This is a genomic window from Pseudomonas carassii (assembly GCF_036324045.1).
GTDB lineage: Bacteria > Pseudomonadota > Gammaproteobacteria > Pseudomonadales > Pseudomonadaceae > Aquipseudomonas > Aquipseudomonas peradeniyensis.
Window position 1 is genome coordinate 1 of record NZ_JAZDCT010000033.1, and the last position, 57,671, is coordinate 57,671.

The following is a 57,671-nucleotide window of genomic DNA, read 5'->3' on the forward strand; positions in this document are numbered from 1 at the left end:
GAGCGAAGCGCAGGGGCCGTATGAATGGAGCCAGCGGCTTTTGCCTACTTTTGCCCAAGAGCAAAAGTAGGTCGCCGTAAAGGCGAAAAGGTGACTATGCGTCACCATCGCAAATGAATGCGCATAGAAAATCCAAAACAATCATCTCCGAACCCAACCCCAAACCCAAACCCAAGAAAAAAAGGAACCGCAGCGCCAGGGAGAACCAACACCGCGGTCCAAGGGGGGAGCCCATCACTGCTGAGTAACAGTCGCCATGTTGGCATTCCCGAACTGGGTAACGGTGGCGGTCTGACTCGCACCGCTCTGATCGACAAACGCCTGGTTACCATTGCCACCCTGGGTCACATAGGCGAGGTTGGCCACATCGGTCTGCTTGATGCTGGCCTCGTTGCCATTCCCATACAGCTGATACGTATAGCTCTGGTTGCCACTGCCCGATTGATCCAGGGTGATGCTGCCACCGTTGCCGGCAGCCAGCCCCTCGGCGTAGTTGGCGGTTCCTCGTTGGTCGGCAATGAGGAGGTTGTCGCTACCGTTCTGCTCGAAATACAGCTCGTTGTTGCTGTCCGCCTGGCGAGTCTCCATCTGGTTACGGTTGCCGTTCTGGTCCAGCCGCGCGACCTGAGCGTTGCCTTCCTGGGTGATGTTGACCCCGTTGCCATTCCCCGTCTGGTTGATCTGCGCCTGCTGCCCGACCCCGAACTGCCCGCCGGACTTCTCGCCCTTCCAGTTGCTGGCCATGATCTTGTTGGCATTGCCCACCGTGCTGATGGTCAGGCTGTGGTTTTCACCGTTCTGGTAGGTGAAGTGCAGGTTGTTGTTGCCCACCTGCGAAATACTGGTCACCGCCTGGCTGGTTTCGTACTGGTCCGACCAGCTGGCGTTGCCGCGACCGGTCTGGCTCAGCCCTGCGCTGTTGCCCTGGCCGAAGCTCTGGTCGATGTAGCCTTCGTTGGCCTGGCCGTTCTGGTAGACACTGGCCTGGCTGGCGGCCTGGTTGTCCTGCCACACCTCCACCGAGTTGCCGGTGCCGTACTGGTCGATGCCGATGGTGCCGCCCAGGCCGTCGCGCTGATCGCCATAGGCCCAGTTCTGCTTGCCCTCCTGGTAGATGGCGATATCGCCATCCTGATGGGTCAGATGCTCGGCGGCAGCCTGGTTGCCGCTGCCGCCCTGCATGATCACGCTCTTGTTGTTGCTGCCGCCGAACAGCTGCTCGACCGTGGCGTCGTTGCCATGGCCCGATTGCAGGGTGGTGGCCTGGCTGCCCAGCTGGGTGTCCTGCCAGATGACCGAGCGGTTGCCGCTGCCCAGCTGGATCTGCAAGGACTCGTTGTTCTCGCCCACCGACTGGCTGGCGAAGGCATCGTTGAGGCTGCCGCCGGACTGCTGGGTGATCTGGCTGCCGTTTTCGTACAGCTGCTCGGCGTAGCCGGCATTGAACGAGCCGGTGGCGCTCTGCTGGATGTGGCTGGTGCTGTTGTCCTGCAGGGCCATGTGGTTGTGGTCGTGGCCGGTCTGGTTCTGCGTGGCCGAGGCGAACGGCGCCTGGCTCTGCTTGACCTCGGCGATGTTCTGGTTGCCCTGCTGGGACTGGGTCGAGATGCTGTCGTCGGCCATGGCCTGGCCGGCAAGGGCCAGGACGATGGCAGCGCTCAGGGGGGCGAGCTTGTGCATGGTGTTGCCTCCAGATCTGTCGTGTTGGGCCTAGCGGTATTGGCTGACATGGACCTGCTGGCCGTTGCCGGCCTGGGTCACGGTGCTGTTCAGCCCCGTGCCGCGCTGGTCGATGGTGGCGCTGTTGTGGTTGCCGATCTGTTCGATGGCGGCGCTGTTGTCGCTGCCGTTCTGGCGGATCGTGGCGTTGTTGCCCTGGCCCTGCTGGCTGATCGCGGCCGTCAGGTCGCTGCCTTCCTGCAGGATGTACGCCTCCTGCGCGCTCCCGGCCTGGACGATCCGGCCCAGCAGGGCCTGGCCGTTCTGGTCGAGGGCGGCGCGGTTGCCCGTGCCCAGTTGCTCGATCACCGCGACCTGGCCGGCGCCGGTCGGTAGCAGGCGCAGCACCAGCGACTCGCCGAGGTCGCTGCCGGCGGCAAGGTCGGCGTTGTCCATCAGGTCGTCGGCCAGGGCCTGGCCGGTGAGGGCCAGGCTCAGCAGCAGTGGGTACAGGGCGTTCATGGCATCCCTCCGGGGTTTACTGCACCACCACGTTGACCGTGCGCGTGGTGCCCTGGCTGCTGGTCACCGTGGCGGTCGGCGCGGCGGTGGGCACCAGGGTCGTGCTGTTGCTCACCGTCAGGCGCCAGCGGCCGGTGACCGGCACGGTGGTGGTGCCCAGGGTCTGCACGCCGGTGGTGGTGGTCACACGCACGGTGATGGTGTTGCCGGTGGTCACCGAGGATGTGCCGCTGATATCCCAGTTGAAGCGGTTGTTCGAGCGCGCCGTGACCGTCGCCGCGGTGACCGCGAAGGTTTCCTGGGCCGGCCGTGGCGACACCTGCACGGTGACCGTGCCGGGCGTCGAGGTGGCGCCGATCGAGTCACGGGCGACGTAGCTGAAGCTGGTGGTGAACGCCGCGCTCACCGTGGCCGGTGGCGTGTAGGTGATCACGTTGCCGTCGGTGCTGACCGTGCCGCGTCCGGCCGGGGTCGGCTGGGTGACGCTGGCGATGGTCAGCGGCAGGTTGCCTTCCGGGTCGGTGTCGTTGGCCAGGGCGTTGATGGTCAGTGGCACGCCGAGGGTGGCGACGCTGTCGGCCACCGCGGTCGGTGGACGGTTCGGCGCGACGTTGACGGTCACCGTGGCCGGGGTCGACTTCAGCCCCTTGGCGTCCTGGGCGCGGTAGCTGAAGGTCGCCACCACGGGCGAGGTGGCGCCGGTCGGCGGGGTGTAGGTCACCGCGGTGGTGCCGTTGAGCACCACGCCGCCCAGGCCTGTGCCTGGCTGGGTGAGGTCGGTGATGCTCAACGGCACGTTGCCGTCCGGGTCGCTGTCGTTGGCCAGCAGGTTGAGGGTGATCGGCACCCCGACACTGGTGCTGCCGCTGTCGGCCTGGGCCACGGGGGCCTGGTTCTCGGCTGGCACCGGGGCGTTGCCGACCACCACCACCGGCTCCACGTCGACACCGCCGTGGGCCGACTTGACGGTGATGCTGGCGGGCGGCTGGGCCAGGTTGTTGACCGTCAGGCTCTGCTGCACGCCGGACTTGGACATGCGCCCGAAGCCCTGTACCAGCAGGTCGGGCACCACCACCTCATCACTGGAGCGGGCCTCGACCAGCAGGCGCTTGGCGCTCCAGTCGTAGCGCGCGGTGGCGACCTTGACCACGTCGCTGAGCTTGCTCGACAGCGCCGTCGGCCGCGTGGTGCCGGCCGGGCTGCTGGCGGTGACCACCACCACCGAGGGTGGCACGGCCTGGCTCAGTTGCTGGCTGAAGAACAGCCCGTTGTTGTCGGCGAGCATGCTGAACTGGCATGGCGACGGCGGCGAGCCGATCAGCGCCAGGCCGTTGCGCAGGCACAGGCTGGCACTGTTCGGCGCCTTGGCGAAGACCTCGACGCGGGTGCCGGCGGCGTTGCGCTGGTAGGTGGCGCGTTGCAGCGTCACCGGGGTCTGCTGGCGCTGGTCGAGGACCTTGCCGGAGACGGTGAAGACATTGGTCTGGATGGTGCCCGCCGGGCCCTGGATGCGTACGAAGTTGGTGTTGTTCGGGCTGCCGGTCACCGCCTCGGTGATGTTCGGGTCGCCGACGAAGGTCTCGGTGGCGCCGGTGTCCGGGTTGACCTCGGTGTAGGGGCCGCCGACGCCGCGCAGGAACGGGCCGAGGTTACCGTTCAGGGCGCCGCTGAAGTTGCCCGGCGCGCCGATGCCGATGTCGCGGGTGATGTTGATCGCCCGCCGGCCGGCGGTGGTCACGTTGACCGTCTCGACCCCGAACGGGTGGGTGATGGTGTAGGTGCCGGTGCGCGGCACCGAGGCGCGGATGCGGATGCGGGCGAAGCTCTGCTGGTCGCCGTTGACCGGGTTCTCGGCGGCGAAGGCCGCCTCGAGACCCGCGACATAGACTTCCAGCTCGTAGCCGCTGTTGCCCACTTGCGGGATCTCGGTCTCGGCCAGGAACCAGAACATCTCCGGCGGCCAGTTGTCCGGGAATACCAGCGGCAGGGCGTCGTCGTAGACCCCGGGCTCGGGCAGCAGGGTGCACATGTAGGCCGGGGCGCCCGGCGCGCCCGGTGCCCGCGAGCTGGTGGCGCGTGACTGGCACAGCTCCAGGGCGAGGTTGTTGGCGTCCTTGTACCACATCGGGTAGCCCCCGGTGGCGAAGGTGTAGGGGCCGGGATCGACCTCGCTCAGGGCGGCCCAGGCCGCGCTGCTGACGGTGAGGGTGAAACCGGCGGCGCACAGCGCCCGACGCGACCAAGTATTCATGTGGCCTCCTTGAAGGCGGTGTCTGTTCATGGCACCAGCACCACGTCTTCGTTGTCGCTGCCGCCATGGCTGCTGGTGACCTGCACCTGCGCCGGCGGGATGGGTGACAGCCCGGTGGTCAGGGACTTCACCGCGCCGTTGCCACTCAGGTTGCCGATCAGCGTGCCGTTGCCGGTGTGGGCGGTGAGGGCGGGCGGGCTGGTCTCGTCGCTGCTGCTGGCGACCAGGGTCAGCTGGCCGCTGGCCAGGCTGTATTCGGCGCGGCTGATGGTCACCAGGTCGGTCAGCGGCATGGCGGCGCTGGTCGGCGTGCTGGTGGCGATGGCCAGGCTGTTGTCGGCGGTCACCTGCAGGGTCAGCGGCAGGGTCGGATTGAGTGCCGACTGGCCGTACCAGGCGCCGGTGCCGTTGGCCTCGCCCAGGGGCAGGGTCGGTGTCTGGCTGGTCAGGGTGACCGTGGCCGGCGCCGGCGGCGCCATGACAAACACATCCTGCTGGGCCCGCAGGTCGCCGTTGACGGTATGCCGCGAGTAGGTGCTGCGTTGCGGGATCAGCGGTGTCGGGCGGTTGACCGTGGACAGCTTGCCGGAGATGGCGAACAGCTCAGTGCGCAGGTCGAGGCCGTTGGGGCCCTCGATGCGCACGAAGTTGGTGTTGAACGGGCTACCGGTGACCGGCTCTTCCAGGTTCGGGTCGCCGATGTAACGTTCGCTGGCGCCGGTGCCCGGGTTGGTTTCGGTGTAGGGGCCGTTGACGCTGCGCAGGAACGGCCCGACGTCGCCCTTGAGCGCGCCGCTGTAGTCGCCGGGAGAGCCGATGCCGATATCGCGGGTCATGTTGATCGCCCGGCGGCCGCCCGCCGGCACATCGAACACGTCGACGCCGTAGGGATGGGTGATGGTGTAGGTACCGGCCACCGGCACATCGACGCGGATGCGCACCCGGGCGAAGCTGACCTGGTCGCCATCCACCGGTTCCTCGGCGGCGAAGGCAGCCTCGATGGCCGAGCCGAAGCTCAGGTCGATGCCGCGGGCGGCATCGACGATGGCTGCGTCGGCGGTGAACCAGAAGGCCTCGTCGGGGAAGTTGCTGGGGAAGACGATCGGTTGGGTATCGTCGAACACGCCGGGTGTGGGCAGCAGCGTGCACATGTACGAAGGTGCGCCGGGGGCACCGGCGACCCGTGAGCTCACCGCCTTGGACAGGCACAGGTCGAGCACCCGGCCATGGCTGTCCTGGTACCAGGCGGGGAACTTGCCTGTGGGCAGGGTGTAGGGGCCGCTGTCGACCGCATACAACGCAGCCTGGGCCGGTAGCTGGAGCAGGCCGGCGAAGATCGCCACGGCCAGCGGGTGGGGAGTCGGTCGGTGCATGAGTTGCTTCCTCCTGCAAACGGGCCCATGGGTTGGGGCGTCTGTGGAGGCATCGGCAACTGTTGTGCCAGGTTTGTGGATTGCAGGGCTGGGGGCTTTGGAACGAGGGTTTCAGCGCTACTGGAAAATATCCGCCGAGGTCTGGCGGGTGGGCGGGAGGACCCAGCATTGGGGAATGGGGTAGGGCTTTTAGGTGTTCGCCGATAGCCTTGCAGCGCTTATGAGATCGAGCGCCGCCCGCGAGGTGCTTGATCTGATAGGCGCTGAAAATTCCCCGGCATACGCCACCCGGCATACCCCTCCCAGCGCATACCTGATGACTGCCAACGATTTCTGACGCACACTGCCGAAAAATCCGATGCCCATTGCCCCGCCTTAGCGGGGCACCCCTGGAGCACGCAATGGCGCGACAACTTCCAACAACAAACGCCAACGACCCACTGCAGCAATCCCGCCAGGTCCGCCTGAAACTGGCCAGCGAAGGCGAACTGCCCTCTGGCATGCTGCGTGACGAAATCGACGCCTCCTGGCGCCGCAGCCTTGGTCACGGCCTGGACTGCCTGCAGGGCGAGCAGGTTGGGCTGGGCATTCGCCATGGCCTGGACCTGCGCGCGTTGCTGGAGCACAACCGGCTGCTGATCGATGCGGTCACCCCCGAACTGGACTACCTGGTCAAACGCCAGGGCAAGAGCGGCATCGTCATCCTCGGCGACGCCCAGGCCAACGTGCTGGCCATCGAGGGCCAGAAGCAGACACTCGAGCGCGAGGGCCTGCGCGACCTGCACCCGGGGAGTTGCTGGAGCGAGGCCCTGCGCGGCACCAACGCCATCGGCACGGCGGTGGTCGAGGGCCAGCCGACCCTGATCAACTGTGGCGAACACTATCTCGACCGGCTCAGCCCGTTCTCCTGCACCTCGGTGCCCTTGCGTGACCCACGCGGCGAAGTGATCGGCGTGCTCGACGTGACCCGCGAAGGCGTCATGGCCCAGCCCCAGGACAGCCTCTCCACGCTGCTGCTGGCCGCCGGCAATATCGAAAGCCGATTGTTCGGGCTGTATCACCCCGAGCACCTGGTGCTGGCCTTCCACAGCCGCCCGCAGTACCTGGCCAGTGCCTGGCAGGGCCTGCTGGCGCTGAGCCTGGAAGGCGAGGTGCTGGCGGCCAACGACAATGCCTGCCAACTGCTGCAGATGTCGCGCCAGGCGCTGCTTGGGCGGCGCAGCAGCGACCTGCTGGGCGAGCGCTCGCCGGCATTCATCGCCCGCCTGTGGCAGGGCGGTGTCAGCAGCGTGCAGACCGCCAAGGGCGAATTCTTCTTCCGCGCCTTGCAGCTGCCACGGCATGGCCGCATCAGTGCTCCGGCGCCCACCACCAAGCCGGCCGAGCCGGCCAAGGCCCAAGCCCTGGAGGCCCTGGCCGGAGGCGATGCACGCCTGGCCCGTGCCTTGCGCATGGCCCGTCAGGGCCTGGCCAATGGCTTGCCGGTGCTGCTGTTGGGCGAAACCGGTACCGGCAAGGAAGTCGCCGCCCGTGCCCTGCACCAGGCCGGCCCGCGGGCCGACAAGCCGTTCGTGGCGGTCAACTGCGCGGCGATTCCCGAGGGCCTGATCGAGTCCGAGCTGTTTGGCTACCGCGAGGGCGCCTTTACCGGCTCGCGCCGTGGCGGCATGGTCGGCCGGCTAATGCAGGCCCATGGCGGCACGCTGTTCCTCGACGAGATCGGCGACATGCCCCTGGCCTTGCAGGCCCGTCTGCTGCGTGTCCTGCAGGAACGTCGGGTGGCGCCGCTGGGCGCCGGCGATGAGCAGGACATCGACGTGGCGCTGATCTGCGCTACCCACCGCGATCTCAAGCGCCTGGTCGCCGACCAGCAGTTCCGCGAAGACCTCTATTACCGGGTCAACGGCGTATCCCTGCGCCTGCCGGCACTGCGCGAGCGCGACGACCTGGCGACGCTCATCCAGGGCCTGCTGGACAAGTCCGGGGCCAGGGGCGTGAGCCTCGATCCCGCGTTGGTGGCGCTGCTGGAGCACTTCGACTGGCCGGGCAACATCCGCCAGCTGGAGATGGTGGTACGCACCGCCCTGGCGATGCGCGAGGAGGGCGAGCACGTGCTGACCCTCGACCATCTCACCGACTGCCTGCTCGATGAGCTGGCCAGTGGCGCCGCGCCGTCCGGCAGCCTGCGCGACAACGAGCTGGAGCTGATCCGCTCCGCCCTGGCCCGCCATCAGGGCAATGTCTCGGCAGCGGCCGAGGCCCTGGGCATCAGCCGCGCGACGCTGTACCGCAAGCTCAAGCAGTTGCGTGGTTGAGCCATGGGCGGACTGTTTTCCCGGCTGATCGAATCCAGCGACCCGACGCTGATGCGTCAGGCGCTGGCCTGGCTTTATGGCTTCGTGCGTCCACACCGTGGCGCCATTGGCGTGCTGCTGGCGCTGTCCCTGGGCGCCTCGCTGCTGGCCCTGGCGCAACCCTGGCTGGTAAAGACGCTGATCGACGAGGGGCTGCTGGCCAAGGACTACCAGACCCTCTGGCACATGGCGGCGATCATGATCGTCGCCGGCTTGCTCGGCACCGTGCTGGCCGGGGTCAACCGCTACCTGCACACGCGGCTGTCCGGGCGCATCCTGTTCGCCCTGCGCGACGACCTGTACCGCCACTTGCAGCGGCTGTCGCCGACCTTCTACGGGCGGCGGCGCACCGGTGACATCCTGTCGCGGCTGGACGGCGACGTCGCCGAGATCCAGCGTTTTGCCGTGGACTCGCTGTTCTCGGCGGTGTCGGCGCTGATCGGCCTGGTCGGCGCCGTGGCCCTGATGCTGATGCTGTCCTGGCAACTGTCGCTGCTGCTGGCGCTGCTGATTCCGCTCGAGGTGCTGTGGCTGCGCTGGATGCGGCGCAAGGTCGAGCGCGAGGTACGCAGCCTGCGCGAGCGCTCGGCGGATGTGTCGTCGTTCCTGGTCGAGACGCTGCCGGCGATGAAATTCATCCAGGCCGCCGGCCAACAGCAGCGCGAGGCCGAACGCCTTGATCGGTTGGGCCAGGGCTATATGGGGCAGTTGCTCAAGGTGCAGGTCACCGAGTTCTTCACCCTGGCGGTGCCCGGCACCCTGACCTCCTGGTGTCGTGCATGTGCGTTCCTGGTCGGCGGCTGGTGGGTGATCCAGGGGACCTGGCAACTGGGCGCGCTGATCGCGTTTTCCACCTACATGGGCATGGCCGTCGGCCCGGTGCAGAGCCTGCTGGGCTTGTACGTGGCGGTGCAGCGGATGGCCGTGAGCCTGGGGCGGGTGATGGAACTCAAGCGGGAAGCGGTCGCGGTGCGCGAGGCGGATGATCCCAAGCCCATGCCGCAGGGGCCCGGCGAGCTGCGCCTGGACGCGGTGTGCTTCGCCCACGACGGGCGCCAGGGCAGGGTGCTGGACAAGGTCGATGTCTGTCTGCCGGCCGGGGCCAAGGTCGCCATCAGTGGCGCCTCCGGTGTCGGCAAGTCGACGCTGATCGACCTGCTGCAACGCTTCTACGACCCCGATGGCGGGCGCATCCTGCTCGACGGCGTAGACCTGCGCGAGCTTGACCTGGAGGCCCTGCGGCGACGCATCGCCGTGGTCAGCCAGGACATCGTGCTGTTTCGCGGCACCCTGGCGCAGAACCTGGCCTACGCCACGCCCCAGGCCAGCCGCGCCGATCTCGAGCAGGTGGTGCGCCTGACCCGCCTGGACAGCCTGGTGCAGAGCCTGCCGCTGGGGCTCGACGGCTTGTTGGGCGAGCGTGGCCAGCAATTGTCCGGTGGGCAGAAGCAACGCATCGCCATCGCCCGGGCGCTGCTGCAGCAACCGGCGATCCTGGTGCTGGACGAAGCCACCTCGGCGGTGGATGAAGCCACCGAGCGCGAGGTGATCGCCGCCATCGACCAGCTGTTCGCCGGGCGCACGCGGATTCTCATCAGCCACCGCGCCTCGACCCTCGCCGATGCTGACCTACACCTTGAGCTGCACGGCGGGCAGTTGCGCAGCAAGGAGCCCGCCGACCATGGCCGCTGAACCGTGCATTGGCGTGATCGACAGTGGTTGCTCGCCGGAGCAGGCAATCGGCCTGCTGGATGCGCGACGTTTCTGGCTCGAAGAGGGCATGTTGCGCGAGGGTGACCCGCTGCCGGACGCCTTGGGCCATGGCAGCGCCGTGCTGGCGCGGCTGCGCGCCGAGTCCGGTACCCAGCCCGTGCTGCTGGCCCAGGTGTTCACCATGCAGGGCAGCACCAGTGCCTTGCAGGTGGCGGCTGGCCTGTTGTGGCTGGTGGAAGCCGGCGCGAGCGTGGTCAACCTGAGCCTGGGCCTGCGCCAGGACCGCCCGGTACTGCGCCAGGCCTGTGCCGAGGCCGTGGCCGCCGGGGTGCTGCTGTGCGCCTCCAGCCCGGCGCGGGGCGAGCCGGTGTATCCGGCCAGCTACCCTGGGGTCATCCGCGTGACCGGCGATGCCCGCTGCGCTCCTGGGCAGTGGTCGTGGCTGGCCACGGCCCAGGCCGACTTCGGCGCGGCGGTCGGCAGCGATGGCGGGGCAGGAGCCAGCTTGGCCTGCGCCGCATTCAGCGGTCGGGTGGCGGCCCTGCTGCGCGATGAGCCTGGCATGACCCGGGAGGCGCTTTTGCGGTGGCTGAAAACCCACGCTGCGTTCGCAGGCCCTGAGCGCAAGGGGCCGATCAATGCCTGAATCAAGCATCCTGATACTCGGTGCCGGGCCTGCCGGCGCGGCCACGGCCCTGGGGCTGCGGCGGATGGGCTACCCCGTCACTGTGGTGTCCGACTGGCGCCGCTTCGCCGCGGTGGAAGGCGTGTCGCAGCGGGTGCTGGAGGGCCTGCGTCATGCAGGCCTGGGCGCCGCCCTGGCCGAGGCCACCACGCCGGCCACGCGCCAGGTGCACTGGAACGGTGAGCGGCTGCAACCGAACCAGGAATGCCTGCTCGATCGCCAGCGTTTCGACCAGGCCCTGCGCGACGATCTGTGCCGCGCCGGTATCGAGCTGATCGAAGGGCGTGTGCGAGAGGTGGCGCGGGGGGAGGGGTACCGGTTACACCTGGACGACGGTCGCACCTTGTCCGGTAATTTCCTGGTCGAGGCTCGTGGTCGCCAGGCCCCATTGAGCGAAGGTCGCCTGCGTGGGCCGGAGACCGTCAGCCTGCTCAACCTCTGGCAGGCCGCGCCCGGCACGCCGGCCTCGGCGGTGGAAAGCCTGGACGACGGCTGGGCCTGGATGGCGCGACTGGCCGATGGCCGCTGCTACTGGCAGGTGACGCTGGATGCGACGGCGGCGCAGCTGCCGGGCAAGCCGGCCTTGCCCGAATACTGTGCCGAGCGTCGGCGTGGTTCGGCGCTGGTGGCGCAGCTGTTCGATGAGCAGGCCTTCGCCCCTGCGCAGGTGCATGCCCGTAGCAGCACGGCGATCCTGGCCGGCGCCTGCGCAGGCGATGATTGGCTGCGGGTGGGGGATGCGGCGATGGCGGTAGACCCGCTGTCGGGTAACGGGATCTTCCAGTCGTTGTCATCGGCCTTGCAGGCGCCGGTGGTGATCAACACCTTGTTGCAGCGGCCTGAGCACGCGGCCCAGGCGCTGCGCTTTCACCAGGAACGGATTGAGCAGTTGTTCCTGCGCTTTGCCCGTATTGGCCGGGATTTCTACGACCAGGAGCAGTCGCGGGCGACGGGCGCGTTCTGGGCTGCGCGCCGCGAATGGCCGGATACGCAGCCGATCCATACCCAGGCCGCCTGGAGCGCTGTGACGGTGGAGCGTCGGCCGGTGTTGCGTAATGGCTTCGTGGAGGAGGCCGAGGTGGTGGTGACGGCAGACCAGCCGTTGGGGGTGTGGCACCTGCAAGGGATTGAGTTGGCGCCCGTGGTCCGTGGGGTGCAGGCGGGACTGTCGTTGCAGGCGTTGTTGCGTGATCGGCCTGCACAGCAGCAGATGATGGTGCGGCGGTGGTTGTTGGAGCAGGGGTGTCCTTGAGACTGTGGGGCTGCTGCGCAGCCCTTCGCGGCACAAGGCCGCTCCTACAGGTGTTCACAGTCCCCTGTAGGAGCGGCCTTGTGCCGCGCAGCGGCCCCATAATCTGGAATCAGAAGAAGGTCCCGACCACCAGTTGCAGATAGGTCCCCCTATCCCGACCACCCAACTGCACGCCGCCATCCTGCGCACTGCGCTGTGGGGTATAGAACCCCACCAGCGGGCTGATCAGCCAGTGCTCGTTGACCATCCACTCCACATACAGGTCCACTTCGCGTCCACCCAGGTTGCCCTGGTCGGTCTTGAGCGTGTCGAAGTCGAAGTACAGCGCCCCCACGGTCAGGCCTTCCCGCGGGGTGGCCTTGAGCGCGACATGGTGCACCTGGGTGTTGCTGTTGAAGGGACCGGCGTAGTTGGCCGCCACCTCGCCCTGGAACCAGGTGCCGTAGCCTCGGCTCAGGCCATAGAACAGCGGGTCGAAATGCTCCGAGAAGCGGCTGTAGCGGTAGGTGGCGGTGGGCGACCAGGGCAGTGCGGAGAAGGTCCAGTTGCCCTCCAGGTACCAGGCGTTCTCGCGCCCGCCAGTGCGGTCCTGGGTGACGTACTCGGCGGCCAGCTCGAGGTCCTTCACCCCCAGGTTGCCGCGCCCACGCAGGCTCACCGTGTCCATGCCGTCGCGGTGTTCCAGGCCGAGGATCTCGGCGTAGCGGCGGTCGACATCCAGGCCGTGGATCCAGCTCAGGCCCACGGTGCCTGCGTCGGCGACATGTTCGAGGTTGGCCACCGCCATGGAGGTGTCGGCCTGGAACGGGTTATCTGATTTGAGCCACATCAGGTCGCCACGCCAGCCTTGCTTGCCCCCCAGGCGCAGCACTGCGGTGCGGTCGAAGGCCTTGCGCGCCGCCAGGTAGTAGGCGCCGCCCCGATCGAAATCGGCGCCCAGGTCGACATTGCCGGCATTGACCGGGTCGCCCTGGATCAGGAAACCGTCGCCAAGGGTGATGACCTGGCGACCGCCGGAGAGGTCGATGCCGTCTTCGCCGAGGGCCGGGAACAGATTGCCCGAGCGCCAGCCGAGGTAAGCGTCCTCGATGCCGGTGCGACGTTCGTTACCGAGGGTGAAGCCGGCGGCGTCGCCATCGCCCCAGGTGGCTGAGCTGAGCAGGCTGAAGGCACCGTACAGCGTGCCACTGTCGGCCAGGGCCTGGCTGGCGCTCAGGCCGTACTTGACGTAGCCCTCGCGCCAGCTGCTGCTGCCGGGCTGGCGGTTGCCGAACTGGTCGAAGCTCTCGTCGCTGTGGAAAACGCCGAACAGGGCTTCGAGGTTGGCGTCCAGGGTGGTGCCGGCGTTGTTGTAGAGTTCATGCGCCTGGGTGAGGGGCGAGGCCAGCAGCAGGGCCAATGTGCAGGCAAGTTTGTGCGTCATGGTGTGCTCCATGTTTTTTTTCTTGTGGTCTTGGTGTTTCTATCGCGGGGCAAGCCCGCTCCCACGCCTTGAAGGCCATCTGTTGTGGGAGCGGGCTTTCAGGCTAGTGTCCTGTCTTGGAAATACGTTCTCTTTTGGCGAGTGGCTTGGGTGTTCGGGCAAGGCGCCGCGACGAGTCATAGCAGGGCTATGGCGAGGAGTGGCAACGCAGGCCGGGCGCCCAAGACGCCGCCAAAAGTGAACAGCTTATTTCCGAGACAGGACACTAGAGCTTGATCAACACCGACTTCAGCTCGGTGTAGTGCTCGATCGCCGCCGCGCCCATCTCGCGGCCGACGCCGGAGAGCTTGTAGCCGCCGAACGGCAGCGCCGGGTCCAGCGCGCTGTGGCAGTTCACCCACACCGACCCGGACTTGATCCGCGGGATCATCCGGTGCACTGCGGCGAGGTCGTTGGACCAGATGCTCGCGCCCAGCCCGTAGGGGTTGTCGTTGGCCATGCGCACCACCTCGTCGAGGTCGTCGAACGGCATGGCCACCAGCACCGGGCCGAAGATTTCCTCCTGCACCAGGCGGTGGCGCTGATCGACATCGACGATCACCGTCGGCTTGACGAAGTAGCCCGGGCCGAAACCTTCGCCGCCGCAGGCGACGGTCGCGCCCAGCTCGCGGCCCAGGTTGATGTAGCCGGTAACCCGGTCCTGCTGTTTGGCCGAGATCAGCGGCCCCATCTGCACGGTCGGGTCCAGGCCGTTGCCCAGTTTCATAGCGTTGGCGATGCCGGCGATATCGGCCACCACGTTGTCGAAGTGCTTGCGGTGCACGTACAGCCGAGAGCCGGCGCAGCACACCTGGCCCTGGTTGAAGAAGATCGCCGTGGCGGCGCCGGCGGCGGCTTCCTGCAGGTTGGCGTCGGGCAGGACGATGGTTGGCGACTTGCCGCCCAGCTCCAGGGTGACGCGGGTCATGTTGTCCATGGCGGCCTTGCCGATGAGCTTGCCGACCTCGGTGGAGCCGGTGAAGGTCAGCTTGTCCACGCCCGGGTGGCGGCTCAGGGCGGCGCCGGCGTTCAGCCCGGTGCCGGTGATCACGTTGAACACGCCGTCCGGGTAACCGGCCTCGCTCACCAGCTCGGCGAGCTTGAGCGCGGTCAGCGGGGTTTCGTCGGCAGGCTTGAGGACCACGGTGCAGCCGGTGGCCAGGGCCGGGCCAAGCTTCCAGCAGGCCAGCAGCAGCGGGAAGTTCCAGGCGACGATGGCGCCGACCACGCCGACCGCTTCGCGGCGGATGAAACCGTGGAACTCATCGTCAGGCATCAACGGCAGCGAGGGCTCGACCGTGCTGCCTTCAAGCTTGGTGGCCCAGCCGGCCATGTAGCGCAAAAAATCGATGGCCAGCTGCACGTCCATCACCTGGGCCACGGCGGCGCTCTTGCCGTTGTTCAGGCATTCCAGCTCGGCCAGTTCTTGGGCATCGCGCTGCATCAGGTCGGCCAGGCGCCACAGCAGGTTCTGCCGTTCACGCGGGCGTGTGCGGCTCCAGGCGGAATTGTCGAAGGCCTGGCGTGCGGCCTGCACGGCACGGTCCACGTCCTGGGCCTCGGCCGCGGGTACCTCGCCGAGGACCTCGCCGGTGGCCGGGTTGCGCAAGGTCATGGTGCGGCCGCTGGCGGCGTCCTGCCAGTCGGCGCCGATGCGCATCCTGAGCTTGCGTGCGAGGAAGTCGCGTGTGGCGGGGAGGATCGGCAGTTCGGGATGCATGGGGCGGTGCCTCTTGTCATGGTTGTGACCAGGGCTGGGGCAATGGGCGTGCCAAAGGACTCGGATGACGGGTAGGCCCAGCTAGCGGTGGCTTTTGCCGGATTGGGTGTAGAAAGAATCAGGGTTGATCTGTTGCATATTGAGATCGGGTGAGACGGCATGTGACACAGGTTCGCGGGCGCTGGGGCCGCTGTGCGGCCCTTTCGCGGCACAAGGCCGCTCCTACAGAGGATCGCGGTTTCCTGTAGGAGCGGCCTTGTGCCGCGAAAGGGCTGCGAAGCAGCCCCAGGATTGCCAGCCCCGGCGGATGTCTCAAGGTGAAACACCCAGTCGCGAAATGGGACGTTCACCTACAACCCCAAACGCTGGCCCATACCCGCAAAACCAAGGCAACTCACTGATCCAAAACATTTTTGCTGCAACTGGCACACTTCCTGTATCGCAACTGTTACATGCACACCGCTGTACCCAAGCGTGCGAATAACGATAAGAACAACACCGTGGAGGTCTGACCTTGAAGACGACTCGACTCCGGCGGCAGGCGGGCACACTGGCGCTGGTCGCCACCGCACTGCTGTCCGCCCAGGCCATGGCGGCCGAGCAGGGCCCGAGCCTGTTGCAGAACAAGTGCATGGGTTGCCATATCCCCGAAGGCAATGACAGCTACAGCCGCATCAGCCACCAGCGCAAGACCCCGGAAGGCTGGCTGATGAGCATCGCCCGCATGCAGGTGATGCATGGCCTTTCGATCAGTGACGACGACCGCCGCACCCTGGTCAAGTACCTGGCCGACAAGCAGGGCCTGGCGCCCAGCGAGACCGAGGGCGTGCGCTACGCCATGGAGCGTCGGCTGAACACCGTCGAGCACTTCGACGATCAGCTCAGCCAGATGTGCGGCCGTTGCCACTCCGGCGCCCGGGTCGCCTTGCAGCGGCGTCCGGCCAAGGAATGGGAACACCTGGTCAACTTCCACCTCGGCCAGTGGCCGTCCCTCGAGTACCAGGCCCAGGCCCGCGACCGTGACTGGCTGGACATCGCCCTCAAGCAGATGGTGCCGGACCTGGCCAAGCGCTTCCCCCTCGACAATCCGGCCTGGGCCGAGTGGCTCAAGGCCCGGCCCGAGTCCAAGGTACTGGCCGGGCAATGGGCGTTCAGCGGCCATATGCTGGCCAAGGGCGACGTGCGCGGGGTGATGACGGTCAGCGCCGAGCAGGGCGACACCTTCAAGGTCGAACTCAAGGGCGCCTATGCCGATGGCACGCCGTTCAACGGCAGCGGCTCGGCGATCCTCTACAACGGCTATGAATGGCGCGGCAACGTCAAGGTCGGCGAGGCCAACCTGCGCCAGGTGTTCGCCGCCATCGACGGCCAGATGAAGGGCCGCATGTTCGAGGCCGAGCACGACGAGCGCGGCCTGGACTTCAGTGCCGCCAAGGCCGGCCAGGGTCGCCTGCTGGCAGTACAGCCGGCCTTCATCAAGGCCGGCGGCGACAGCGAGATCAGCCTGGTGGGCAGCGACCTGTCCGGCAAGCCCGATCTGGGCGCGGGCGTCGAGGTGACCGAGGTGCTGGAGTCGACGCCGACGCTGATCCGGGTCAAGGCGCGTGCCGCCAAGGACACCTCCGCTGGCCAGCGCGAGGTCTCGGTGGGCGCGCTCAAAGGCGTGCAACTGGCGGTGTACGACAAGGTCGAGGAGGTCAAGGTAGTGCCGGCGTTCTCCATTGCCCGCATCGGCGAGAACGGCGCCTCGGTGCCCAAGGTTCAGGGCCGCTTCGAGGCCGAGGCCTGGGGCAGGGACGCCAGCGGCCAGCCGCTGCGCATCGGCTACCTGCCGGCCAGCTGGAAGGTCGAGCCCTTCAACGAGCGCGCGGTCGAGGACGAGGACGTCAAGTTCGCCGGGCAGATGCAGGCCGACGGGGTGTTCGTGCCGGGCGGGGCAGGGCCCAACCCGGCGCGCAAGATGATGACCAACAACGCCGGCAACCTGAAGGTGATCGCCACCCTCGCCGACGGCGGCCAGCAGGGCGAGGGCCACATGATCGTCACCGTGCAACGCTGGAACAATCCGCCACTGCCATAGGCATCAACTGACGCATCGAATCCCGGGAGGTCGCCATGGGCGCACTACTGAACCTGGTCGAACGCAACCTGCACGAAGTGCAGGTGGATGCCGACCGCATGCTGTTCCATATCCCCAGCAGTTCGCTGTTCGCCGCCGACGCGGTGACCGGCGGCATCATCGACACCTTGCGCCGCCAGGGCTGCTCCGCCGAGGAGCTGATGCAACGTCTCGGCCAGCAGTTTTCCGGGCAGGACATCGAGGAAACCCTGCGCGAGCTGATCGCCCTTGAAGTGGTCAGCGACGGCTCGCCGCTGACCCCGGAGATCGCCCTGAAGCAGGTCGAGCGCACGGCGCTGAACACTGTGGTGCTCAACGTCAACACCGGCTGCAACCTGAGCTGCACCTACTGCTACAAGGAAGACCTCGACAAACCGTCGGCCGGGCGCAAGATGAACACGGCCACCGCCGAGGCCTCGGTGGAAATGCTGCTCAAGGAGTCGCCTGACGAGGAACGCTACAGCGTGGTGTTCTTCGGTGGCGAGCCGCTGTCCAACCGGGCGCTGATCGAGCACATGGTAGCCTACTGCGAGCGGCGTTTCGCCGAGGCGGGCAAGCAGGTCGAGTTCATCATGACCACCAACGCCACCTTGCTGACCGAGGAGATCGTTGACTGGCTCGACGCTCATCGTTTCGGTTTGTCCGTCAGCATCGACGGACCCAAGACCGTGCACGACCGCAATCGCATCACCGTGGGCGGGCAGGGCACCTACGATGTGGTGCGGCGCAAGGCCGACATGCTCCTGTCACGCTACCGCAGCCGGCCGGTGGGGGCGCGGGTCACCCTGACCCGTGGCATCACCGACATCGAGACCATCTGGAACCACCTGTTCAACGAACTGGGTTTCGCCGAGGTCGGTTTTGCCCCGGTGACCTCCGGCGACATGGCCGACTACAACCTCACTGGCGACGAGCTGGTGCAGGTGTTCGCCAACATGAAGGCCCTGGGCCGGCGCTACCTGGAAGCGGCGCTGGAGCACCGCAACATCGGTTTCTCCAACCTGCACCAGCTGATCACCGATATCCACGAGGGCCACAAGAAGGCCCTGCCGTGCGGGGCCGGGCTGAAGATGCTGGCGGTCGACCACGAGGGTGAGCTGAACCTGTGCCACCGTTTTACCGGCTCCAGCCTGCCGACCTTCGGCAACGTGCACCAGGGCGTGAAGCAGGCGCAGCTCAACGATTTCCTCTCGCAACGCCTGGACCGCAGCGGCACCGGCTGCGACAGCTGCCGCATCCGCAACCTGTGCTCCGGCGGCTGCTACCACGAGAGCTACGCCCGTTATGGCGATCCGCATCACCCGACCTACCACTACTGCGAGCTGATGCGCGACTGGGTCGACTTCGGCATCGAGGTCTACAGCCGCATCATGGCCGCCAACCCGGCCTTCATCGATCGCTACATCACTCCCAGGAAGGCGCACTGACATGAAGCACCTCAAACCGCTGAACAACAAGGCGCGCATCCTCGAACAGGCCGCCGCCGAAGACCGCGTTGACGAAGTGCTGGCCATGAGCGCCGTGGCCGGCTGCACCGCCACCACCGACCCGGGCTGGGAAGTGGACGCCTTCGGCGGCGTCAGCTCGCTGTGCCAGCCGATGGAGGCAGACCTGTATGGCTGCTCCGACCCTTGCTGGTGGCCGGCCCAGGTGCCGGACATGATGAGCACCTACCAGGACTGGAACGCCCAGGCGACCAACTCCGCCGAAGACTGGCGCAACCTCGGCACCGTATTCCCGAAAGACAAATAGAACGACAAGGGGAAACCGCATGAAAGCTGGATTCTGCGCGCAGCTCGCGCTCACCATTGCCGCCACGGCCTGCGCCTGGGCGGCCCAGGCAGATGATGCAGGCCCGGCCTTGAAGGCCGGCCATGAATACCTGATCGCCACCAACTACCCGAACAACCTGCACGTGGTCGAGGTGGCCAGCGACACCCTTTACAAGACCTGCCGCATGCCCGATTCGTTCGGCCCCGGCACGGCAATGATGGCGCCGGACAATCGCACGGCCTACGTGCTGAACAACCATTTCGCCGATATCTACGGCATCGACCTGGACAGCTGCAAGACCACCTTTCACGCCAACCTCTCCAGCGTGCCGGGCGAGGTCGGCAAGGCCATGTACTCCTTCGCCATCAGCCCCGACGGCAAGGAGGTCTACGCCACGGTCAACCCGAGCCAGCGCCTGAACGACCACTACGTGGTCAAGCCGCCGCGCCTGGAGGTGTTCCGCACAAGCGATGGCCTGGACGCCAAGCCCGTGCGCAGCTTCCCGATGCCGCGCCAGGTCTACCTGATGCGCGCCGCCGACGACGGCAGCCTGTACGTGGCCGGGCCGGACATCTACAAGCTCGACGTCAAGACCGGCAAGTACAGTGTCGCGCTGCCACTGCGCAGCTGGAACCGCCCAGGCTACAGCGCGCCGGACGTGCTGTACTTCTGGCCGCACCAGAGTTCGTTGCATGAGTTCTCGATGCTCTACACCATTGCGAAGTTCAAGGATGCCAAGCAGGACCCGGCCACCGCCGAGCCGTTGTATGGCTACCTGAGCATCGACCTGAAGACCGGCAAGGCCCACACCCAGGAGTTCGCCGAGCTGACCGAGCTGTACTTCACCGGCCTGCGCTCGCCCAAGGACCCGAACCAGATGTACGGCGTGCTCAACCGCCTGGCCCGCTACGACATCCAGCAGAAGAAACTGGTCAAGGCCGCCAACCTCGACCATACCTACTACTGCGTGACCTTCGACAAGGCCGGCGACAAGCTCTACCTGGGCGGCACCTTCAACGACCTGGCGGTGTTCGACCCGAACACGCTGGAGAAGGTGCGCAACATCAAGCTGCCCGGTGGCGATATGTCGACCACCACGCCGCAGGTGTTCGTTCGCTAGAGGACCGGGATTACACATCCCCTTGTAGGAGCGGCCTTGTGTCGCGAAAGGGCCGCAAAGCGGCCCCAACAATATTTGCATCAACGCTGAAATCCAGGGGCTGCTGCGCAGCCCTTTCGCGACACAAGGCCGCTCCTACAGGGATCGCGCTTGGCCTGCCAGAACAACAAGAGAACCCCAATGAGCCAGTCCAGCTATAGCCAGGGCAAGGCCGACAAGCCATTGCTCACCCACTGCATCGGCGACGCCTTCGACGCCACCGTCGCCCGCTTCCCCGACCGCGAAGCCCTGGTGGTTCGCCACCAGCACCTGCGCTACACCTGGCGGCAGTTGGCAGAGACCGTCGACCAGCAAGCCCGCGCCCTGATGGCCCTGGGCCTGCAGGCCGGCGATCGCCTGGGCATCTGGGCGCCCAACTGCGCCGAGTGGTGCATCACCCAGTTCGCCAGCGCCAAGATCGGCGCGATCCTGGTCAACATCAACCCGGCCTACCGCACCAGCGAGCTGGAGTACGCCCTGGGCCAGTCGGCCTGCCAATGGGTGATCTGCGCCGACGCCTTCAAGACCTCCGACTACCACGCCATGCTGCTGGACCTGGTGCCCGAGCTCGGCGCCTGTCGGCCGGGCGGGCTGCGCAGCGCCCGCCTGCCCGAGCTGCGCGGGGTCGTCAGCCTGGCCGCCACGCCTCCGAATGGCTTCCTGGCCTGGCCGGCGTTGCAGGCCCGCGCCGGCGAAACCGACGCCGGGCAACTGGCCGCACGCCAGGCCAGCCTGCACCGGCACGAGCCGATCAATATCCAGTACACCTCCGGCACCACCGGTTTCCCCAAGGGCGCTACCCTCAGCCACCACAACATCCTCAACAACGGCTACATGGTCGGCGAAAGCCTCGGGCTGACCGAGCACGACCGGCTGGTGGTACCAGTGCCGCTGTACCACTGCTTCGGCATGGTCATGGCCAACCTCGGCTGCATGACCCACGGCAGCACCCTGATCTACCCCAACGACGCCTTCGATCCGCTGCTGACCCTGCAGGCCGTGACCGAGGAGCGCGCCACCGCGCTGTACGGCGTGCCGACCATGTTCATCGCCGAACTCGACCACCCGCGCCGCCATGAATTCGACCTCAGCAGCCTGCGCACCGGCATCATGGCTGGCGCCACCTGTCCGATCGAGGTGATGCGCCGGGTGATCGATGAGATGCACATGGGCGAGGTGCAGATCGCCTACGGCATGACCGAGACCAGCCCGGTGTCGTTGCAGACCGGCGCCGCCGACGACCTGGAGCGCCGGGTGACCAGCGTCGGCCGCACCCAGCCGTGGCTGGAGAGCAAGGTGATCGACAGCGCAGGCGCTAGCCTGGCGCGCGGTGAGATCGGCGAGCTGTGCACCCGCGGCTACAGCGTGATGCTCGGCTACTGGAACAACCCCAAGGCCACCGCCGAGAGCATCGATGCCGATGGCTGGATGCACACCGGCGACCTGGCGGTGATGGACGACGAAGGCTATGTGCGTATCGTCGGTCGCAGCAAGGACATGATCATCCGTGGCGGCGAGAACATCTACCCGAGGGAGCTGGAGGAGTTCTTCTTCACCCACCCGGCGGTGGCCGACGTGCAGGTAATCGGCATTCCCTGCAGCCGCTATGGTGAGGAGATCGTCGCCTGGATCCGCCTGCACCCGGGGCAGGCGCTGGGCGCGGACGAGCTGCGTGACTGGGCGCGGGCGCGCATCGCGCATTTCAAGGTGCCGCGGCATTTCCGCTTCGTCGACGCGTTCCCGATGACGGTGACCGGCAAGGTGCAGAAGTTCAGGATGCGCGAGATCAGCATCGAGGAACTGGCAGGCGGCACCGATCGCTAGTCGTCAGCCCTGTGGCCGGGCGCCGTTGAGAAACAGCTGCTCGACCGTCTGCGCGGTGTTGGCGCTGGCGGCGCGGCCACGGTGCTCGGCATCGACCATGCCGTAGATCATGGTCATGAATATCTCGGTGAACACTGCCGCGCTGATGTCGATGCGCAGCACGCCCAACTGCTGGGCACGCAGGAAGAACGCATCCATGGCCTGAATATAGACCTGCCAGCGCAGGTCCTCGGCGTCGTTGAGCAAGGTGTCGGGGCGGTACTGGAACATCAGGAACATCAGCAGTTCGCGGTGCTTGAGGTGTTCGGCGATCAGGTGTCGGATGCCGGCCAGTGGTTCGATACGCTCCAGATCGGCTTCAAGGATGACCTGGTTGAGCACTTGCTCGCCGTGGTCTTCCAGCAGCTTTACCAGATTATCGCGGGTGCCGCAGAAGCGGTGCAGGGTGGCCTTGCTGACCCCGGCGGTTTCCGCCAGCTCCTTGAGGGTGGCGCGGGGGTGGACGACAATGGCCTGGGCCAGGGCTTTGAGCAGGCGCTCTTCCTGGAGGGTTCTACGCATGTGGGACCTCGAGTCGGGGTTCGGCGACGAAATATCCACAATTGTATCATATGAGACGAATAAATCTCATATCGGGGCGCGCCCCGTGTAGGAGCGGCCTTGTGCCGCGAAAGGGCTGCGCAGCAGCCCCGGGATTTCAGCGTTGTTGCAAAGATCGCCGGGGCCGCTTTGCGGCCCTTTCGCGGTACAAGGCCGCTCCTACAGGGGGGCGCATATAACCTGATGCTTTGCCTCAGACCGTGTAATGCTTCAACTCACGCGCAATCAGCATGCGCTGGATCTCGCTGGAGCCCTCGTAGATCTGGGTAATGCGCGCATCGCGATAGTACTTCTCCACCGGGTAGTCTTCCAGGTAGCCGTATCCGCCATGCACCTGGATCGCCATCGAGCAGACCCGCTCGGCCATCTCCGAGGCGAACAGCTTGGCCTGGGAGGCCTCAGACAGGCAAGGCTTGCCGGCGCTGCGCAGGCGCGCGGCATGCAGGATCAGCAGGCGAGCTGCGTTGACCTGCACCTGCATGTCGGCCAGCAGGTTGGCGATGCTCTGGTGCTCGTTGATCGGCTTGCCGAACTGGATGCGCTCGCGGGAGTAGGTCAGCGCCGCCTCGAACGCCGCGCGGGCGATGCCCAGGGCCTGGGCGGCGATGCCGATGCGCCCGCCTTCAAGGTTGGACAGGGCGATGGCCAGGCCCTTGCCGCGCTCGCCCAGCAGGTTGACGGCCGGAATGTGGCAGTTGTCCAGGGTCACCGCGCAGGTGTCGGAGGCGCGGATGCCCATCTTGTGCTCGCTGCGGTCGACCTTGAAGCCTGGGTTGTCGGTGGGCACCAGGAAGGCCGATAGGCCTTTCTTGCCCAGTTCCGGGTCGGTCACGGCAAAGACGATGGCCAGCTTGGCGCGACGAGCATTGCTGACGAACTGCTTGGCGCCGTTGATCACCCACTGGCCATCGACCAGTTCGGCGCGGGTGCGCAGGTTGTGGGCTTCGGAGCCGGCCTGGGGCTCGGTCAGGCAGAAGCAGCCGATCGCTTCGCCGCTGGCCAGCCGCGGCAGCCAGGCTTGCTGCTGCTCGGGGGTGCCGTAGGCCAGCAGCGGGCCGCAGCCCACCGAGTTGTGGATGCTCATCATCGCCCCGGTGGCGCCATCGGCGGCGGAAATTTCCTCCACCGCCAGGGCGTAGGCGACGTAGTCGGTGTAGCTGCCGCCGAACTGCTCCGGGGCGACCATGCCGAGCAGGCCCAGTTCGCCCATCTTGCGCACCACGTCATCGTCGATCCAGCCGGCCTTTTCCCAGGCCTGGGCATGGGGCGCGATCTCGCCGCGGGCGAAATCGCGAGCCATGTCGCGGATCATGATCTGCTCTTCGCTCAGTTCCAGGTCTTGCATCTGTGTACTCCCGGGCTCACAGGCCTTCGAAGAATTGGTCGACCCGCTGGGCAGTGAGGCCGGCCAGGGTCGGCGGGTTCCAGCGGGGTTGCTTGTCCTTGTCGACGATCAGGGCGCGCACGCCTTCGATGATGTCGCCGTGGGCGAACCACTGGCGGTCGATGTGCAGTTCCATGGCGAAGCAGTCTTCCAGGGCCAGGTGGCGGCCGCGGCGCAGCAGTTCCAGGGTGACGGCCATGGCCAACGGTGAGCGGGTTTCCAGCAGGTCGGCGGTGTCCAGCGCCCACTGACGGCTGTCGCCGATGGTCACTGCGCGCAGTTGCTCGATGATGCTCGGCAGGTCGGGCAGGGCGAAGAAGTGGTCGATCACCGGGCGCAGTGTCGCCAGCGGTGCGTCCGCCAAGGTCTGGGTGCCGAGCTTGGCGAGCAAGCCTTGCAGGTCCTTGAGCGGGTTGGCGCCGAAGGTCAGGCGGTCGAGCCCGTCATCCAGGGCCGCGAGCTTTTCACTGTCGACGTGCCAGTCGGCCAGGCCGCAGTGGAGGGCATCGGCCGCCTTGATCTGGCTGCCGCTGACGCCCAGGTAGATACCGAGTTCGCCCGGCACCCGGGGCAGGAAGTAGCTGCCGCCGACGTCCGGGAAATAGCCGATGCCCACCTCGGGCATGCCCAGGCGGCTGCGTTCGGTGACGATGCGCAGGTCGCAGCCCTGGGCCAGGCCCATGCCGCCGCCGAGGGTGAAGCCGTCCATCAGCACCAGCACCGGCTTGCGGTAGCGGTGGATGCACAGGTCCAGGGCGTATTCTTCGACGAAGAAGTCCTCGTGGAGTCTCTCGCCGGCCTTGTAGCTGTCGTGCAGCGAGCGGATATCGCCACCGGCGCAGAAGCCCTTGGGGCCCTCGCCACGCAGCATCACCGCGTGCACCTGCGGATCCTGGGCCCACTGGTCGAGGTGGCGCTGCAGGCTGCGCACCATCTCCAGGGTCAGGGCGTTGAGGCCGGCGGGGCGGTTGAGGGTGAGGTGGCCAATGTGGTTGCGGACCTCGGCCTGTACCTGATCCGTTGCCGAGGGTTGAGCGTGCGCGGTCATCGCGGTCTCCCTGCTTTGTTATTGATTTTCCAAGTGAAGTCCTGGAATGCGCGAGCGGATCGAACGATCCTGTCATGCAAAATTACCCTGCACAATTGGCAAATCTGCAGGGCTACCCTGCATTTCTATCGCCGTGCGCATTCCAGGTCTGATGCAGCACTGTAGCAATTCCACGCCACCTGTAGGAGCGGCCTTGTGCCGCGAATGGGCTGCGTAGCGGCCCCAGGATTTCAATCCTGATGCGAAGATCGCCGGGGCCGCTTTGCGGCCCATTCGCGGCACAAGGCCGCTCCTACAGGGGGCGCGCAGCAATTGAGACTTGTCCATCCTGACCTCACCCCGAAGGGTGATAGCCGTCCCGTCCCCCCCATGAAACAATCCCGTCCAGCACTCACCCTGGCGGGGACAATAACAATGAGCAACGCCCAGCTGAATTCGCCCGACTGGTACGCGCAGATGGCCCGCGTGGTCGACGCCATCGGCACGCCCGGCTTCGTCGAGGCGTTGTTCGCCGCCCTCAACCAGCTGGCGCCATGCCAGGCCATCACGGTGTTCCTGTACCCACGCAAGGGCTTGCCGTCGGCACTGTTCGCCAAGGACGACGAGGGGCCTTGGCTGCCCGAGGGCAACGTGCAGAAGTACCTCGAAGGCTACTACCTGCTGTGCCCGTTCTACCGCGCCTGCATGGATGGCGTTGCCGCCGGCTGCTACCGCCTGAGCGATGTCGCCCCCGACCATTTCAAGCGCAGCGAGTACTACACCTCGTTCTACCAGCATGCCCACCTGGAGGACGAGCTCAACTACCTGGTGCCGCTGGACGCCCAGCTGTCCATCGCCGTGGCCCTGGGCAGCACCCGGCGCCTGGGCAGCCGCCAGGTGGCCGAGCTCAAGTGCGTCGCCGCCTGGGTGGTGGCGGTGGTGCGTCGACACTGGGGGCAGCTGGATGCCGAGGCCCTGGGCGGGCGTTTCGAGAGCGCGCTGGGGCGGCAGATCAACGCCGCGCTGAACAATTTCGGCTCCTCCTTGCTCACCGAGCGTGAATGCCATATCGCCCAGTACCTGCTGCGCGGCCATTCCACGCGCTCGCTGGCCGAGCGCCTGGGGATCAGCGAAGACACCGTCAAGACCCACCGCAAGAACCTCTACGCCAAGCTCGACATCGCTACCCAGGCCGAGCTGTTCTCGCTGTTCATCGCCTCGCTGGCCCAGGCCCAGGAAGGCCTGAGCAAGGACCCGCTGGAAAGCTACCTGCGACGGCGCTAAACCACCGTTTCACCTCATCCAGACAACGACAATCACCGGCCCCGCGTGTGGCCGGAGGGGAGACCTGCGTGCATACGAAAAGCGATTGGCAGCAGCGCGCTGCACGGCAAAGCTTCATCACCACCGCGTTGATCGACGGCCGGCCGGTGGCGGCCCGCGACGGCGCCACCTTCGCCGCCATAAACCCGGCGACCGAGCAGTGCCTGGCCCAGGTCGCCGCCTGTGCCGATCACGAGATCGACCAAGCGGTGCGTGCCGCCCGCCGGGCCTTCGAGCACGGCCCTTGGGCACGCATGGCACCGGCCGAACGCAAGCGCGTGCTGCTGCGCCTGGCCGAGCTGATGCTGGCCCACCGGGAGGAACTGGCGCTGCTCGACTCGCTGAACATGGGCAAGCCGGTGATGGACGCCTACAACATCGACGTGCCCGGCGCCGCGCATGTCTTCGCCTGGTATGGCGAGGCGCTGGACAAGCTCTACGACCAGGTCGCGCCGACTGCCGCCAGTGCCGTGGCGATGATCAGCCGTGAGGCGCTGGGCGTGGTCGGCGCGGTGGTGCCGTGGAACTTCCCGTTGGACATGGCCGCCTGGAAGGTCGCCCCGGCGCTGGCCGCAGGCAACAGCGTGGTGCTCAAGCCCGCCGAGCAGTCGCCGTTCTCGGCCCTGCGCCTGGCCGAGCTGGCATTGCAGGCCGGGTTGCCGGAAGGCGTGCTCAACGTGGTGCCGGGCCAGGGCGAGACCGCGGGTCGCGCCCTGGGCCTGCACCCGGACGTGGACTGCCTGGTGTTCACCGGCTCCACCCAGGTGGGCAAGTACTTCATGCAGTACTCGGCGCAGTCCAACCTCAAGCAGGTCTGGCTCGAATGCGGCGGCAAGAGCCCGAACCTGGTGTTCGACGACTGCCGCGACCTCGACCTGGCGGCGCAGAAGGCGGCGTTCGGCATCTTCTTCAACCAGGGCGAGGTGTGCTCGGCCAACTCGCGGCTGTATGTGCAGCGCTCGATCCATGACGAGTTCGTCGAGCGCCTGCTGCGCCAGGCCCGCGAATGGCTGCCGGGCGACCCGCTGGACCCGGCCAGCCGCGCCGGGGCCATCGTCGATGCCGGGCAGACCGCGCGCATCGAGGCGGCCATCGCCCAGGGCCGGGCCGAGGGCGCGCGCCTGCTGTGCGGCGGCGAGCGGCTGAGCGTCAACGGCTCGCAGAACTTCATCACGCCGACGATCTTCACCGACGTACGCCAGGACATGGCCCTGAGCCGCGAGGAGATCTTCGGCCCGGTGCTGGCGGTCAGCACCTTCGACGACGAAGAGCAGGCCATCGCCCTGGCCAACGACAGCGTCTACGGCCTGGCCGCGTCGGTCTGGAGCGACGACCTCAACCGCGCCCACCGCGTGGCCCGGCGGCTGAAGGCCGGCACGGTGTCGGTCAACACCGTCGACGCCCTGGACGTCACCGTGCCGTTCGGCGGCGGGCGCCAGTCGGGCTTTGGTCGCGACCTCTCGCTGCATTCGTTCGACAAGTACACCCAGCTCAAGACCACCTGGATCCAGCTGCGCTGACATTCACCCGAGGAGAACAACAATGAACGCACCTTTCTCGCCCAAACGCGACACCCGCGACTACCAGGCCAGCGACGCCGCCCACCATATCCACGCCTTCCTCGACCAGAAGGCGCTCAACGCCGAGGGGCCCCGGGTCATCACCCGGGGTGAGGGCCTGTACCTGTGGGACAATGACGGCCGCCGCTACCTGGACGGCATGTCCGGCCTGTGGTGCACCCAGCTCGGCTATGGCCGCAAGGACCTGACTGCCGCTGCCGCCGCGCAGATGGACCAGCTGGCCTATTACAACATGTTCTTCCACACCACCCACCCGGCGGTGATCGAACTGTCTGAGCTGCTGTTCAGCCTGTTGCCGGGCCACTACAGCCACGCCATCTACACCAACTCCGGCTCCGAGGCCAACGAGGTGCTGATCCGCACCGTGCGTCGCTACTGGCAGGTGGTCGGCCAGCCGCGCAAGAAGATCATGATCGGCCGCTGGAACGGCTACCACGGCTCGACCCTGGCGGCCACGGCGCTGGGCGGGATGAAGTTCATGCACGAGATGGGCGGGCTGATCCCGGACGTTGCGCATATCGACGAGCCCTACTGGTTCGCCGCGGGCGGCGAGCTGACCCCGGCCGAGTTCGGCCGCCGCTGCGCCCTGCAGCTGGAGGAGAAGATCCTCGAACTGGGTGCCGAGAACGTCGCCGGCTTCATCGCCGAGCCGTTCCAGGGCGCCGGCGGCATGATCTTCCCGCCCGAAAGCTACTGGCCGGAAATCCAGCGCATCTGCCGCCAATACGATGTACTGCTGTGCGCCGACGAAGTGATCGGCGGCTTCGGTCGCACCGGCGAGTGGTTCGCCCACCAGCACTTCGGTTTTGAGCCCGACACCCTGTCCATCGCCAAGGGCCTGACCAGCGGCTACGTGCCCATGGGCGGTCTGGTGCTGAGCAAGCGTATCGCCGAGGCGTTGGTGGAGCGGGGCGGGGTGTTCGCTCACGGCCTGACCTATTCCGGCCATCCGGTGGCGGCGGCGGTGGCGGTGGCCAACCTCAAGGCCCTGCGCGACGAAGGCATCGTGCGCCAGGTCAAGGAAGACACCGGACCGTACCTGCAGCGCATCCTGCGCGAAGTGTTCGTCGACCACCCGCTGATCGGCGAGGTGCAGGGCGCCGGGCTGGTGGCGGCACTGCAGTTCGTCGAGGACAAGGCCACGGGCAAGCGCTTCGCCAACGAGAACGACCTGGCCTGGCAGTGCCGCACCTTCGGTTTCGAGGAAGGGGTGATCATTCGCTCGACCCTGGGGCGAATGATCATGGCGCCAGCGCTGGTGGCCAGCCGGGGCGAACTGGATGAGCTGGTGGAGAAAACCCGGATCGCGGTGGATCGTGTGGCGGGGATGGTCGGCAGACGCTGAGTCTGGCTTGAGATTCTGGGGCCGCTGCGCGGCCCTTTCGCGGCACAAGGCCGCTCCTACAGGGGGGCACGATCCGGGTAGGAGCGGCCTTGCGCCGCGAAGGGGCGCGCAGCGGCCCCACGGGTCCTAAGGGACCAGCAACAGGCTCAACCGCTCGTCGTCACCTGATAGTTTTGCCAGTAGCGCAAGTTTCACCGCCACAGCACGCTGATCCCCTGACTTGAACCCACAGGCAGGGAGCAACGACCATGACCAGCGGCAACAGCGTCGTCCACCATCCGTTCGGCGTGGACCCTTGCGATCAGCAAAACCACCCGATCTTCAATGCCACCACGCAGAAACGCAATGCCGTGGACCCGCGCACGGGGCTGTTCGAGGCCTATGTGCCCTTGCCCTCGATCGTGGGCAACAACGGCGAGGGGCCGGTGGTGGACATGAGCCTGTTCTATTCGCCTTTGGTCAACAACCATGCCGGATTGGGGGATGGTTGGTCGTTTGCCTTCACTTGTTATCGGGAGGAACAGCAGCAATTGACGCTGCATTCGGGGGAAGTCTTGAAGGTTCAGAAGGGCCAGAATGTTGAGCAGCATGGCGTGAAAGTTGATTGGTCGAACGACAATGCCTCTATTATCGTGGTTCGCCCGGATGGGCATCAAGAAAAGCTTGAACAGGTTGGGGAGAGCAAAGTATGGATGCCAACGTCTATTGCCTGCTTTAATAATTACCTGGACCTTAAATGGGCGCAGCAAACGCTTGCCCCATCAGTAAGAGAAAAATACGAAAAATTGTTGCATGACGCCACAGAGAGTAGTGCGTTGAGTGGTAGCTACATTCGTCTTGTGCAGCTCAAGGATTTAGAACGCGTGCTGGGCAAGCTGATTTATGGTGACGATACGGTCACACTGGTGCTTTGGCCGGATGAGGAAGGCGAGCAGCAGAGCTTTACGCTGACCCTTTCCGATTATGCGCTGAAACAGGTCGAAGCGCCGGATGGTCGTGCATGCGTCATGAAGTACCATGATCATGTAAAGTGTGGACGCTTGCTCAATGAACTCACCAGCTTCGAAGGCGTGGTGGAATTGGTCAGCTATGAAGATAATGGTCTCATTTTCAAAGACAATGCAAAACTCTCGGCGTTGCCCTGCGTTAGCCGACACACCCTGATCCCAAGGGGTGGGTCGAGCGAGCCAGTAGTGACAACGTATACCTATCAGCGGGATGGTGAGATTGATAGCCAGTGTTCAACGACAGTGAGTATGGCGAGCGGTGACTATACAGTCGTTTATGTCTATGATGAACAGCATGCGTTGATAAAAGAGACAACAAGTGAACGTGGGTGCGAGAGTGAGAAGGAGTATGAAGGAGTCACCAGTTCTAGTGGTACGATATTGAATAGAAACATGCTGGTGCGTCATGCATCTGCAGGTCGTGCAGATGAGCTGGATTCTCGTAAGCGTAAAGGTTATAGCGTGATTGGCTCTGATGGTAAGTTGGCATTTGTTTCTACTGCTGGCGGCTCTAGAAAGTACGTGCCATCCAAAAAGTTGGAGGATGTTAAGTCCATCTTTCCACCAGAGTCAGGGGTGATGTTTTGTGACGGTTCTCAGGCTTTTGAGTTTGCGCTGCATGGTTTTCACGGGACTCAACGTAGCACTGAGAGTGTAGATGTTCGGTCGGAAATATCGTATGCATCCAGTGAGGCTGAAAATGGAGCTGCGTGGTGTAAGATTTCAATTAATAGGTCACGTGATAGCAAGCCTGTGCACAGTCTTCTTATGATGAGCTTCGCCGGTGGCAAGTCGGCGAAACTGCTCGAGAGCAGTTTCTACAGTAAGATCTCTTGCAACAATACGACAGAGACATTGGAGAGCATCCTGCACGCCTATCAAGATTCCAGGGGTGATTGGAAATGTATATCTAGGAAAACTTTCAGTGTTAAGGTGGATGGGCTAGAGCGCTCGTTGACTACAACCAGTGGAGAAGTCACAACCACCGAAAAAACCAGCATTCTGAGCGGCCGCCTCATCGAGCAGACGGATGCGCACGGCAACCGAACTACCTATGACTACGATGCCCACGGCCGCCTGACAACCCTCACCACCTGCGCCCAAAGCGCTACGTTCAGGCAGGTCACCACTTACAGCTACCCCAGCGTCGGTCGCCTGGAAATCACCGAACCCGATGGCAGGCAGCGGGCCACCGAGGACGATGGCCTGGGCAACCTTGTCGCCGAGTACGCGCGCGAGGACGACAAGAAGCCCTGGCGCCAGACCCAGAAGATCGAGTACGACAATCGTGGGCGCAAATGCAAGACCACCCGCTATGACTACCTGGCCGATGGCACCCAGGTCGCCGAGTGGTGCGAGCTGAAATACGATGCCTGGAATCAGGAGTGCCAGCAGATCTACAGTACCGGCCAGCAGGTGTTCAACCAGTACGACCCGGTGGCCCACATCCGCACCGAGTGGACAGGCAAGGCAACGGACAAGCAACGCAAGGTCACTACCTACAATGCCGACGACACCGTGGCCAGCATCGTCTGGACGGATACCAGTGGCATGCAGTGCCAGAAAGAGACGTTGACCTATACCCATGCCGGGCAGGTGCGTACCCGCACCGTCGAAGGCCAGCACAGCTGGCGTTGCACCACCTACGCCTACGATGACGCGGGGCGACTGCTCGAACAGGCCCATGACGAGCGGATCAGCGCCGATGCCGAGGAAAAAACGACGTATGTCTACAACTACGAATACCCGGAAAACTGGCTGATGACCGAGCCCACCAGGATCAGACTGGATGGCCAGGTCCTGGGCGAGCGCGAGTTCGACGGGTTGGGGCGGGTGACCCGTCTGAACCGCGGGGATGTCCGCGAAACCTACCAGTACCATGGCGCAAACAGCGTGCCGATGACACGCACGGGTGCTGATGGTGTCACGTTGGCGTTCGAGTATTTCCCAGAGCTGGGCAATGAGGTCAAGAGTGTCACCGGCAGGAGTGCCCAGGACAAGGCGCTGGGCAAGCAGACCTTCACCTACGCTCATGGCGGCATCCGCCAATCCTCCGCCAGCGAGGGCGGGCAAAGCATCACATTCGACCATGACCTCAATGAACGGGTCAAACGGCAGCGTGCCAGACTGAACGAGAGCAGCGAAACCACCGTCAGCAGAAGCGTTTCCGAAGGCGGGCGGCTGCTGACGGAAACCGATGCGGCCGGCAACGAGAGCGTGTTCAGCTACAACGGCAGAGGGCAACGCAGCCAGGTCGTCAGTGGCGGCACCAAGACCCAGCACACCTATGACGAGCGTGGTCGGCTGGAACAGGACACGGTTACCCTGGGCGGCGACAAGGTCACGGTGAAGTATGCCTATGACACCAGCGGTCAGGAACTGCGGCGGCAATTCACCTTGGCCGGCGCCTTCGACTTGAGTATCGAGCGCGAATACGACGGCGAAGGGCGTTTGAAATTCATCGAGCTCTTCGATGAGCAAGCCGAGGAGGCGCTGGGCTCGCATGCCTACACTTATACCGTGGGCGGGGCCTTGGAAAGCTGCTGTTCGGCGGGTGTCTGGCAGCCGAAAAACCCCAAGGGCGCAGCGATCGGCCGTCAGGCATTCACCTATGACAGCCTGGGCAACGTGACGACCTGTGTCAGCACCTTCGGTGACCAGCGTTGCACCTCCACTTATACTTACGACCGCGCCAAGGGCTACCGACTGCAAAAGGTCGAACACAGCCATGCCGATTACAAGCGCGCGGTAACCATCGAGTACGACGCCGCCGGGCGGGTGACCCGGGACCACACCGGCAAGACCTACGCCTACGACTGGCTGGGCCGGCTGATCCAGGCCGGTTCGCGGCACTATACCTACGATCCGCTCAACCGCCTGGCCAGTACTGGTAATCAGGCGGGTAGCGTGCCACACCAGCTGATTCACGACGGCTACCGGGTGCGTGGCGAGTACCCGGTGGGCGCGTCTGGGGACCGGCGTATCGTGCTGCCGGGCAGCAGCGCCTGCCACGTGCAGAAGAACAAGGCCGGGACCAGTGAGCGTACCTTGTTCAACCTGTGCGATGACGATGGCAGCGTGCTGATCAGCTTCGACGTGGTCTCGCGCAGGCCGCTGCACCATGCCTACAGCGCCTATGGCGAGCACAGCTCGCAAGAACAGGAGGCGCTGTATGGTTACAACGGTGAGTATCGCGAGGCTGAGGGCGACCAGTATCCGTTGGGGCGGGGCTATCGCTGGTATGCGCCGCAGATCATGCAGTTCCAGGCCCAGGATGGCGCCAGCCCGTTCGATCGGGGCGGGCCGAACGCTTATGGCTACTGCGATGGCGACCCGGTGAACCACACCGATCCGAGCGGGGAATGGAAGGTGCGCCGCGAGCACTGGGACATTTCGGCCTGTGAACCTGCACCTATGGGGTTTGGCAAGCATGCCGCATTGGTCAGCGCGGTCATCTTCGGCGCGATCACGGTGATCTCGGCGGTGATGACCGGAGGCTCCTCGCTGCTGATCACCGCGGCGCTGGTGGGCCTGGCGGTGGTCTCGGCGGCGACGGCCATTGCCGGTGCCATTGTGGCCGAGAGCGACCCAGAGGCGGCGCGGATCCTGGGTTGGGTTTCATTCGCCGCAGGCGTGGCGGGCGGGGCGGCGCAACTGGGCAAAAAAGTTGTCCAGCTCACTGTGCAACTGGCGCGGTCGGGCAGGCAAGTTGCACGGCAATTACTGCAGAAAGGCAGCGCTGCGATGCGCAGCCTCCGAGAAGGGGCTGGTCGGCTGCCGAAGAGCGTCGCCAAGCCCGCGCCAGGCGTGCTGCGCAACACCGCCAAGAACGCCTTGGGCGAACTGCGTATCGGGGAGATCGATCGTTTCCGTCCGAACATGAGGACCGATTACACGGGGGCCTTCAAAAGTATCGTCAAGGAAGACAGCCCTTTGACGCTGGCTTTCAAGGCGCTGGACCTGGGTGACGCTGCGACGGTTACCTATGCGGTAACAGGTGCACTGGGTCTCAGTGAGGCGGATGGGGTGATGCACACGACAGATTCATGGGTGAGCAACGCCACGAGCTTGCCTTGGGGCGGCAGGGAGAAATTGTTTAGCAAAGTTCGCATTAGGTAGTATTGCGACGCTCAGTCAAACTGACTCACCGGTGAAAGGGCTGCGCCGCAGCCCTTTCACTTATCAAGGATCCTGCGGATCATGCCCCAGCGATTGCAGGAACAGCGAAAACAGCTCCGGCTGCGACGAGATGTCCAGCTTGGCGTACAGGTGCCGGCGATGAACCTTGATGGTCTCCGGCGAAATGGCCAGCCGTTCGGCCATGGCCTTGGATGAATACCCCCGCAGTATCAGTCGGGCGATTTCCAGCTCGCGCTCCGACAACACTTTCGCCCCGAACAGGCTCATGGCGTCGCGCACCTGGTGGGCCATGCCCGCCGTTGGCGCCGGACGCAGGCTCTGCTGCAGCCAGTGCTGGGCCATCAGCGCGACCACCCACGGGCACACCACTGCCAGCAACCCATGGCTGGCGCTGTCGAAGCGCTCGCGGCGGCCCAGCGACAGCGACAGGGCGCCACTGTCACCCAACTGCACGATGAACTGCACTTCGTCCTCCAGTACATGTTCGTGGAAGTACTTGAGGTAGTACTCGCTCTGGCGGAACTGGTCCGGGGCCACTTCCTCAAGACGATGCAGACCGTCGCCGATGCGCTCCTGGCAGGCCTGGTAGAACGGATCGAGCTGGTACAGACCGCTCAGGTACAGGGCCATGGCCTCGGGGTTGCCCTCACCCCGGGCATCGAAGATCTCCAGCGCCCGGGGCAAGCCGGCGCGCGGGTAGAACATCGCCAGGGCATTGTCGAACGCCAACCATTGCTGCAGCAGCAGGATCAGCTGGCGCCAGAAGCGCGGCTGGCCGATCTGCTCGACGGTGCGGGCCAGGCCTGCGTGGGTGCTGGCTTCGGTGAACAGGTTGTGCATGCGGCGGCGCCATGAAGAGTGTGGAAGCGGGCTTGCCCGCGACAGGGCACCCGCAGTGTTCAGAGCTTTCCACCTCGGCGTCAAGGGGCGTACCCCCTAAGGGTAATTGGCCTGGTTGCCTGCTCGCTCTACAGTCCAGCCCAGGTCCAGCGGCCGCGTGACCGGTTTTCCCCTCACAACCAATAACAACCAGAGGAAAAACGCCATGAGCTCCAGCGCAGCGCCCACCGGCGCACTCCAGCAACGGCTGGGGGTGTTCGACGTGGTCGCCATCACCGTGTCGGCGGTGACCCCGGCCAGTTCCGTGTTCGTCATTGCCCCGTTCGCCATCCAGCAGGCCGGCAGCGGCGCCTTTCTCTCGTTCATCATGGCCGCGGCCCTGGCGCTGATGTTCGCCTGGTGCTACGCCGAGCTGGGGCGTGCCCACAGCTCCGCCGGTGGCGAATACGTGTACGCCAAGCGGGTGTTCGGCGGGCTGGCCGGCTATGCCACCTTCCTCACCGTGCTGGCGTCGATGCTGTTCATCCCACCGGTGCTCGCCGCCGGTGCCGCCCGCTACCTCAACAACGCCCTGGGCACCACGTTCGACACCCAGGCGGTGGCCCTGGTGATCGTGGTGTCGAGCTACGCGCTGGGCATCCTCAATATTCGCCTGAACGCCTGGATCACCGGGTTGTTCCTGTTCTGCGAGGTCGCCGCGCTGCTGGTGATCGTGGCACTGGGGTTCGGCAACGCCAGCCAGCCGGTGGTGAGCCTGCTGCAACCGCAGATGCTAGAGCAGGGCAGCCTGGTCGTCGCACCTTGGGCGCTGGTGCTGGGGGCGGTGGGCATGGCCCTGTTCGCCTTCAACGGCTACGGTGGCGCGGTGCTGCTGGCCGAGGACATGAAGGACCGTGGCCGTACCGTGCACCGGGCGGTGCTGTGGTCGTTGGTAGTCGTGGTGGCGATCGAGGTGATTCCGCTGGCAGCGCTGCTGATCGGCGCACCGTCGCTGCAGGCGATGCTGGCCAGCGGCGATCCGATCGGCTACCTGCTCACCGCCCATGGCAACGAGACCCTGGCGCGGCTGGTCAGCGCCGGGATCTTCCTCTCGGTGTTCAACGCCATCGTCGCCATCGTCATCCAGGTCGGCCGGGTGGTGTACAGCAGTGGCCGTGATGCGATCTGGACGCCCACCCTCAACCGCGCTTTCACGCTGATCCACCCGCGCTGGGAATCGCCGTGGCTGGCGACCCTGTTCCTGGCCGTGCCGTCGGCGCTGCTGAGCCTGTCAGGGAGCCTGGAGCAACTGACCACGTTCACCGTGCTGCTGTTGCTGCTGATCTACCTGGTAGTGGCGGCCTGCGCACTGTGCAGCCGGGTATTGCGGCGCGACCGCGAGCACCCGTACCGCATGCCGCTGTGGCCGTTGCCGGCGCTGCTGGCAGTCAGTGGCGCCGGCTGGCTGCTGGTGACCCTGCTGCGCGAGGCCTCGCTGCGCGACCTTTCGATCATTCTCGGGCTGCTGGCCGTGTCGGTGACGCTGTACAGCACCCACGGCCGCCTCAGCCCGACCTTCCAGAAATTATGAACATCCAAGGAGTACACATGCGTGCGCGTCAACTGGGCATCACCCTCGGCCACGGCACCCCGGGCCCGTTCAACGCCATCACCGACGTACCGGGAGTGCGGGTCGGCCACAGCACCCTGATCGACGAACAACGCCCGTTGCCGATCCGCACCGGGGTGACCCTGATCGAGCCGCGCGCGGGCGCGGCCCGGCAGCAGCCGTGTTTCGCCGGTTGCCATGTGCTCAATGGCAACGGCGACGCCACGGGGCTGGAGTGGATCCGCGAGGCCGGACTGCTGACCACGCCGATCGCCATCACCAACACCCACAGCGTAGGCGTGGTGCGCGACGCGTTGATCGCCGCCGAGCGCGAGCGCCTGCCGGACGACGCGGTGTACTGGTGCATGCCGGTGGTGATGGAAACCTACGATGGCCTGCTCAATGACATCTGGGGCCAGCACGTGACCCCGGCGCAGGTGCGCCAGGCGCAGCAGTCCGCGGAGTCCGGCCCGGTGCAGGAAGGCCCGGTGGGCGGTGGCACGGGGATGATCTGCCATGAGTTCAAGGGCGGTATCGGCACCGCCTCGCGGCGCCTGGAGGACGGACAGGGGGGCTGGACCGTTGGCGTCCTGGTCCAGGCCAACCATGGCCAGCGGCGCGAGCTGCGGGTTGACGGCTATCCGGTGGGGCGTCAGCTGGGTCATCTGCCGTCGCCGTTTGCCGAGGCCGAGGCGGGCACCCCGGGGATGGGCTCGATCGTGGTGGTGATCGCCACTGACGCACCCTTGCTGCCGCACCAGTGCCAGCGCCTGGCGCAGCGAGCGTCGATCGGCATCGCCCGCACCGGTGGCGGTACCGAGGACTCCAGCGGCGATATCTTCCTGGCGTTTTCCACCGGCAACCAGGACCTGCCCGCGGCGGACTATGCGCGCAAGGGGCTGGCGCAGTGCACGGCGCTGCGCATGCTCAACAACGACCATATCTCGGCGTTGTTCATGGCGGCGGCGGAGGCGGTGGAGGAGGCGATCATCAATGCCGTGCTGGCGGGGCGGACGATGCAGGGCAAGGGTGGACGGGTGGTGCCGGCGCTGGATGGGGATACCCTGCTCACGGCCTTGCACGAGGTGGGGTGGAAGCCTCGTGACTAGGGGAAGGCGGTGGCTGCAGCAGGTCATGCGCCGTTCGTTCAAGCGCCCCGGCCGGGCGCTGGACAACACTGGGGCTCCATCAATGACCGGAGCCTTCCATGCGTATCCTCTATGCCCCGTGCTTTTTCCTCGGCTTCATCGGCACCGCCGTGTGGCTGATCGCCCTCGGCGCCGACATCCTCTGGCTGCTGCCCCTGCTCGGCGTGGCGATCCTGCTGTCGTTCACCTGCGAAGCGCTGTACCCCTACAAACCCGCCTGGAGCGAGGCCGGCGGGGAGGGCGGGCGTGACGGCCTGCACGCGCTGGTCAACGAAACGCTGAACATCACCAGTATCGCCGCGATTCCCCTGTTCGCCGGCTGGCTGCCGGCCGGCGGACCATGGCCCAGCCACTGGCCACTGCTCTGGCAACTGCTCCTGGCCCTGCCCCTGGCCGACCTGGGCATCACCCTGGTGCACTACGCCAGCCACCGCAGCGCGTTGCTCTGGCGCCTGCACGCGGTGCATCACAGCGTGACCCGGTTGTATGGCTTCAATGGCCTGATGAAGCACCCGCTGCACCAGCTCGCCGAAGCCCTGGGCGGTGTGTTGCCTCTACTTTTGCTGGGCTTGCCGCAGGATGTCGCGGCGCTGCTGGCCTTCAGTATCTCGGTGCAGCTGCTGCTGCAGCACAGCAATGTCGATATGCGCATCGGCGGCTTGCGCCATCTGTTCGCCTGGGCGCCCGTGCACCGGCTGCACCACCTGAAGTACGGCAGGCTGGGGGACGTGAATTTCGCTCTGTTCTTCCCGCTGTGGGATCGACTGCTGGGGACCGCGCTGCACCTGCCGAGCTATGGGCTGGCCGATGACGACATGGGCATCGGTGATCGCCCGGACTACCCGCAAGCGTACCTGGCACAGCTGCGTGAGCCGTTTCGCCCGGCGACCCCGGCACAGCCGCCGGCGCCGTTGCCGCGCGGCCTGCGTCAGGCCCTAGACCAGCGTGTTTGAGCGCAGGTGGCGCAGGGCCTCGCTGGCGCGTATCCCGAACTGCTGACGCAGGCTGCGGGACAGGTGTGCCGAATCGGCAAAGCCCGCAGCCATGGCCGCCTCGGTCAGGGACATGCCGTCAAGGGCCTGACGCAGGGCCATGCGCAGGCGTTGCCACAGCACCAGGCGTCGTACCGACAGGCCTAGGCTGCCGCTGAACAAGCGCTCCAGCTGACTGATCGACACCGCAGCTTCCTGCGCCAGTGTCGTGGCTGGCAGGCGCTGCTCGTCCAGCGCCCGGATCCGCGCCAGGGCCCGGGTCAGGCGCGGATCCAACGAGCGGCGCGGTGCCAGGCGCAACGCCTGGGCCAGATTCGGGATATCACGGGGCGCCTGCTGGCAGACATCGAGCAAGGTTTGCAGGGAAAACGCCAGGGGTTCGGCGAACAAGGTGATGCAGGGCGTCTGATGACCGGGCATGGCGTGGGGCTGCAACGACTCGATGGCCAGCAACCTGCCGCTGCACTGTGCGCCAGCGATCTCAACGCATACCTCGCCCTCGAGTGGTAACAGCACCTGGTGGGCATAGTGGGCGTGGACACTGGTGCGCCCTGGCGTGCCGAGCAGCAGGCAATGGTCATCGGCCAGCCAGAGTCGACCTCGCCAAGCACTGTTCTGTCGTTCGTTCATCCCAGGCTTCCTATCCGTGTTGGTCCACAAACACTCATGCGAGTGGATATCGTTCAAAGGCCGATTATGCTTGAAGTGACTTGCCGCGATCCGGGGCCGATGCCTCGTCGTGCTTCGCGCAGCCTGCAATGCCCTTGGGCCTGGGTGCGTGCTTTGGGATCTGATGGAGCACTCCGGTCTACCACAACCAGACGGAGGCGACCCATGGCGGTCCTTGACAGCGCATCCACGGGCAGTAGCGCGCCCCAACGTGGCATCACCCGGGAGGAGCGCAAAGTCATCTTTGCCTCTTCGCTGGGCACCGTGTTCGAATGGTACGACTTCTACCTCTACGGATCACTGGCGGCGATCATCGCCAAGCACTTCTTCGCCGGGGTCAATGAAACCACTTCATTCATCTTCGCCTTGCTCGCCTTTGCCGCCGGCTTTGCCGTGCGGCCGTTCGGCGCCATTGTGTTCGGTCGCCTGGGCGACATGATCGGGCGCAAGTACACCTTCCTCATCACCATCGTGATCATGGGTATATCCACGGCGGTGGTGGGGCTGCTGCCCAGCTACGCGACCATCGGCGTGGCCGCGCCAGTGATCCTCATCACCCTGCGCCTGTTGCAGGGTCTGGCGTTGGGCGGCGAGTACGGTGGCGCCGCCACCTATGTGGCGGAACATGCGCCCAAGGGCAAGCGCGGCTTCTTCACCGCGTGGATCCAGACCACCGCGACCCTCGGCCTGTTCCTGTCGCTGCTGGTGATCCTGGCCTGCCGCACCGCCTTGGGCACCGAGGCGTTCGAGGCCTGGGGCTGGCGCATCCCGTTCCTGCTGTCGATCCTGTTGCTGGCGATTTCGGTGTACATCCGCCTGCAGCTCAACGAGTCGCCGGTGTTCATGAAGATGAAGGCCGAAGGCAAGGCGTCTAAGGCGCCGCTGACCGAGTCGTTCGCCCGCTGGGACAACCTCAAGGTGGTGATCATGGCGTTGCTCGGCGGCACCGCCGGGCAGGCGGTAGTGTGGTACACCGGGCAGTTCTACGCGCTGTTCTTCCTCCTGCAGACGCTGAAGATCGACCCGCAGACCGCCAACCTGCTGATCGCCGGCTCGCTGCTGATCGGCACGCCGTTCTTCATCTTCTTCGGCAGCCTGTCCGACCGCATCGGGCGCAAGAAGATCATCATGGCCGGCTGCATCATCGCCGCGCTGACCTACTTCCCGATCTTCAAGGCGCTGACCGAGTACGGCAACCCGGACGTGTTCGTCGCCCAGGAGCAGAACCCGGTGGTGGTGGTCGCCGACCCCGGGCAGTGCGCGTTCCAGTTCGATCCGGTTGGCAAGGCCCGGTTCACCAGTTCCTGCGACATCGCCAAGAGCCTGCTGGCCAAGCGGGCGATTCCCTACGAGAACGAGAAGGCCGAGCCCGGCAGCGTGGCGCAGATCCGCATCGGTGAGCGGGTGATCCCGAGCTTCGAGGGCAGCAGCCTGGCTGCGGCGGACCTGAAGACCCAGGGCGACGCCTTCACCGCCACCCTGACGGCGGCCCTGAAGGAAGCTGGCTACCCCGAGAAGGCCGACCCGGCGAAGATCCATTACCCGATGGTGTTGCTGCTGCTGAGCATCCTGGTGATCTACGTGACCATGGTCTACGGGCCGATCGCCGCCTGGCTGGTGGAGCTGTTCCCGGCGCGGATCCGCTACACCTCCATGTCGCTGCCGTACCACATCGGCAACGGCTGGTTCGGCGGCTTCCTGCCGACGGTGGCCTTCGCCATGGTCGCTGCGACCGGGGATATCTACTACGGGTTGTGGTACCCGATCGTGATCGCGGTGATGACTGCGGTGCTGGGGATCTTCTTCCTGCCGGAGACCAAGGATCGCGACATCCACCACACCTGACCGCCCGCAAGCCCGCTCCACACGCTCGTGGGAGCGGGCTTGCCCCGCGATGACGGTCGGTCAGTCGAAGTATCCACGCAAGGTAAATCGGTACCCGACATCCACCGCCGAGGTCTGCGGTTTGGCATACGCCTTCTTGAGCACGAACTCGAAGGCCGGCTCGTACAACCCGTCGCGCACCACGGCGCCCGCCAGAACCTCCACCGCGTACCAGCCGTTGTCCAGCTCGATGATCGGCCGCCCCGGCTCCTGGTAGCGCGCCAGCAGGTCGCCCAGGGCCTTGTTGGTGAAGTGCTGCAGGACGCGCCAGGTGAACAGCATCAGCGCACGATTCTCGACCCGCAGCACATACCCTGCACGACGATGCTTGAGACGGCTGCCGGGCTCCAGCAGTGCCGGCGTGCGCTCGTCGAGGGTAAACAGGATGCGGTAGGGCAGGTTGTCGATTCCGGCAAGGGGCAGGATCACCCCTTGCGCCACCGCCAGGTCACCGCTGTCGCCACGGGTGAAGGCGCGGGCGAGGTCGTCGGGCAGGTCGTGGTCTTCCTTGAATTGTTCGAGCAGTTGAACATCGCCAAGCAGGAAATAGTCGATCAGATCGTTGAGCACTTCACTGAATTCGTAGCGCATGGGTTGTCCTTGTTCTGGCTGCGCCGGGGGAAGTCAGCAATGTAGCAGTCCTGGCAAGGCCCGCCATCACCTATTGAAGGGGGCACTTCAGGCTGCCTTCAGATTTGCCCCCGATACTGCCTGCACTGCAACCTGCGGGGGCCTGTCATGAACGAGCCAACCTGGAACAACCTGTTTCCCTTACCCATTGGCACCCATGCGCATCACCAGGCGCAGCTCACGCTGCACGACCCGGAAACATCCGGTCGCGCTGCGATAGAGCAGTTCATCCACGCACGATTCGCCTGTGTCCACCATGCCGATGTCCATCATTACCTGCCGCAGCTGCTGGGCCTGCATGACCGCCATGGTCGGCTGATAGCCGCCGCCGGCCTGCGCCTGGCCGTCGCTGCGCCGCTGTTTCTGGAACGCTACCTCGATATGCCGCTGGAGCACGCCGTGGCGGCCGTGGCAGGAAGCCCGGTGCCCCGCGAGCAACTGGTGGAGGTGGGCAACCTGGCCGCACTCAGTGCCGGCAGTGCGCGGATCATGATCATCGCCGTGACCTGGTTGCTGGCAGCCCGAGGCCTGCGCTGGGTGGCCTTTACCGGTGCGGCGACGTTGCTCAACAGTTTTCGCCGGCTGGGCCTGGAGCCTACGGTGGTTGCCCAGGCCGACCCTCGGCGCATCGACGAGGACTCAGGCAATTGGGGCTGCTACTACGCACATCACCCACAGGTGTTCGTCGGCAGCATCGATCAGGGCCATGCGGCATTGGACCATGCCGGCGTGTTCGAGCGGCTGGGCCTGCCGACGATCCGCCAGGAGGCCGGTCATGCCGCATGACATCCAGCGCTTTTTCGAAACGCTGCAGGTCCATGCCCGTTACCGCGGTGCCCAGCCAGCGGTACAGGGCGCTGGCGAAAGTTTCACCTATGAGCAACTGTTGTGCGAGGTTCGCCAGCGAGCAGCCTGGCTGCGCGAACAACCGCCCGGTACCTTCGCCCTGGCCCTGGAAAACGGCCCGCAAGCCCTGCTGTGGGATCTGGCGGCACTGATGGCCGAGCGTCCGTGCCTGCTGCTTCCGGGCTTCTTCAGTGCGGCCCAGCGACGCCATTGCCTGGTGCAAGGTGGCGTGACACGGGTGCTGGCAGATGCCGGCCTGGCGGCGGAACTGAGCGACTGCGGATTCATCCGCAGCACGCGATTCTGGAGTCGGGACAGCGTCGCGTCGCCACCACTGCCGCAGGGCACCGCCAAGATCACCTACACCTCCGGCAGTACCGGGGCGCCCAAGGGCGTGTGCCTGGGCGCGGCGGCCCTGGTCAGGGTGGCCCACGAACTGGAGTTCGCCAGCCGCGCGGCGGCGCCGGGCAAATACCTGGCGGTGTTGCCGCTGGCGGTGCTGCTGGAGAACCTGGGGGTGTACGCGGCACTTCTGGCAGGCGCCAGCGTCATGCTCTACCCGCAGTCACAGCTGGGCATCGGCGGCGCCAGCCAGGTGGATTTCAGCCGCCTGCTCGGGGCCATTGCCCTGAGCGGCGCCGAGAGCCTGATCCTGGTTCCGCAGCTGCTGCTGGGGTTGGTCACGGCTATCGAACGGGGGGCGATGCGGGTCGACCCGCTGCGCTTTGTTGCCGTGGGTGGCGCCCGGGTGGCAGACAGCCTGCTGTCGCGCGCCGCGGCGGTGGGGTTGCCGGTGTACGAGGGGTACGGGTTGTCCGAGTGCGCATCGGTGGTGTGCCTGAACCGGCCCGGGGCGCTGCGCCCGGGTAGCGTCGGGCGGCCGCTGCCCCATGTGCGGGTGCGCATCGCCGAGGATGGCGAGGTGCTGGTGGCGGGTACGACGCTGCTCGGCTATCTCGGCGAGCCAGCGTTCGATGGCCAGTGGTGGCCGACCGGCGACCTCGGCCAACTGGACCGCGACGGCTACCTGCACCTGGCCGGGCGCAAGAAGAACCAGTTCATCACCAGCTTCGGCCGCAACGTCAACCCGGAATGGGTCGAGGCCGAACTGACCCAGTGTGGACTGATCGGCCAGGCCTTCGTGCACGGCGAGGGCCTGCCGGGCAACCTGGCCTTGCTCTGGCCCCTGGACCCGCAGGCCAGTGATGGGCAGATCGCAACGGCGGTCCGCCAGTGCAACGACGGCCTGCCGGATTACGCCCGGGTTCATGCCTGGCGGCGCCTGCCCGAACCTTTCAGCGTCGAGGCGGGCACCCTGACCGCCAATGGCCGTCCTCGTCGCGACGTGATCCTGCGGCATTACCAATCCCTGTTGTCCGACCTTCAGCATCCGTGAGGTACGCCATGTCCTTTTTCGAAATCCTGCAAGCGCAGACTGCGAGGGAGCGTGAAGCCTTGTTCAGTGTCCCGGTGATCCGCGATGCCCTGGGTGGGGTGGTCAGCCTGGAGGGCTACGTGGCTTTCCTGACCCAGGCCTACCACCATGTCCGCCATACCGTGCCGCTGATGATGGCTTGCGGCGCGCGGTTACCGTCGCGTCTGGAGTGGCTGCGCGGCGCGGTGTGCGAGTACATCGAGGAGGAGTACGGCCACGAACGCTGGATCCTCGACGACATCGCCGCCTGCGGCGCCGACCCGGCCAAGGCCCGTGACAGTCGGCCGGCACAACCGATCGAACTGATGGTGGCCTTCCTCTACGACCTGATTGCCCGCGGCAACCCGGTGGGGCTGTTCGGCATGGTCAATGTGCTCGAAGGCACCAGCATCGCCCTGGCCACCCAGGCCGCCGGCAGGATTCAAGGCAGCCTGGGGCTGCCGGACAAGGCGTTCAGCTACCTCAGCTCCCATGGCGCCCTCGACCAGGACCACATGCTGACCTATCGCGGCCTGATGGACCGCCTGGAAGACAGCGACGACCAGCAGGCGGTGATCCACGCCGCCAAGATGGTGTACCGCCTGTACACCGACATGTTCCTGGGCCTGCCGCGGGCCGGCCAGAGCGAGGTGCGGCATGCGCTTGCCTGAATGCGTGGTGGTGCTGACCGGGGCCAGTGGTGGCATCGGCCTGGAACTGGCCGAACAGTTGTGCGCCGCCGGCGCGCGGGTGCTGGCGGTAAGCCGGCACATGGGCAGGCTGGCGCAGTTGATGAACCGCTACCCACAACAGTTGCGCTGGCAGGCGGCCGACCTGCGCGGCGCCGAGGGGCGCCAGGCGGTACTGAGTGCTGCCCGGGCCATGGACGGGGTCAATGTGCTGATCAATGCCGCCGGGATCAATCGCTTCGCCTTGCTCGACCAGCTCGACGAGACCGCCCTCGACGAACTGCTGGACATCAACCTCAAGGCCGCGGTGCAGCTTACCCGTGGCTGCCTGCCGTTGCTGCGCCTGGAGCCTCGGGCGCTGGTGGTCAACGTCGGCTCCACCTACGGCTCGATCGGCTACCCCGGCTATGCCGTCTACTGTGCCAGCAAGTTCGCCCTGCGCGGCTTCTCCGAGGCCCTGCGCCGCGAATTGGCCGACACCTCGGTGAACGTGCTGTACGCCGCGCCACGGGCAACGCGCACGGCGATGAACAGCAGTGCCGCGACAGCGCTCAACCAGGCGTTGAAGGTCGGCGTGGATCAGCCGGGGGATGTGGCCCGGGCCGTGCTTGCCGCGGTCCAGGCAGACCGCAGCGAGTTGTACCTGGGCTGGCCGGAAAAACTCTTCGTGCGTTTGAACGGCATGCTGCCCGGGCTGGTTGATCGTGCCCTGCGCAAACAACTGCCGCTGATTCGACGCTACAGCGCCCACTCGGGCAAGGAGTCAGGCAAATGAAACGTCTGTTACTGGCCAGTGTGCTGGCCTTCTCGCCCGTTGTCTGGGCTCTGGACCAGGCCGGCAGCCAGCGTTTGAACGAGGTGCAGCAGCGCTGGGCGCAGATCCAGTACCAACTGCCCGAGGCGCAGCGCAGCAAAGCCTTCGAAGCCCTTGCCGCGGACGCGGCGGCGTTCGTTCGGCAGTACCCGGGCTCGGCGGAGCCGTTGATCTGGGAAGGTATCGTCGACAGCAGCTGGGCCGGTGCCACGGGCGGGCTCGGCGCGCTGGGCAAGGTCAAGGCCGCCCGCGCCAGCCTGGAGAAGGCCTTGGCGATGGACCCCAAGGCCCTGCAAGGCTCGGCCTATACCAGCCTTGGCGCGTTGTACGACCGGGTGCCGGGCTGGCCTCTGGGGTTCGGCGACAAGGACAAGGCCGAGGCCATGCTGCGCCAGGCATTGGCAATCAACCCCGACGGCATCGACAGCAACTACTTCTGGGCCGACCACCTGTACCGGCAGAACCGCTACGCCGAGGCCAGCGCCGCCCTGGACAAGGCACTGCGCGCCGCGCCACGTCCGGGGCGCGAACTGGCCGACCAGGGCCGGCGCGGGGAAATCGATGCTTTACTCAAGGCCATCAGGGACAAACAGGACTGAGCATGCGCCTGCTGCTGGTTGAAGACGACCCCGCCCTGGGCGAGGGGATCTGCGATGGCTTGCGCCTGGAGGGCTATACCCTCGACTGGCTGCAGGATGGCCAGAGCGCACTGCACGCCCTGGGCGTCGAGACGTTCGACCTGCTGGTCCTGGACCTGGGCCTGCCGCGACTGGACGGGCTCGAACTGCTGCGACGCCTGCGCGCGACGGAAAACCCTGTGCCGGTGCTGATCCTCACGGCCCGCGACGCGCTCGAGGACCGTATTGCCGGGCTCGATGCCGGCGCCGACGACTACCTGGTCAAACCCTTCGATCTCAACGAACTCAAGGCCCGCCTGCGCGCCTTGCTGCGGCGCAGCGCAGGCCGCGCCAGGGTGCTGATCGAACATGCCGGGGTCAGCCTCGACCCGGCCACCCAGCAAGTGCGTTACAAGGGCCAGCCGGTGGTGCTCACGCCCAAGGAATACCTGCTGCTGCACGAGTTGCTCGCGCAACCGGGCAAGGTCTTTACCCGCGAGCGCCTGACCCGGTTGCTCTATGGCTGGGATGAAGAGCCCGAGAGCAATACCCTGGAGGTCAACATCTACCAGTTGCGCAAGAAACTGTTCAACGGCCTGATCCGTACCGTGCGTGGCATCGGCTACCTGGTGGAGGGGCGCGCATGAGTTCGCTGCGCCAGCGAACCCTGTGGCGGGTCATGCTGTTGCTGCTGGTCGGCAGTGGTCTGCTGGCGCTGTATAACTATCACGACAGCCGTCATGAGATCACCGAAGTCTACGACGCCCACCTGGCGCAGAACGCACGCCTGCTGCAAGGGGTCATGAGCCTGCCGGTGCAGGAGCAGAACCGCCAGGCGCTGTACCAGGCGTTCGATGAAGCCTTGAGCAAGGCGGGGCGCCACCGGGTCGGCCACCCGTATGAAAGCAAGCTGGCCTTCCAGGTGTGGGACGATCGCGCCAACCTGTTGGTGCGCACCCCCAGTGCGCCTGCATTCACCACGCCACCGAGCACGCCGGGGTTTGCAGACATGCAGGTGCAGGGCCAGCGCTGGCGCGGCTTCGTGCTGCCGGTGCCGGAGAAGCGCTGGCTGATCTGGGTAGGGGAGCGTAACGACGTGCGCTACGACCTCATCGACCGCATCGTGCGGCATACCCTGATGCCGTTCCTGCTCGGCAGCCTGGCTCTGGCCTTGCTGGTCTGGGCCGCGATCGGCTGGGGGCTGCAGCCGCTGCAGAACATGGCGCGGGTGATCCGCGGGCGACATGCCGAGTCCCTGGAGCCCCTGCAACTGGTGCCGTTGCCCAAGGAACTGGAGCCCATGCAGGCGGCGATCAACCGACTGCTGGCGCAGATCGACGAGCTGTTGCGCCGCGAGCACCGGTTCATTGCCGATGCCGCCCACGAAATGCGCACGCCACTGGCAATCCTGCGCCTGCACGCGCAGAACGCCCAGGCCGCCACCAGCGCGGTCGAGCGCGACAAGGCCCTGGGATTTCTGATCGGCGGAGTAGATCGCCTGACCCGGGTGGTCAACCAGCTGCTGACCCTGGCGCGGCTCGAACCCCGTCTGGCACAGCGCGACTGGGCCGAGGTCGACCTGGCCGCGCTGGTCGCCGAGACCTTGGCGGAACTGACACCCTGGATGCTCGAACGCGGCCAGGAGCCTTCATTGGACATTGCTGAGGGTGCCGATTATCGGCTGTACAGCGATGCCGGCGCGCTGGGCATCGCCTTGCAGAACCTGGTGACCAATGCGGTGGACCATTCGCCGCCGGGCGGGCGGGTGCATGTCACGCTGCATCGTGAGGACCAGGCGTTGATCCTGGCGATCGAGGACGAAGGGCCGGGTATCGAGGCGGCGGATCTTGAGCGCGTGTTCGAACGTTTCTACAGCAAGGATGCGCCTAATGGTGCCGGCCTGGGCTTGTCGATCGTGCGAACCATTGTCCAGCGTCTGGACGGTAGCGTGCAGTTGCGCAACGGTTCGCCGCGGGGCCTGTGCGCCACCTTGCGTTTGCCGGTGGCGCAGGGCTGATCAATGCCGTTGGGCGATCTGGATCAGGTTGCCGCAGGTATCGTCGAACACGGCCACGGTGACAGGGCCCATGGCCGTGGGCGGCTGGGTGAACTGCACGCCGGCCTTGCACAGCCGTTCATACTCGGCCTGGATATCGCGCACGCCGAACGAAGTGGCGGGAATGCCGTCCTGCTTGAGCGCGGCCTTGTAGGTCTTGGCTGCGGGGTGGGCGTCGGGTTCGAGCAGCAGCTCGACGCCGTTGGGATCGTTGGGGGAGGTGAGGGTGAGCCAGCGGTGCTTGCCCATGGGGATGTCGTGCTTGGGTTCGAAACCCAGGACATGGTGGTAGAAGGCATGGGCCCTGGCCTGATCGTCGACGAGGATGCTGGTGACCACGATCTTCATGTGTATCCCTCTGGAGGGGCAGCATCGTGCTGCGGGTACCTGGAGATTATAGAAGGGCCGCCTGCGCCGGGTGGATTGGCTCGCAGACTTTGAATGGAGGTCGCTGCGCCTTGTCGCGCGTCAGCACTTCACCAGGTCGAACAGCGAGCGCATCGCCCGGTTCGCCATGCGCCGCATAACCGGCGCCTGCAGGCGTTGTGCCGGCCCGCCGGCACCGAGTGCGGCGACCACCTGGCCGCGCAGGCGCAGGGGCAGGGCGAAGCAGTGCAGGTCTTCACGCGAGGCGGCCAGGTCGAGGGCAAACCCCTGGCTGGCGACCTGGTGCAGCTCCTGCTCGAGCGTTTGCGGGACCGGTTGGGTACGCAGCAGTTGCCTGGCCAGCTGAGGGTCATGGGCCAGCAGCACCTTGCCGATCGCCGAAGTGGCCAGGCCGTCGCGACGAGTGTCCGTGGGCAGTTGCAAAGCCTGGCCCCGGCCATCCAGTGCCGCCAGCGTGAGGTAGGCACGTGTGCCGCCAGGCACCGCCAGGAAGCAGTGCTCCCCACACAGGTCGGCAAAGGCGCGCAGCGCCGGGGTGAAGGCCTGGCGCAGGCGCTGCTCGGTCTCGCTCAGTGGCTGTGCCAGCTGGCGCAGGCGCAGACCGAGGGCGTAGTGACGCTGCTCGCGGGTGACGTAGCCCAGCGACATCAAGGTATCCAGCAATCCATGGACCGTGCTCTTGCCCAGGCCACTGCGTTCGGCGAGGTCGTTCAGGCGCGCCCGGCCGCCTTCGGCGCGGATGAGTTCGAGCAGGTGCATGGCCCGCTCCAGGGACTGGATCTGGCGACTGTTGGCGGACATAAAGCGATCCCGGCATTCGATGGCTGCCCATTGTGCCTGCAATCGCAAGGTGGCGCAGGCGCTCGAGTTCGACAATGTCGAACCTTGAGGCTTTTCTGCGCCCGCTTCCACTGTTGACGGGGGGCTGCCCCTACACTCGCCGGCACTTCAACCAGCCAGAGGAATCAGTACATGGATCTGCAACTGCAAGGTGCCCGGGTCGTGGTCAGCGGCGGCACACGGGGTATCGGCCGGGCCATCGTCGAGTGCTTTCTCGCCGAAGGCGCCCAGGTGGCGTTCTGTGCACGGGACGAGGCCGGGGTGCGCCAGGCCGAGGCCGAGCTTGGCGACCTGGCCTGCGGCAGGGCGGTGGACATCACCGATGCCGCGCAGGTCGACGGGTGGATCGCCGCTGCCGCCGAGCGCATGGGCGGCATCGATATCGTCGTGCCCAACGTCAGCGCCCTGGCCCACGGCAGCGAGGCCAGGATATGGCGCCAGGCCTTCGAAACCGACCTGTTGGGCACGGTTGGCATGGTGACGGCGGCGCTGCCGTGGCTCAAGGCCTCGGGGCAGGCGGCCGTGGTGTTGATCTCCAGTGTGTCCGGACGTGAACTGAGTAGTTTCGACGAGCCGTACGGGGTGCTCAAGGCCGCGCTGAATCATTACGGCAAGACCCTTTCGGCGCGCCATGCCGGCGAGGGTATCCGGGTCAATTGCGTATCGCCCGGCAACGTGTATTTCGCCGATGGCGTCTGGGGGCGGATCGAACGCGAGCAGCCTGAGGCGTTTGCCCGCAGCCTGGCGGCCAATCCTCTCGGACGCATGGCACGGCCGGACGAGGTCGCCCGGGCCACGGTGTTCCTGGCCAGTCCGGCGGCGAGCTTCATCAGTGGCACCAACCTGCTGGTCGATGGCGGGCTGACCCGTGGCGTGCAGTTCTGACGCCGGTCCAGGTATGGATTGGCGGGAGCTGAGGCCATGAGCAGACAGACGGTACAAATGCCTAATCCAAAAGTGATATCAGATCGCTTGCATGGCTCTAACGCCGATCTATGCTCAGGGCATCCCGTGGATAGAGGAGCCCCGGCCCATGTTCGAATACCATCGCAAGTCCGATCTGGTCGAAATCCAGCGCGCCCGGCAGGCCCTGGCGGGCATGGAGGCGAAGCTGGCGGCGATCAGCCGTTCCATGGCGATGATCGAGTTCGCGCCGGATGGCACGATCCTCGATGCGAACGAGCACTTCTGCAAGACCATGGGCTACAGCGCCGACGAGATCTGCGGCAAGCACCACCGGATCTTCTGCGACCCGACTTACGCCAAGAGCGCCGAGTACCAGCAGCTCTGGCGCGAACTGGGCGAGGGCAAGGCCATCAGCGGCACCTTCGAACGCCTGGACAAGGCCGGTCGCGAGGTGTGGCTGGAGGCCAGCTACATGCCGGTGGTCGACGAGCGCCAGCAGGTCACCAGCGTGATCAAGGTGGCCTCCGACATCACCCGCCATGTGATCGAGGAGCATGAGAGCGAAAGCCTGCTCAAGGCCATCGGCCGTTCCATGGCGGTGATCGAGTTCACCCCAGCCGGGCGGGTGATCAAGGCCAACCAGAACTTCCTCGACACCATGGGCTATCGCCTGGAGGAAGTGGTCGGGCGCCACCATGGGCTGTTCTGCCTGCCCCACGAGCGTGAGTCGGCCCAGTACCGTGATTTCTGGGCCTCGCTCAATCGCGGCGAGTACCATTCGCACCGCTTCGAACGCGTCAACAAACAAGGCCAGACCGTGTACCTGGAGGCGTCCTACAACCCGATCTTCGACAACAAGGGCCGGTTGTACAAGGTGGTGAAATTCGCCAGTGACATCACCCGTCAGATCAGCACCCAGCAGACCGCCGCCGATGCCGCCCACGCCAGTTCGATGCAGACCGACGCCTGCGCGCGCAAGGGCACCCAGGTGGTACAGCAGGCAGTGGAGGTGATCGAGCAGATTTCCTCCGAGCTGAACGACGCCGCCCGTACCATCGACGCCGTGAGCAAGCAGTCCGAGGTCATCGGGCAGATTGTCCTGACCATTCGCGGCATCGCCGACCAGACCAATCTGCTGGCGCTCAATGCCGCCATCGAGGCGGCCCGGGCCGGCGAGCATGGGCGCGGGTTCGCCGTGGTCGCCGACGAGGTGCGCAACCTGGCGGCGCGCACCAGCAAGGCGACCCTGGAGATCGTCGAGGTGGTGCGGCAGAACCATGACCTGTCGCTGACCGCGGTGGCCAGCATGCAGTCAAGCCTGACCCGCACGGGGTTGGGCGTGGAGCTGGCCAACGAGGCCGGCACGGTGATCATGGAGATCCAGCAGGGATCGCGGCACGTGGTGGACGCCATCAGCCAGATCAGTTCGACCCTTCAATTGCACTGAGGCTCTGGCGCAGCTCCTGTTCCAGGCCATGCAGGCTCGCCCGCAGCCGGGCGAGCATCTGGTCCACCGGCAGGCCCTGTGCGATGGCCTGTTCCAGGGCCTCGCAGTCCTGCCTGACACCCTTGACCTTGAGCATTTTCGCGCCGCCCTTGACCCGGTGGACCACCGGGGCCAGGGCTTCGGGCGCGGGATCGGCGCCGAGGGTATGCAAGGCCTGCAAATCCTCCGCGCTGCTTTTTGCCAGTTGTTCCAGCAGGCGCCGGATCAACTGGTGGTCGTCCTGGGTGAGGTGGCGCAGTTCGGCCAGGTCGAAACCGCTGGGCCGAGTCGCCTCGATGACCTGGCCGCGAACGGGGGCGGCGACCAGGGGCAGGCATGCTCTGAGTGCCTGCAGGCCGATCGGTTTGAACAGGCATTCGTCCATGCCGCTGTCCAGGCAGCGTTGCCGCTCCTCGGCCTGGGCGTTGGCGGTGACGCCGATGATGCGACAGCCCGGCAATCCAACCTCGCGCTCCTGGGCGCGAATGCTGCGGGCCAGGGCATGGCCGTCCATCACAGGCATGCTGCAATCGGTGATCACCACGTCGAAATGGCCGGCCTGCCAGAGTGCCAGCGCCGCCTTGCCCTGATCGGCAAGGGTCACCTGATGGCCCAGCGAACGCAGTTGTTTGTCGAGCAGCAGCAGGTTGGCCGGGTAATCGTCGACCACCAGGACCTGCAGGGGACCACTGCCGGCCTCGATCAAGGCGGTGCTGAGCGGCGTGCTGACGGCGGGCTCGGCACCGGGCAGGGTGAGATGAACATCGACCTGGGTCCCCAGGCCCTCGATGCTGTGCAAGGCCAGCTCGCCCCCCATGAGCTCGCACAGCTCACGGCTGATCACCAGCCCCAGGCCCGCGCCCTGGCGTGCCTGGCGGCCATCGACCTGGGAGAAGGTGGTGAACAGCCGTGTCTGGTCCTCGGGGCTGATACCCACGCCGCTGTCCTTGATCTGCAGCGTGACCCGGTGCAGGCCGCCGTCGAGGGGGGCCACCGCCAATGACACGTCGACCTGGCCCTGATTGGTGAACTTGATCGCGTTGCTCAGCAGGTTCGACAACACCTGTTTGAGACGCAGCGGGTCAGCCAGTACCCAGGTGGCCGCGTCAGGCAGCACCGCACGCAGGACAAGCCCCTTGAGGCGGGCGTTGCCTTCGAAGACCCGCAGGGTCGCGCGCACCAGATCGACCAGATCGGTGGCCACCGGTTGCAAAGTCATGTGGCCGGACTCGATGCGTGAGATGTCGAGTACATCGCCGATCAGGTCGAGCAAACCGAGCGCCGAGTCGTGGGCTGCCTCCAGCGCCTGGGTGTCGCTGTGGCCATGGCGGCTGTCCTCCTGGGCCATTTCGAGCAGGCCGATGACGGCGTTCATCGGTGTGCGGATCTCATGGCTCATGACCGCGAGAAAAGTGCTTTTGGCCCGGCTGGCCTGTTCGGCATCGTCCTTGGCCTGGCGCAATTGCTCGAGCAGTCCGCGGCTGAGCGCCAGCTGCTCCTGCAGGGCGCGCTGGGCTTCGCTGCGCTGCTGGATCAGTTTGCGCAGGTAGCTGTTCCAGAACACCACGCCGGCCAGCAGTAGGGTGGCCAGCACCAGAACCTGCAGCGCCAGTGTGCGGTAGTTGCGCCAGGGGCTGTCGCTGACCACGGTGTTGGTGCGCCAGCGGTTGACCAGTTGCTCCAGCTCGTCGGGCGGTATGCTCAGCAAGGCCTTGTCGAGGATTGCCTGCAGTTGCGGCTGCGCGGGGCTCACGGCGAAGGTCGCCAGGGCCGGCTCATCGCCCAGCAGGCCAGCGATCCTGAGGCGACCGTTGAAGACCTGATTGATGAAATAGGCGGCATTGACCTGGGAGCTGAGGGCGACGTCGGCATCGCCGTTGGCGACCGCCTCCATGAGCTGCAAGGGGTTCTCCACCTCCAGGGTACGCAGGCCGACGACCTGGCGCTCCAGGTCTTCGAGCAGTGGCGAGCCGCGCAGCAGTGCCACGCGCTGCCCCTGCAACGGCTTTTCAGCGTCCAGGGGCGCCGCATTCTGACGGGTGACCAGCACCCGCGGGCTGATCATGTAGGGGCGCGTGTAGCGCAGGCGTTGAGCGCGGTGCACGCCGTAACCGATGGCACCGATCATGTCCACCTTGCCCTGGGCGACTTGCTCGACCATCTGTTCGAACGACTCGGACTCGACGATCTGGAAATGCAGGCCGGTGCGTAAACCGATGCGCTCCAGCAAGTCCACGGCGATACCCCGGGGTTGCTGTTGGGCATCGGTGAAGCTCAGGGGGGCGAGAGTGGTGTTGATCATCACCTTGACCTGCCGGTGCCGGGCGATCCACTCGCGCTCCTCGTGGGTCAGGGCGTCGAGGCGGCGGTCGAGCAGGAAGCTGGTGCTGCCGCCCGTCCAGCGCCGCAGGATGTTCAGTCGCTCGCTGTCGGCGATGCGTCCCAGGGCGAGGTCGACCAGTTGCAGCAAGCGCTGATTGTCGCGGGCCAGGGCAAACGCGAACGTGCTAGCCGGCATCCTGACGAAATGATCGACCTTGACCCGTTCCTGGAAACCCTTGGCGATCACGTAGTCGGCGCTGATGGCGTCACCCAGGTAGGCATCGGCCTGGCCCAGGGCCACGGCGGCGACGCCGGCGAGGGTGGAACGGTAGAGACTCAGTTGCGCCTGGGGGTAGAGCTGCTGCACCGCGCGAGTGGGCAGGTAATGGTCGACCATGGCCAGGCGCAGGCCCTTGAGGTTGTCCTCTTCGCGCAGGCCGCGGTTCTGCCGCGATACGATCACCGGCAGGTCGTCGGCATAGGGCAGGCTCAGTGTCAGGTCGGCATCATTGGCCTCGAAGGCATTGGAGCTGCCCAGCAGGTCGATCTCACCGGCACGCAATGCGTCGAGTGCCTGGGCGCGGCTGGCGTAGCGCCGCACTTCGATCGGCACGCCCAGCTGTTCGGCGATCAGGCCTGCGTAGTCGGCGCTCAGGCCCTCGTAGTCGGCCTGGCTGATATTGATGTCGAAGGGTGGGTAGTCCGGGCGTGAGCTGCCCAGCACCAGGCGCTTGCGTTCGTTCAGCCATTGCCGGTCGGTGCTGGCAACCGCCAATGGCGGTGCCGCGCTCAGGGCGCGGGCCAGCAGGTGGCGGGGCTCGCTGCTCACTTCACCCAGCGCGGACGGCGACAGCATCGTGACCAGCAGCAGGCACAGCGGTGCACCCCTGTTCATGGTTCAGGCCACGTTGTTGCGTTTGGCCAGGTCGACCATTTCCACCAGCGACTCGACCTTGAGCTTCTCCATGATCCGGCCACGGTAGGTGCTGATGGTCTTGGCGCTGAGGTTCATCTGCTCGCCGATCAGCTTGTTGCTCTGGCCGGCGCTGAGCCGGCGCAGCACCTCCATCTCCCGGTTGGAGAGCAGTGCCAGGCGCTCGGTCTCACTTTCCAGGGTGTTGCTGTTGACCGCCATCTGCGGAAAGGTCGAGTAGCCCTTGACCAGCGCCTTGAGGGCGAAGACCAGGGCGTCGAGGTCCTCGTCTTTATTGACGAAGGCCGAGATGCCGGCGTCCATGCAGCGGCGTACGTAGAGGTCGGCGGGCTGGCCGGTCAGGGCCATGATCCGCGGTGGCGGGTCGATCAGCTTGAGGCGCTTGATCACCTCCATGCCATCAAGGTCCGGCAGGCCGATATCAAGGATGACCACGTCCGCCTTGGTCTGCTCGGCCAGGCGGGCAGCTTCCTTGCCTTTACCGGTTTCCCCTACGACGGTGAAGCGTTCGCGTTCGAGCAGCATGCGTACGGCGAGTCGAACAATGTGGTGGTCATCGACCAACAGCACGGATGTCATTCAGGTAACTCCTGTCAAAGTGCAGCCCGCTTCCCGCCTTCTTTTACAGGCGCTGGGCAGCGGACTTGCTGGGCAGCGCGCACCTTACGGATATTCAGGAGCCTTGGTAATAGGCGAGTATAGGTGTGTTGAAAAACCTTCACCAACCTGTAGAAAAGTCCTACAAGCGAGGTTCAGGCGCAGGCCGCGTGCGGCTTGTGCACACGCTGTGTCGAGGCGGGATTGTTGTCCAGCACCTTGCCGGCGCGGGTGGGGCGGGCCACCAGCTGGCCGCCACAGTTCGGGCAGCGGTTGTGGAAGTGCCGGTCGTTGCAGGCACGGCAGAAGGTGCATTCGAACGAGCAGATCAGCGCATCCGGGCTTTCGGCCGGCAGGTCGGTGTCGCAGCATTCGCAGTTGGGGCGCAGTTCGAGCATGGGCTTGGTTTCCGTCCAGTTGGAAAACCCAGTGTGCTACGCCGCGCCCCGGTCGGCAATCACTTCACGAGCCGGGTCGGTAGAGGTGGGCGTGACCGGCTCGATACAGGGCCGAGTCGGCGAACGGCGCGTCGCCCAGCACATGGCCGACCAGGATCAGCGCGGTGCGACGGAAATCCTTGGCGGCAACGCGCTCGCAAATATCGGCCAAGGTGCCCTTGACCCAGTCCTGGTCCGGCCAGGTGGCGCGATGGACCACGGCGATCGGGCAGTCGGCACCATAGTGTGGCCGCAGTTGCTCGACGATGCGGGCCAGGTGGCGCACGCCCAGGTGGATGGCCAGGGTGCTGCCGTGGCGGGCCAGGTCGGCCAGTTGCTCACCGGCCGGCATCGGCGAACTGTCGGCAAAGCGGGTGAGGATCACGGTCTGCGCGACATCGGGCAAGGTCAGCTCGCAGCCGAGCAGCGCGGCACTGGCGGCGGTGGCGGTGACGCCAGGGACGATCTGGTAGTCGATGCCCAGTTCACGCAGGTGGCGGATCTGCTCGCCGATGGCGCCGTACAGGCTGGGGTCGCCACTGTGCACGCGGGCCACGTCCTCGCCATTGGCGTGGGCCTGGCGCATTGCTTCGACGATCTGTTCCAGGTGCAGTTCGGCGCTGTTGATCACCGTGTGCGCCTGGTGACCTTCCAACACGGCGGCGGGGACCAGAGAGCCCGCATAGATGATCACCGGGCATTGGCGGATCAGGCGCTGGCCCTTGACCGTGATCAGCTCGGGATCGCCGGGGCCGGCGCCGATGAAATAGACCGTCATGGGGATTCCTTGTAGAGAGAGTGGCGGATTATCCGCCGATGGCCAGGGCCAGGGTAGCGCTGCCGAGGACCTGTCTTGGCACGTGCAGACGGCCGTTGTCGCCGGCCAGGGCCAGGGCGGTGCTTTCGGCGACGCCCCAGCAGCCGGTCTGGGCGTACACCGTGGCCGAGCGATGGCTGAGCAGTGGCTCGAAGACCATCAGGTGCGAGGCATCGAAGCAGATGTAAGGCAGCCCCAGGCGCTCGGCCAATGCCAGCAGGCCGGGTTCGCGAGCCTTGGGCTCGATGCTGGCGATGGCGCGCAGGGCTGAGAGGGGCAGGGCATGGCGATTGAGCGTCTGGCGCAGCAGCACCGCGAGCGTCTCGACCGGGCAGCCACGGCGACAGCCAAAGCCGGCGTACAACGCCGGCTGGACAGGCAGATCGCGCATCAGGCCTGGCTGGCGCGACGGTACAGCCAGGCGCTGAGCAGGCCCAGTGCCAGCCAGAACGCGGCGTTGGTCAGCCACGAGGCGATCTTGAACTG

The 57,671-nt window shown here is 65.9% G+C and carries 45 protein-coding genes and 2 pseudogenes (1 of these 47 running past the window's edge); 27 read left to right on the top strand and 20 right to left on the bottom strand.

The features are described from left to right. Positions 1–234: 234 nt before the first annotated feature. Genes V0R62_RS21065 through V0R62_RS21080 form a run of 4 tightly spaced genes read right to left on the bottom strand, consistent with a single transcriptional unit; the run spans position 235 to position 5,805 of the window. The gene (locus V0R62_RS21065; RefSeq protein ID WP_330105067.1) at positions 235–1,680 is read right to left on the bottom strand and encodes a curlin; all 1,446 of its coding nucleotides are present in this window, start codon (positions 1,678–1,680) and stop codon (positions 235–237) included. Between the two features lie 30 nt (positions 1,681–1,710). Beyond that, the gene (locus V0R62_RS21070) at positions 1,711–2,181 is read right to left on the bottom strand and encodes a curlin (protein ID WP_330105068.1); all 471 of its coding nucleotides are present in this window, start codon (positions 2,179–2,181) and stop codon (positions 1,711–1,713) included. Between the two features lie 16 nt (positions 2,182–2,197). Further along, the gene (locus V0R62_RS21075; protein ID WP_330105069.1) at positions 2,198–4,432 is read right to left on the bottom strand and encodes an Ig-like domain-containing protein; all 2,235 of its coding nucleotides are present in this window, start codon (positions 4,430–4,432) and stop codon (positions 2,198–2,200) included. 26 nt (positions 4,433–4,458) lie between these two features. After that, complete coding sequence (locus V0R62_RS21080) at positions 4,459–5,805, bottom strand: hypothetical protein (RefSeq protein ID WP_330105070.1); 1,347 nt, start codon at positions 5,803–5,805, stop codon at positions 4,459–4,461. 401 nt (positions 5,806–6,206) lie between these two features. Here V0R62_RS21080 and V0R62_RS21085 point away from each other — a divergent pair, with 401 nt between their 5' ends. Genes V0R62_RS21085 through qhpG form a run of 4 tightly spaced genes read left to right on the top strand, consistent with a single transcriptional unit; the run spans position 6,207 to position 11,809 of the window. After that, entirely contained in the window at positions 6,207–8,120 is a 1,914-nt protein-coding gene (locus V0R62_RS21085; protein ID WP_330105071.1) for a sigma-54-dependent Fis family transcriptional regulator, read from the top strand. A gap of 3 nt (positions 8,121–8,123) precedes the next feature. Then, positions 8,124–9,851 carry an ABC transporter ATP-binding protein gene (locus V0R62_RS21090; RefSeq protein ID WP_330105072.1) on the top strand — a complete coding sequence of 576 codons (1,728 nt, stop codon included), beginning with the start codon at positions 8,124–8,126 and terminating at the stop codon, positions 9,849–9,851. Continuing rightward, positions 9,841–10,518, top strand: a complete 678-nt coding sequence (gene qhpE, locus V0R62_RS21095) for a subtilisin-like serine protease QhpE (RefSeq protein WP_330105073.1) — start codon at positions 9,841–9,843, stop codon at positions 10,516–10,518. The genes V0R62_RS21090 and qhpE overlap by 11 nt, the downstream gene beginning before the upstream one ends. Further along, positions 10,511–11,809 carry a flavin-dependent monooxygenase QhpG gene (gene qhpG / locus V0R62_RS21100; RefSeq protein WP_330105074.1) on the top strand — a complete coding sequence of 433 codons (1,299 nt, stop codon included), beginning with the start codon at positions 10,511–10,513 and terminating at the stop codon, positions 11,807–11,809. The genes qhpE and qhpG overlap by 8 nt, the downstream gene beginning before the upstream one ends. A 109-nt stretch (positions 11,810–11,918) precedes the next feature. Here qhpG and V0R62_RS21105 read toward each other — a convergent pair whose 3' ends face one another. Beyond that, a complete protein-coding gene (locus tag V0R62_RS21105; protein ID WP_330105075.1) occupies positions 11,919–13,232 on the bottom strand; it encodes an alginate export family protein in 1,314 nt (437 codons plus the stop codon). Positions 13,233–13,497: 265 nt separating this feature from the next. Continuing rightward, positions 13,498–14,991, bottom strand: coding sequence for an aldehyde dehydrogenase family protein (locus V0R62_RS21110; RefSeq protein ID WP_330105076.1), 1,494 nt, complete (start codon positions 14,989–14,991; stop codon positions 13,498–13,500). A gap of 514 nt (positions 14,992–15,505) precedes the next feature. Between V0R62_RS21110 and peaA the strand changes: the two genes are divergently transcribed. The 5 genes from peaA (at position 15,506) to V0R62_RS21135 (ending at position 21,866) form a co-directional block, all read left to right on the top strand. Then, complete coding sequence (gene peaA, locus V0R62_RS21115) at positions 15,506–17,071, top strand: quinohemoprotein amine dehydrogenase subunit alpha (RefSeq protein WP_330105077.1); 1,566 nt, start codon at positions 15,506–15,508, stop codon at positions 17,069–17,071. Between the two features lie 35 nt (positions 17,072–17,106). Further along, complete coding sequence (peaB, locus tag V0R62_RS21120) at positions 17,107–18,537, top strand: quinohemoprotein amine dehydrogenase maturation protein (protein ID WP_330105078.1); 1,431 nt, start codon at positions 17,107–17,109, stop codon at positions 18,535–18,537. A 1-nt stretch (position 18,538) separates the two neighbouring features. Next, positions 18,539–18,862 carry a quinohemoprotein amine dehydrogenase subunit gamma gene (gene qhpC / locus V0R62_RS21125; protein ID WP_050705338.1) on the top strand — a complete coding sequence of 108 codons (324 nt, stop codon included), beginning with the start codon at positions 18,539–18,541 and terminating at the stop codon, positions 18,860–18,862. Positions 18,863–18,881: 19 nt separating this feature from the next. Then, a complete protein-coding gene (gene peaD / locus V0R62_RS21130) occupies positions 18,882–20,003 on the top strand; it encodes a quinohemoprotein amine dehydrogenase subunit beta (protein ID WP_330105079.1) in 1,122 nt (373 codons plus the stop codon). Between the two features lie 180 nt (positions 20,004–20,183). Further along, positions 20,184–21,866 carry an AMP-binding protein gene (locus tag V0R62_RS21135; protein ID WP_330105080.1) on the top strand — a complete coding sequence of 561 codons (1,683 nt, stop codon included), beginning with the start codon at positions 20,184–20,186 and terminating at the stop codon, positions 21,864–21,866. A gap of 3 nt (positions 21,867–21,869) precedes the next feature. Here the strand turns inward: V0R62_RS21135 and V0R62_RS21140 are convergent, their stop codons facing one another. From V0R62_RS21140 to V0R62_RS21150, 3 genes are all read right to left on the bottom strand, one after another. Continuing rightward, complete coding sequence (locus V0R62_RS21140) at positions 21,870–22,427, bottom strand: TetR/AcrR family transcriptional regulator (protein ID WP_330105081.1); 558 nt, start codon at positions 22,425–22,427, stop codon at positions 21,870–21,872. A gap of 232 nt (positions 22,428–22,659) precedes the next feature. Further along, positions 22,660–23,811: an acyl-CoA dehydrogenase family protein gene (locus V0R62_RS21145; RefSeq protein ID WP_330105082.1), complete on the bottom strand. Its 1,152-nt coding sequence runs from the start codon at positions 23,809–23,811 to the stop codon at positions 22,660–22,662. 16 nt (positions 23,812–23,827) lie between these two features. After that, positions 23,828–24,898, bottom strand: coding sequence for an enoyl-CoA hydratase/isomerase family protein (locus V0R62_RS21150; RefSeq protein WP_330105083.1), 1,071 nt, complete (start codon positions 24,896–24,898; stop codon positions 23,828–23,830). 414 nt (positions 24,899–25,312) lie between these two features. Here V0R62_RS21150 and V0R62_RS21155 point away from each other — a divergent pair, with 414 nt between their 5' ends. From V0R62_RS21155 to V0R62_RS21170, 4 genes are all read left to right on the top strand, one after another. Beyond that, on the top strand, positions 25,313–26,161 hold the full coding sequence (locus tag V0R62_RS21155; protein WP_330105084.1) for a helix-turn-helix transcriptional regulator: 849 nt from the start codon (positions 25,313–25,315) through the stop codon (positions 26,159–26,161). Positions 26,162–26,229: 68 nt separating this feature from the next. After that, positions 26,230–27,720, top strand: a complete 1,491-nt coding sequence (locus V0R62_RS21160; RefSeq protein WP_330105085.1) for an aldehyde dehydrogenase — start codon at positions 26,230–26,232, stop codon at positions 27,718–27,720. 22 nt (positions 27,721–27,742) lie between these two features. Continuing rightward, complete coding sequence (locus V0R62_RS21165; protein WP_330105086.1) at positions 27,743–29,125, top strand: aspartate aminotransferase family protein; 1,383 nt, start codon at positions 27,743–27,745, stop codon at positions 29,123–29,125. 248 nt (positions 29,126–29,373) lie between these two features. Continuing rightward, positions 29,374–34,251 (top strand): RHS repeat-associated core domain-containing protein, encoded by a 4,878-nt coding sequence (locus tag V0R62_RS21170; RefSeq protein ID WP_330105087.1) that lies wholly within the window; start codon positions 29,374–29,376, stop codon positions 34,249–34,251. 63 nt (positions 34,252–34,314) lie between these two features. On the opposite strand, the gene V0R62_RS21175 is transcribed toward V0R62_RS21170, so the two are convergent. Further along, positions 34,315–35,112, bottom strand: a complete 798-nt coding sequence (locus tag V0R62_RS21175; protein ID WP_330105088.1) for a helix-turn-helix transcriptional regulator — start codon at positions 35,110–35,112, stop codon at positions 34,315–34,317. Positions 35,113–35,317: 205 nt separating this feature from the next. Between V0R62_RS21175 and V0R62_RS21180 the strand changes: the two genes are divergently transcribed. From V0R62_RS21180 to V0R62_RS21190, 3 genes are all read left to right on the top strand, one after another. After that, positions 35,318–36,682, top strand: coding sequence for an APC family permease (locus V0R62_RS21180; protein WP_330105089.1), 1,365 nt, complete (start codon positions 35,318–35,320; stop codon positions 36,680–36,682). A gap of 17 nt (positions 36,683–36,699) precedes the next feature. After that, on the top strand, positions 36,700–37,809 hold the full coding sequence (locus tag V0R62_RS21185; RefSeq protein ID WP_330105090.1) for a DmpA family aminopeptidase: 1,110 nt from the start codon (positions 36,700–36,702) through the stop codon (positions 37,807–37,809). Between the two features lie 98 nt (positions 37,810–37,907). Next, positions 37,908–38,801: a sterol desaturase family protein gene (locus tag V0R62_RS21190; protein WP_330105091.1), complete on the top strand. Its 894-nt coding sequence runs from the start codon at positions 37,908–37,910 to the stop codon at positions 38,799–38,801. On the opposite strand, the gene V0R62_RS21195 is transcribed toward V0R62_RS21190, so the two are convergent. Further along, positions 38,784–39,470, bottom strand: coding sequence for an AraC family transcriptional regulator (locus tag V0R62_RS21195; protein WP_330105092.1), 687 nt, complete (start codon positions 39,468–39,470; stop codon positions 38,784–38,786). The genes V0R62_RS21190 and V0R62_RS21195 overlap by 18 nt on opposite strands. A 204-nt stretch (positions 39,471–39,674) precedes the next feature. Here V0R62_RS21195 and V0R62_RS21200 point away from each other — a divergent pair, with 204 nt between their 5' ends. Beyond that, a complete protein-coding gene (locus tag V0R62_RS21200; RefSeq protein ID WP_330105093.1) occupies positions 39,675–41,354 on the top strand; it encodes an MFS transporter in 1,680 nt (559 codons plus the stop codon). A gap of 60 nt (positions 41,355–41,414) precedes the next feature. Here V0R62_RS21200 and V0R62_RS21205 read toward each other — a convergent pair whose 3' ends face one another. Next, positions 41,415–41,984: a hypothetical protein gene (locus V0R62_RS21205; RefSeq protein WP_330105094.1), complete on the bottom strand. Its 570-nt coding sequence runs from the start codon at positions 41,982–41,984 to the stop codon at positions 41,415–41,417. Between the two features lie 147 nt (positions 41,985–42,131). Here V0R62_RS21205 and V0R62_RS21210 point away from each other — a divergent pair, with 147 nt between their 5' ends. Genes V0R62_RS21210 through V0R62_RS21240 form a run of 7 tightly spaced genes read left to right on the top strand, consistent with a single transcriptional unit; the run spans position 42,132 to position 48,420 of the window. Further along, the gene (locus V0R62_RS21210; RefSeq protein ID WP_330105095.1) at positions 42,132–42,809 is read left to right on the top strand and encodes a thermostable hemolysin; all 678 of its coding nucleotides are present in this window, start codon (positions 42,132–42,134) and stop codon (positions 42,807–42,809) included. After that, entirely contained in the window at positions 42,799–44,265 is a 1,467-nt protein-coding gene (locus V0R62_RS21215) for an AMP-binding protein (RefSeq protein WP_330105096.1), read from the top strand. Before V0R62_RS21210 ends, V0R62_RS21215 begins: the two co-directional genes overlap by 11 nt. A gap of 8 nt (positions 44,266–44,273) precedes the next feature. Then, entirely contained in the window at positions 44,274–44,954 is a 681-nt protein-coding gene (locus V0R62_RS21220; protein WP_330105097.1) for a TenA family transcriptional regulator, read from the top strand. Then, positions 44,941–45,747 carry an SDR family oxidoreductase gene (locus V0R62_RS21225; protein WP_330105098.1) on the top strand — a complete coding sequence of 269 codons (807 nt, stop codon included), beginning with the start codon at positions 44,941–44,943 and terminating at the stop codon, positions 45,745–45,747. Before V0R62_RS21220 ends, V0R62_RS21225 begins: the two co-directional genes overlap by 14 nt. Then, entirely contained in the window at positions 45,744–46,385 is a 642-nt protein-coding gene (locus V0R62_RS21230; protein ID WP_330105099.1) for a tetratricopeptide repeat protein, read from the top strand. The genes V0R62_RS21225 and V0R62_RS21230 overlap by 4 nt, the downstream gene beginning before the upstream one ends. A 2-nt stretch (positions 46,386–46,387) precedes the next feature. Beyond that, positions 46,388–47,050, top strand: coding sequence for a response regulator transcription factor (locus V0R62_RS21235; RefSeq protein ID WP_330105100.1), 663 nt, complete (start codon positions 46,388–46,390; stop codon positions 47,048–47,050). After that, complete coding sequence (locus V0R62_RS21240; RefSeq protein ID WP_330105101.1) at positions 47,047–48,420, top strand: sensor histidine kinase; 1,374 nt, start codon at positions 47,047–47,049, stop codon at positions 48,418–48,420. The genes V0R62_RS21235 and V0R62_RS21240 overlap by 4 nt, the downstream gene beginning before the upstream one ends. Here V0R62_RS21240 and V0R62_RS21245 read toward each other — a convergent pair whose 3' ends face one another. Together V0R62_RS21245 and V0R62_RS21250 are read right to left on the bottom strand one after the other, a co-directional pair. Continuing rightward, positions 48,421–48,807 (bottom strand): VOC family protein, encoded by a 387-nt coding sequence (locus V0R62_RS21245; RefSeq protein ID WP_186715034.1) that lies wholly within the window; start codon positions 48,805–48,807, stop codon positions 48,421–48,423. It abuts the gene before it with no gap. A 120-nt stretch (positions 48,808–48,927) separates the two neighbouring features. Continuing rightward, positions 48,928–49,647, bottom strand: a complete 720-nt coding sequence (locus V0R62_RS21250) for an IclR family transcriptional regulator (protein WP_330105102.1) — start codon at positions 49,645–49,647, stop codon at positions 48,928–48,930. Between the two features lie 171 nt (positions 49,648–49,818). Between V0R62_RS21250 and V0R62_RS21255 the strand changes: the two genes are divergently transcribed. The 3 genes and pseudogenes from V0R62_RS21255 to V0R62_RS26950 form a co-directional block, all read left to right on the top strand. After that, entirely contained in the window at positions 49,819–50,571 is a 753-nt protein-coding gene (locus V0R62_RS21255; protein ID WP_330105103.1) for an SDR family NAD(P)-dependent oxidoreductase, read from the top strand. A 214-nt stretch (positions 50,572–50,785) separates the two neighbouring features. Then, positions 50,786–51,502: pseudogene (locus tag V0R62_RS26945) on the top strand (PAS domain-containing protein); the annotation flags it as partial. A 114-nt stretch (positions 51,503–51,616) separates the two neighbouring features. Further along, a pseudogene (locus tag V0R62_RS26950) lies at positions 51,617–52,039 on the top strand (methyl-accepting chemotaxis protein); the annotation flags it as partial. Here the strand turns inward: V0R62_RS26950 and V0R62_RS21265 are convergent. The 6 genes from V0R62_RS21265 to V0R62_RS21290 form a co-directional block, all read right to left on the bottom strand. Next, complete coding sequence (locus V0R62_RS21265) at positions 52,014–55,295, bottom strand: transporter substrate-binding domain-containing protein (protein WP_330105105.1); 3,282 nt, start codon at positions 55,293–55,295, stop codon at positions 52,014–52,016. The pseudogene V0R62_RS26950 and the gene V0R62_RS21265 overlap by 26 nt on opposite strands. 3 nt (positions 55,296–55,298) lie before the next feature. Further along, positions 55,299–55,913 (bottom strand): response regulator transcription factor, encoded by a 615-nt coding sequence (locus tag V0R62_RS21270; protein ID WP_028690792.1) that lies wholly within the window; start codon positions 55,911–55,913, stop codon positions 55,299–55,301. Between the two features lie 173 nt (positions 55,914–56,086). Then, on the bottom strand, positions 56,087–56,329 hold the full coding sequence (locus tag V0R62_RS21275) for a DUF1272 domain-containing protein (RefSeq protein ID WP_330105106.1): 243 nt from the start codon (positions 56,327–56,329) through the stop codon (positions 56,087–56,089). A 64-nt stretch (positions 56,330–56,393) separates the two neighbouring features. Beyond that, the gene (gene cobM, locus V0R62_RS21280) at positions 56,394–57,146 is read right to left on the bottom strand and encodes a precorrin-4 C(11)-methyltransferase (protein ID WP_330105107.1); all 753 of its coding nucleotides are present in this window, start codon (positions 57,144–57,146) and stop codon (positions 56,394–56,396) included. A 28-nt stretch (positions 57,147–57,174) separates the two neighbouring features. Beyond that, a complete protein-coding gene (locus tag V0R62_RS21285) occupies positions 57,175–57,576 on the bottom strand; it encodes a cobalamin biosynthesis protein (RefSeq protein ID WP_330105108.1) in 402 nt (133 codons plus the stop codon). Next, positions 57,576–57,671, bottom strand: partial view of a CbtA family protein gene (locus V0R62_RS21290; RefSeq protein WP_330105109.1) — the 3' portion only. It continues 597 nt past the right edge of the window; only the last 96 of its 693 coding nucleotides appear in the window; its start codon lies off the right edge, out of view — the gene reads right to left on this strand; its stop codon occupies positions 57,576–57,578. Before V0R62_RS21290 ends, V0R62_RS21285 begins: the two co-directional genes overlap by 1 nt.

Coding starts and splice junctions, on each gene's coding strand:
- V0R62_RS21065 (WP_330105067.1), bottom strand. CDS start 1,680: ATGCACAAGCTCGCCCCCCTGAGCGCTGCCATCGTCCTGGCCCTTGCC.
- V0R62_RS21070 (WP_330105068.1), bottom strand. CDS start 2,181: ATGAACGCCCTGTACCCACTGCTGCTGAGCCTGGCCCTCACCGGCCAG.
- V0R62_RS21075 (WP_330105069.1), bottom strand. CDS start 4,432: ATGAATACTTGGTCGCGTCGGGCGCTGTGCGCCGCCGGTTTCACCCTC.
- V0R62_RS21080 (WP_330105070.1), bottom strand. CDS start 5,805: ATGCACCGACCGACTCCCCACCCGCTGGCCGTGGCGATCTTCGCCGGC.
- V0R62_RS21085 (WP_330105071.1), top strand. CDS start 6,207: ATGGCGCGACAACTTCCAACAACAAACGCCAACGACCCACTGCAGCAA.
- V0R62_RS21090 (WP_330105072.1), top strand. CDS start 8,124: ATGGGCGGACTGTTTTCCCGGCTGATCGAATCCAGCGACCCGACGCTG.
- qhpE (WP_330105073.1), top strand. CDS start 9,841: ATGGCCGCTGAACCGTGCATTGGCGTGATCGACAGTGGTTGCTCGCCG.
- qhpG (WP_330105074.1), top strand. CDS start 10,511: ATGCCTGAATCAAGCATCCTGATACTCGGTGCCGGGCCTGCCGGCGCG.
- V0R62_RS21105 (WP_330105075.1), bottom strand. CDS start 13,232: ATGACGCACAAACTTGCCTGCACATTGGCCCTGCTGCTGGCCTCGCCC.
- V0R62_RS21110 (WP_330105076.1), bottom strand. CDS start 14,991: ATGCATCCCGAACTGCCGATCCTCCCCGCCACACGCGACTTCCTCGCA.
- peaB (WP_330105078.1), top strand. CDS start 17,107: ATGGGCGCACTACTGAACCTGGTCGAACGCAACCTGCACGAAGTGCAG.
- qhpC (WP_050705338.1), top strand. CDS start 18,539: ATGAAGCACCTCAAACCGCTGAACAACAAGGCGCGCATCCTCGAACAG.
- peaD (WP_330105079.1), top strand. CDS start 18,882: ATGAAAGCTGGATTCTGCGCGCAGCTCGCGCTCACCATTGCCGCCACG.
- V0R62_RS21135 (WP_330105080.1), top strand. CDS start 20,184: ATGAGCCAGTCCAGCTATAGCCAGGGCAAGGCCGACAAGCCATTGCTC.
- V0R62_RS21140 (WP_330105081.1), bottom strand. CDS start 22,427: ATGCGTAGAACCCTCCAGGAAGAGCGCCTGCTCAAAGCCCTGGCCCAG.
- V0R62_RS21145 (WP_330105082.1), bottom strand. CDS start 23,811: ATGCAAGACCTGGAACTGAGCGAAGAGCAGATCATGATCCGCGACATG.
- V0R62_RS21150 (WP_330105083.1), bottom strand. CDS start 24,898: ATGACCGCGCACGCTCAACCCTCGGCAACGGATCAGGTACAGGCCGAG.
- V0R62_RS21155 (WP_330105084.1), top strand. CDS start 25,313: ATGAGCAACGCCCAGCTGAATTCGCCCGACTGGTACGCGCAGATGGCC.
- V0R62_RS21165 (WP_330105086.1), top strand. CDS start 27,743: ATGAACGCACCTTTCTCGCCCAAACGCGACACCCGCGACTACCAGGCC.
- V0R62_RS21170 (WP_330105087.1), top strand. CDS start 29,374: ATGACCAGCGGCAACAGCGTCGTCCACCATCCGTTCGGCGTGGACCCT.
- V0R62_RS21175 (WP_330105088.1), bottom strand. CDS start 35,112: ATGCACAACCTGTTCACCGAAGCCAGCACCCACGCAGGCCTGGCCCGC.
- V0R62_RS21180 (WP_330105089.1), top strand. CDS start 35,318: ATGAGCTCCAGCGCAGCGCCCACCGGCGCACTCCAGCAACGGCTGGGG.
- V0R62_RS21185 (WP_330105090.1), top strand. CDS start 36,700: ATGCGTGCGCGTCAACTGGGCATCACCCTCGGCCACGGCACCCCGGGC.
- V0R62_RS21190 (WP_330105091.1), top strand. CDS start 37,908: ATGCGTATCCTCTATGCCCCGTGCTTTTTCCTCGGCTTCATCGGCACC.
- V0R62_RS21195 (WP_330105092.1), bottom strand. CDS start 39,470: ATGAACGAACGACAGAACAGTGCTTGGCGAGGTCGACTCTGGCTGGCC.
- V0R62_RS21200 (WP_330105093.1), top strand. CDS start 39,675: ATGGCGGTCCTTGACAGCGCATCCACGGGCAGTAGCGCGCCCCAACGT.
- V0R62_RS21205 (WP_330105094.1), bottom strand. CDS start 41,984: ATGCGCTACGAATTCAGTGAAGTGCTCAACGATCTGATCGACTATTTC.
- V0R62_RS21210 (WP_330105095.1), top strand. CDS start 42,132: ATGAACGAGCCAACCTGGAACAACCTGTTTCCCTTACCCATTGGCACC.
- V0R62_RS21215 (WP_330105096.1), top strand. CDS start 42,799: ATGCCGCATGACATCCAGCGCTTTTTCGAAACGCTGCAGGTCCATGCC.
- V0R62_RS21220 (WP_330105097.1), top strand. CDS start 44,274: ATGTCCTTTTTCGAAATCCTGCAAGCGCAGACTGCGAGGGAGCGTGAA.
- V0R62_RS21225 (WP_330105098.1), top strand. CDS start 44,941: ATGCGCTTGCCTGAATGCGTGGTGGTGCTGACCGGGGCCAGTGGTGGC.
- V0R62_RS21230 (WP_330105099.1), top strand. CDS start 45,744: ATGAAACGTCTGTTACTGGCCAGTGTGCTGGCCTTCTCGCCCGTTGTC.
- V0R62_RS21235 (WP_330105100.1), top strand. CDS start 46,388: ATGCGCCTGCTGCTGGTTGAAGACGACCCCGCCCTGGGCGAGGGGATC.
- V0R62_RS21240 (WP_330105101.1), top strand. CDS start 47,047: ATGAGTTCGCTGCGCCAGCGAACCCTGTGGCGGGTCATGCTGTTGCTG.
- V0R62_RS21245 (WP_186715034.1), bottom strand. CDS start 48,807: ATGAAGATCGTGGTCACCAGCATCCTCGTCGACGATCAGGCCAGGGCC.
- V0R62_RS21250 (WP_330105102.1), bottom strand. CDS start 49,647: ATGTCCGCCAACAGTCGCCAGATCCAGTCCCTGGAGCGGGCCATGCAC.
- V0R62_RS21255 (WP_330105103.1), top strand. CDS start 49,819: ATGGATCTGCAACTGCAAGGTGCCCGGGTCGTGGTCAGCGGCGGCACA.
- V0R62_RS21265 (WP_330105105.1), bottom strand. CDS start 55,295: ATGAACAGGGGTGCACCGCTGTGCCTGCTGCTGGTCACGATGCTGTCG.
- V0R62_RS21270 (WP_028690792.1), bottom strand. CDS start 55,913: ATGACATCCGTGCTGTTGGTCGATGACCACCACATTGTTCGACTCGCC.
- V0R62_RS21275 (WP_330105106.1), bottom strand. CDS start 56,329: ATGCTCGAACTGCGCCCCAACTGCGAATGCTGCGACACCGACCTGCCG.
- cobM (WP_330105107.1), bottom strand. CDS start 57,146: ATGACGGTCTATTTCATCGGCGCCGGCCCCGGCGATCCCGAGCTGATC.
- V0R62_RS21285 (WP_330105108.1), bottom strand. CDS start 57,576: ATGCGCGATCTGCCTGTCCAGCCGGCGTTGTACGCCGGCTTTGGCTGT.